Genomic DNA, 54737 nt, shown 5'->3' with positions numbered 1-54737 from the left:
GGCCAGATGAACGACGACACCATCGTCACTCTCAACCGTTTCTGGGACACCGCTCAGGATGTGGCGATGACCTGCCTGACCCTTGCCAAGCGCGTCGGCACCCAGGCCGGTGACGAAGCCTATGCGCTGGGCCTGTTTCACGACTGCGGCGTGCCGTTGATGCTGCAGCGTTTCCCCAATTACATGACTGTGCTGGAGGAGGCCTACGCCAAGGCCAGCGCCGACTGCCGTGTGGTGGACACCGAAAACCGCGAGTTCAACACCAACCATGCCGTGGTCGGTTATTACACCGCCAAATCGTGGCGCCTGCCGGAGCACGTCAGCGCCGCCATCGCCAACCACCACAATGCGCTGGCCATTTTCAGCGACGAATCGTCGAAGAACAGCCAAATGAAAAACCTGCTGGCGATCCTGAAAATGGCCGAGCACATCTGCGCGTCCTATCGGGTCTTGGGCAACCAGACCGAAGATTTCGAGTGGGCCGCGGTGGGCCCGTTGGTGCTCGATTACGTCGGTCTGTCGGACTACGACTTTGAAACGCTCAAGCAAACGATTCGCGACCTCGGCGCGCATTGATTCGAGGACGCCATGCCTGAACTGCCGGAAGTCGAAACCACCCGCCGGGGCATTGCTCCGCATCTTGAAGGCCAGCGCGTCAGCCGAGTGATCGTCCGGGACCGGCGCTTGCGCTGGCCGATCCCGGAAGACCTCGATGTGCGTCTGTCCGGGCAGCGCATCGTGCTGGTCGAGCGACGGGCCAAGTATCTGTTGATCAACGCCGAGGTCGGCACGCTGATCAGCCATTTGGGCATGTCCGGCAATCTGCGCCTGGTCGAGGCCGGGTTGCCGGCGTTGAAGCACGAGCACGTCGACATCGAGCTGGAATCGGGAATGGCGCTGCGCTACACCGATCCACGGCGTTTCGGTGCGATGCTGTGGAGCAATGACCCGCTCAATCATGAGCTGCTGATTCGCCTCGGGCCGGAGCCGCTGACCGATCTGTTCGATGGCGAGCGCTTGTTCCAGCTCTCGCGGGGGCGCTCAATGGCGGTCAAGCCATTCGTCATGGATAATGCAGTGGTGGTCGGGGTCGGCAATATTTACGCGACAGAGGCACTGTTCGCTGCCGGGATCGATCCGCGCCGCGCAGCCGGTGGTATTTCCCGGGCGCGCTATCTGAAGATGGCGATCGAAATCAAACGCATCCTCGCGGCCGCCATCGAGCGTGGCGGCACCACGTTGCGAGACTTCATTGGTGGTGACGGCCAGCCGGGGTATTTTCAGCAGGAGCTGTTTGTGTACGGTCGAGGCGGTCAGCACTGCAAGATTTGCGGTACCGGCCTGCGTGAAGTGAAGCTGGGCCAGCGCGCCAGCGTGTTTTGCCCGCGCTGCCAGACCTGAAAAATCCTGCGGGCTATAGTGAGAAGTCTCACTGTTCAGCCCGAAGGATCGTGCCATGAAAGTCCTGCAAGTCTTCTTCGTCACACTGCTGCTGTGCTTCAGTCTGGCCGTCCACGCCAGCGAAAACGGCAGCGGTGATCCGCGATACACCATTCAAAATCCCCCGGCATACGCCATGCTCGGCGACCTGCTGATTGCCCGACCCTTGCTGGTGGTGGCAACGGTCATCGGTGCGGGAGCGTTTGTGGTGTCCTTGCCGTTTACCGCGCTGGGCGGCGGCGTGGGCGATGCGGGGCAGGCGTTGGTGGTCGATCCGGCGAAAGCGGCGTTTGTGCGGTGTCTTGGGTGTACGGGGGAGGGGTTTGAGCAGCGGGAGTGAGCTGATCAAAGTTTTACCGTGTAGCTGATGACCCTTTAGCGAGCAGGCTCGCTCCCACATTGGCATGCATTTCAAATGTGGGAGCGAGCCTGCTCGCGAAGAGGGCCGGACACGGCCGAGATCAGGCCTTGCCGGTGATCTTGCGGTACTTCTCCATCAACTGCTCTTCAGTTTCCGGATGAGCTTCGTCCAGTGGAATGCAATCCACCGGGCAGACCTGCTGACACTGCGGTTCGTCGTAGTGGCCGACGCACTGGGTGCACAGGTTCGGGTCGATCACGTAGATCTCTTCGCCTTGGGAAATGGCGGCGTTCGGGCACTCGGGTTCGCAGACGTCGCAGTTGATGCAATCGTCGGTGATGATCAGGGACATGCTTACTCCAGCCGGGGCGGCAGGCCCGGGCGCTATAAATCAATGCGCGCAATTGTGCCGCATTGGCGCCCGCAGTGCACGCGGGGGCGATCAAGGGCACTGACAGCTGCGATCAAAAAGCAGGATCGCAGCCTCGGCAGTTCCTACTTTTTAAAGCGCAGGGTCAACGCGTCGGCCACGGCCGGGTGGACGAACTTGCTGATATCGCCGCCCAGCGCGGCAATTTCCCGCACCAGCGTCGACGAAATGAACGAATAACGCTCGGACGGGGTGAGGAACAGGCTCTCCACATCCGGCGCGAGCTGGCGGTTCATGTTTGCCAGTTGAAATTCGTATTCGAAATCCGACACCGCGCGCAGGCCGCGCAGGAACACGTTGGCGTTCTGCTCTTTGGCGAAGTGCGCAAGCAGCGTCGAAAAACCGACCACTTCCACGTTCGGCAGATGTCTGGTGACCTCGCGAGCCAGTTCGACCCGTTGTTCCAGCGGGAACAGCGGGTTCTTTTTCGGGCTGGCGGCGACCGCAATGATCACGTGATCGAACAGGCGCGAGGCGCGTTCGACCAGATCGCCATGGCCCTTGGTAATAGGGTCGAAGGTACCTGGGTACAACACTCGGTTCATCGCGTCGTCCTGGCGGGAGTCCGTTGGGGAGTCGGATGGTATCGCAGCCTTCCCGGTCGGCCAAGTCGGCTGTTGGGTAAGAAAGCACTATAGACGATAGGAATGTTCTGCTTTTTCATGGGTTTTTCAGTCGATCAGCGAGGGATGTCGCCAGTTGCGCGGTCAGGCCATACACCGACAGTTGCGGGTTGGCGCCAATGCTGGTGGGGAACAGCGAGCCATCATGAATCGACAGGTTGCTTAGCTGATGATGGCGGCCGAGGCTGTCGGCGACCGCGCTTTTCGGGTCTTCGCCCATCGCGCAGCCGCCCATGACGTGGGCACTGCCCAGCCGCGTGCGGTACAGCTCCAGGCTCAGGCCATCGATCTGAGCGCGCGCTTCGGCCAGTGTTTTCACATATCGGCCGTCGGCATGCATCGGCATCACCGATTTCGCGCCGCCGGCAAACTGGATTTCGGCCATGACGTGAAAGGCGCGACGCAACCCGTCCCAGGCGTATGGCGAGACCTGATAGTCGAGAACTGGCGAACCGTCACCGCGCAATTCGACCGAGCCACCCTTGCTGTCAGGGTGGAATCCGTCGCGTAGCAGCGCCAGCATCGCGTGGGTGTGCGGCAAATCGGCCAGGTGTTGCGCGTTTTCCTGGCCGAAACCGCCCAGCAGCGTGGCGGCCAGTGCCGGGTGCAGCGGTGGCACCTCCAGTTTGAATGCCATCGGCCCGGTGGTGCCGTCCTTCCACTGGAAATGATCGGAATAAATCGACTGGGGCGCCCCGTAGAATGGGTTGACCACGTCGGTGAAGCGCGCCGCAGACATGTTCACCGGGTGAAGAAAGGTGCGCTTGCCCAAGCACTCATGGGGATCCGGCGCATCGGAGCGCAGCAACAGCGCCGGGCTGTTGATGCCGCCGCCGGCCAACACGTAATGCCGCGCCTTGACCTTGATAGTGCGCCCGGTCGGTTCGACGCAGCGTTCGTCCATCGCCACGCAGTGCAGGCCGGAGACCTGGTCGCCATGGATCAGCAGTTTTTCCACCCGTGCCAGATACAGCAGCTCGCCGCCCTTTTCCAGTGTTGCCGGAATGGTCGTGACCATCATCGATTGCTTGGCGTTGCTCGGGCAGCCCATGCCGCAATAGCCGAGGTTCCAGCAGCCACGCACATTGCGCGGGATCACGTGCCAGCTGTAGCCGAGCTGTTCGCAACCTTTGCGGATCACGTCGTTATTGGCGTTGGGCGGAGCCATCCACGGGGCGACGCCCAGGCGCTGTTCCATTTTTTCGAACCAGGGGGCCATCTCCGCCGGGCTGTGGCCTTTGACATTGTGTTCGGTGGCCCAGTGTTCAAGGGTTGGCTCAGGCGTGCGAAAGCTCGACGTCCAGTTGATCAGCGTCGTACCGCCAACCGCGCGACCCTGCAGAATGGTGATCGCGCCGTCCTTGCTCATGCGGCCGATGCCTTCCTGGTAGAGGCTGCTGTAGGCCTCGTCTTCGAGTAGCTTGAAGTCTGAACTGGTCTTCAGCGGGCCTTCTTCGATCAGCAGGACTTTGTAACCGGCCGCGCTGAGGATTTCCGCCGTGGTGCCGCCACCGGCGCCGCTGCCGATGATCGCCACGTCGGCTTCAAGGGTGAGGTCGTCGGTCAGTTGCGCGCCGTTGTAGGTTTTCCAGCCTCGGGCGAGGCCTTCGCGGAAGGGGTCGGGTACGGGCATCGATCAGGTTCTCTTTATTATTTTTGGACGCTGGGGTGTTGCGGCTGGCCTCTTCGCGAGCAGGCTCGCTCCCACATTCGAAATGCATTTCCCTGTGAGGAGCGAGCCTGCTCGGAAAGGCCGTGCCTCGGTCTCAGATCTTTGGTGGCCCGGGATAACCGCAATGGGCCCAGGATTCGGCGCGGGTGTACCAGGCCATCATCACCATCTGCTGCAATGAGCTATGTCCCATGCGCAGCAGGTTCAACGAACTGTTCTCCCAGCGCTCGAGAAATTGGTGCATGGCTTCAGGGCTGGCATTTTCCCAACTGCCCCAGATTCCGGTCAGTGGCCCGCGCGTTACGGTCATGCTCAACACATCGAATAATTGACGGGTGAGCTTGAGCATTTCCGGGGACAGGTGATCGAAGCTGTAGTCCAGCGACTTGAGCGTGCCGTCAACCGCTGCGGGCATGTTTGCGCCGGCCACCGCACCGTCGAGCATCACCGGAATCAGGGCGCGCAGGAACAGCAAATCACCGTCGCGCAAGGTGACGAAGCCGTTGGCCGTGGCGCTCGACGAGCATCCAGCGAGGCTGGCGCCCAGACCGGCGGTGGCGAGAAAAGCGGTGGCGCCGAGGCTGAACTTCAGCAGGCCACGGCGCGACAGTGCGGGTGTTTCGGTCAGGCTTGGGTGCATTGTTTTTATTACCCGGTCGACAGCGTTTAGCGGATGAACAGTTTCTGGATCAGTTTCTGAATCGACGTGCCGTACGGCGGGTAAATCAGTCGGGCCGCGTTGAAGCGCTGTTTGATCAATACGCCCTTGGCTTTGCTGAAGGTCAGAAAACCCTCGTGCCCGTGATAATGGCCCATGCCCGAGGGGCCGATGCCACCGAACGGCATATCGTCCTGGGCGACATGCAACAAGGTGTCGTTCAAGCACACACCGCCGGAGTGGGTTTCGTGCAGCACGCGATTCTGTTCGCGTCTATCGTAGCCAAAGTAGTAAAGGGCCAGAGGACGTGGCCGCTGATTGATGTAGGCAAATGCCTCCTCCAGATCGCGATACGGCACGATCGGCAACAGCGGGCCGAAGATTTCGTCCTGCATGACCGTCATCTCATCGCTGACATTCAACAGCACACTGTGCGGCATACGCCGGCCCTGGCCTTGCTCGAACAGCGGGATCAGCAGCGCGCCCTTGCTGGTCGCGTCGCTGACGTAGCCGTTGAGCCGCGCCAACTGGCGATCATTGATGATTGCCGTGTAGTCCGCGTTATCGGTGAGCGTCGGGTAAAACCCCTGCACGGCCTGGCGATAGGCTTCGACGAAGGCGCCCACGCGGTCTTCCGGCACCAGCACATAGTCGGGGGCGACGCAGGTCTGCCCGGCGTTAAGGGTTTTGCCGAAAGCGATGCGTTCGGCGGCGTCCTTGAGCGGCACGTCTCTGGAGACGATGGCCGGCGATTTGCCGCCCAGCTCCAGCGTGACCGGCGTCAGATTCTGCGCAGCAGCGCGCATCACATGCTTGCCGACGCTGGTGGAACCGGTGAACAGCAGGTGATCAAAGGGCAGTTGCGAGAACGCCACGCCGACATCCGCCTCGCCAAGCACGACGCAAACCAGGTCTTCGGGAAAGATCCGTGCGAGCAGTGCCTTGAGCAGCAACCCGGTGGCCGGCGTCGACTCGCTGAGCTTTAGCATGACCCGATTGCCCGCCGCCAGGGCACCGACCATTGGGCCCACAGCCAGATACAGCGGGTAGTTCCACGGCACGATTACGCCAACCACGCCCAACGGCTGATAAATCACCTTTGCCGAGGCCGGCTGGAAAGCCATGCCGACCTTGCGCCGTGAGGGTTTCATCCAGCCTTTCAGGTGACGGCTGGCGTAGTGGATGCCGTGCAGGCTCGGCATCAGTTCGGCGAGCAGGGTTTCGTCGGCGCTGCGGTGGCTGAAATCAGCGCTGATCGCCTCGATCAATGCCTGACGTTCATTGCTGAGCAAATCGCGCAGCGCCTTGAGCCATTGCTGACGCTGCGCGGCAGGCGGCATCGGGTTGGCGGCATACGCAGCCCGTTGCGCCTGGAACTGCCGATCAAGCGTTTCGAGAGGTTGTTGCAGTGTTTGCAGGTAGGCGATATCGGCAGTCATCAGGGGCTCCGGATTTTATTGTAATGGGCACTTTTTAGAGTCTAAGCTCTAGAAAGTCAAACGACTTCCGTGCACAGCAGTGTTTTATCCATTTCCGGTTAGGTCGTAAGATGCTCCGTCTACGCACTCTGAATTAAAGCTCAAGCCATGGCCCCACGAATAAAAACCAGCGAGCGCATCGTTCAGAACAGCCTGGAGCTGTTCAATCAGCAGGGCGAGCGCAGCATCAGCACCAACCACATCGCCGCGCACATGGAGATTTCTCCGGGCAACCTGTACTACCACTTCCCCAACAAGCAGGCGATCATCGCTGTGTTGTTCGGTGAGTACGAGGCGTTGGTGGACAGCTTCCTGCGCCCGCCTCAGGGCCGTCCGGCGACCGTCGAGGACAAGCGTTTCTATTTGAAAGAACTGCTCTCGGCCATGTGGCGCTACCGTTTTCTGCACCGTGACCTTGAGCATCTGCTCGACAGCGATGCGGAACTGGCCGCGCGCTATCGGCGCTTTTCCCAGCGTTGCGTGATCCAGGGCGCCGCAATCTACGAAGGCTTTGTTGCCGCCGGCATCCTGAAAATGGACCGCGTGCAGATTGAGTCGCTGACCCTCAACGCCTGGATCATCCTGACCTCGTGGGTACGTTTTCTGTGCACCACGCGGGAGAATTCCAACCACCTCAGCGAGCAGGCCGTGAAACGCGGCGTGTACCAGGTGCTGGTGCTGGAAGCGGGGTTTGTCACTGATCAGGCTCGCGAAGAAGTCAACGCGCTGTTCGACGAGTTCTACGTCCCACTGGCCCAGGCCCTCGAAGATGTGAAATAAACCGTTTCGCCGAATTCCACAGGAGCCCGTTATGTCGATTGCGCAGTTGATCAGCCCACAAGCCCTGGACGCTCGCAAAGAGCAGCCGGGGCTGGTGATCCTCGATTGTCGTTTTGCCCTCGAAGATCCGGATTACGGCCAGCGCAGCTACGCCGAAGGGCACATCGCCGGGGCGAGTTTTGCCGATCTGGAGCGTGATCTGAGCGGTAAAGTCGAGAAGGGCGTGACCGGGCGTCATCCGTTGCCCGAGCCGGCGGCGCTGATCGAGCGCCTGCAAGCCTGGGGCATCAGCAATGACAGCGACGTGGTTCTGTATGACGACGGCCCGGGTGCTTACGCGGCGCGAGCGTGGTGGTTGCTCGCGTGGCTGGGCAAGCGCGACGGCGTGTTCATACTCGATGGCGGACTCAAGGCCTGGCACGCGGCCGGCTTGCCGCTGAGCCTGGATCCGCCGAGCGTGGCGCCGGGCAACTTCAGCGGCCAGCCGGACATGAGCCTGCTGCTCAGCGCCGAACAATTGCAGCAACGCCTTGGCCAGCCCACGCTGACCTTGATCGACGCGCGAGCCTTGCCGCGTTTCAAGGGCGAGGTGGAACCGATCGATCCGGTGGCCGGGCACATCCCCGGTGCACAGTGTGCTGCGTTCACCGACAACCTTGGCAGTGACGGACGTTTTCTACCGGCGGAGCAGCTCAAACAGCGTTTTGCCGCGAAACTGGGCGACCGCTCGCCGTCAGAGCTGGTGGCTTATTGCGGCTCCGGGGTGACGGCGTGTCACAACCTGTTCGCACTGTGTCTGGCAGGTTATCCGCTCGGTGCGCTGTACGCCGGCTCGTGGAGCGAGTGGATCAACGAACCTTCGCGCGGCATCGCCACGGGCGAATAAGCACAGCGCTGATTCGGGGCTCACAGACTGGCTGCGGCCAGCCACTGCGGAATTCGCCGCTCCAGGTAATACCCGGGCAGGCGAACCGAGCCGTCAACGAAACCGACGTGACCGCCCCGCGCCTGCAATTCGAATTGCGTGCAGGCCGACAGCTCATCGGCTTGCGGCAGGCTGTGGGGAAACACGAAAGGATCGTCAGCTGCCTGAATGATCAGTGTCGGCGTGCGAATCTCGCCGAGGAAATAGCGGCTCGAGGCCCGGCGATAATAATCCTCGGCGTTATCGAAGCCATGCAGCGGCGCCGTTACCCGGCCGTCGAAGTCCCAGAACGTGCGCATGTTCTCCAGTGAGCCGAGCGCCGCCAGTTTCGCCAGGCCGTCCTCACGTCCGTCATGTTGAAACTGGCGTTGCTTGTTCTTGATGTAGGCGACCATCTCGCGCATGAAGTGCGCCTGATAGACCTTGGAAAACCCTTGGCCAATACGGTCGGCGCATTGGTCGAGCCGGAACGGCACCGACACCGCCACCGCGCCGAGCAGGCCACTGTTGCTGCCCGTTTCGCCCAGGTGTTTAAGCAGCACATTGCCGCCCAGGGAATACCCGACCGCGTACAGCGGCGCCAGCGGGCGTTTGGCGCGCAGGTGTTTGATGGCTTCAGCGAGGTCTTCGCTGGCGCCGGAGTGATAGCTGCGCGGCAACAGGTTCGGCTCGCCGGAGCAGCCGCGCCAGTTCAGCGCGACGCTGGCCCAGCCCTGATCGGCCAAGGCCTTTTGAATGCCCGCAACGTACGGCGAATTGGACGAACCGGTCAGGCCATGCAGCACCAGCACCAGTGGCGCTTCTGCGCTGTGTGGGCCGTGCCAGTCGAGATCGAGGAAGTCGCCGTCTTCGAGCCACAGGCGTTCACGTTCACGTTCGATGTGCACGGTTTTGCGCCACAGCGGCCCCCACAAGGTTTGCAAGTGTGGATTGCCGAGGCCGAAAGCGGGGGTGAAACGTTCTGACGAAGGGGGCACGATAGTTCTCGATGCGGCGATGAACACGCACACGGTTGTGGCGAGGGAGCTTGCTCCCGCTGGACTGCGCAGCAGTCCCCTGCTTTTGAATAGAAAAAGAGGGGCCGCTTCGCGACCCGGCGGGAGCAAGCTCCCTCGCCACAGTTAGCCGGCGAGCTCTGCCGAGCGCTGCCACAGCGCGTAAAACACTCGGCCGGATTTCTGTTCCCGATGCAGGCGCCAGTTACCCGGCAGGCCCAGGGTCGAAGGCGCTGTTTCGCTTTCAGTGTAGATCCACGAATCAAGCGCCAGCCACTGGCGCTCTTCCAGCAGAGCGCAAACCGCTGGCAACAGGTTCTGGTTGAACGGCGGATCGAGAAACACCAGGTCGAACGGCGTCGCGGTCTGGGTTTCCAGATAGCGCAGCGCGTCAGCGGTCTGTACCTGGCCGTTGCTGCAGCGCAGGGTGCCGAGATGTTCTTTCAGGCTCGACACGGCGATGTTGCTGGCATCCAGCGCCTGAGCCATGGCCGCGCCACGGGACAACGCTTCCAGAAACAGCGCGCCGCTGCCGGCGAACGGGTCCAGCACTTTCGCCCCTTCGACGTACGGCGCAAGCCAGTTGAACAGGGTTTCACGCACGCGATCCGGGGTCGGGCGCAGGCCGGGTGCGTCAGGGAAGCTCAGCTTGCGGCTGCGCCATTGACCGCCAATGATGCGCAGCTGATTGACGCCGTTGTGCACGTTTTGCACAGTTTTCTTGGGTGCTCGAGTCGCCATTAATGCTCCGGAACCCCGAGCGGTTGCTCGGCAGGTTTATCAGATGGGGCCGGTAACGGCTTTTGCGGCACGGTCGGGCCAGCGGTGACGATGACCATTCTCTCCGTGCTCAAGTGTTTGTTCAGGGCGTCGCGGACTTGCGCAACCGTCAGGCTCTGGGATTGACGCATGAAATCGTCCAGATAGCTCAGCGGCAGATTATAGAAGCCCATCGCGCCGAGTTGGCCAACGATGTCGGCGTTGCTTGCCGTGGACAGCGGGAAACTGCCGGCCAGTTCGCGCTTGGCATCGTCGAGTTCTTTCTGCGTCGGGCCGTTTTTCAGATAGTCGGCGAGCACGTCCTGGACCAGTTTGAGGGTGCCCTCGCTCATCTCCGCGCGGGTCTGCAGATTGATCATGAACGGGCCACGGGCCTGCATCGGGCTGAACGCCGAGTACACACCGTAAGTCAGGCCACGCTTCTCGCGCACTTCGCTCATCAGACGCGTGCCGAAACCGCCGCCACCGAGGATCTGGTTGCCCATCGACAGCGCGGCGTAATCCGGGTCATCACGATCGATGCCCAGTTGCGCGAGCATCAGGTTGGTCTGTTTGGAGGGAAACTCGATGTGGTTGACGCTGGCTTTGGGTTCCTGCGGCGCAGCGACCTTCGCCAGTGCCTGGCCTTTCGGCAGGGCGGAGGAGACCTGATTGGCGATGGCCTCGGCTTCGGCGCGGGACAAATCGCCGACCAGCGCAATCACCGCGTTGCCCGCCGCGTAGGCCTTGGCATGGAATTCACGCAATTGCGCGACGGTGATCTTCGGCACGCTTTGCGAATTGCCGTCGCTCGAATGCGCATAGGGGTGATCGCCGTACAAACGCTTCATCAGCTCAAGGCTGGCAAGCTTGCCGGGGTTCTGTTTCTGGTATTCGAAACCCGCGAGCATCTGGTTCTTGATGCGTGCGAAGGAATCGGCGGAGAAGGTCGGTTTGCCGACCACTTCGGCGAACAGCTTCAGCGCCGGTTCACGTTGTTCCGGGGCACTCAGGCTGCGCAGCGAGGCCAGCGCCATGTCCTTGAATGCACCGTTGCCGAAGTCGGCACCCAGGCCTTCGAAACCCTGCGCGATGGCACCGACGTCTTTGCCGGCGATCCCTTCGTTGAGCATGGCATTGGTCAGCACGGCGAGGCCGGGGGCGTTGCCGTCCTGGCTGCTGCCGGCGGAGAAAATCAGGCGCATGTCGAACATCGGCAGCTCATGGGCTTCGACGAACAGCACTTTGGCGCCTTCGGCGGTGTTCCAGGTCTGCACATCGAGCTTGCGGCTGGCCGGGGCTTTGCCGTCGAGTTCGGCCAGCGATTGCAGCTTCTGGCTGGACTTGGCGTTATCCAGTGCTTCGCTGGCGTGGCTGTCAGCGTCTGGCGACAGATAAACCGCAGCGGAGCCGATCGCCACGGCAGCGACAAGGCCGAGCAGCATCAGGCGTGGGGTTTTGCGCTCACTCATGAGTCGTCTCCAAAGGCAGGACGTGGGCGACGCTGAGACGTTCGCGGGTGAAATATTTTTTCGCGGCATTTTGAATGTCTTGCGGGGTGACGCTTTCGAGATCGGCCAGTTCTGTGTCCATCAGCTTCCACGACAGACCGACCGTCTCCAGTTGACCGATCGCGGTGGCCTGGCTGGTGATTGAGTCACGTTCGTAGACCAGGCCGGCGATAACCTGCGCGCGTACGCGCTCCAGTTCTTCGGCGGACGGCGTGGTGGTTTTCAACTGCTCGAGCAATTTCCACAAGCCGGCTTCCGCCTGGGCGATGGTCTTTTTCTTTTGTGTGTTCGGCGTTGCCGACAAGGTGAACAGGCTGTCGCCACGGGTGTAGGCGTCATAATCCGACGAGCCGCCGGAGACCAGTTCTTCGCCGCGTTCCAGCTGCGTCGGGATGCGACCGCTATAGCCTCCGTCAAGCAGGGCCGAGATCAGGCGCAGGGCATTCACCGAACGTTTGTCTTCGGCCGTGGCGATGCTCGGCACGTTGAAGCCGAGCATCAGGCTTGGCAACTGGGTCTGCACGCGCAGGGTGATCTGGCGTTCGCCGGGCTCGGCCAGTTCCAGCGGCTTTTTCGCCGGTGGCACATCGCGTTTGGCGACCGGCCCGAAATAGCGCTGGGCGAGGGTCTTCACTTCGTCCGGGGTAACGTCGCCGACCACGACCAGCGTGGCGTTGTTCGGCGCGTACCAGGACTGATACCAGTGGCGCAGTTCCTCGACCTTCATGCGTTCCAGGTCGGCCATCCAGCCAATGGTCGGGGTGTGGTAACCGCTGGCCGGATAGGCCATGGCCTTGTAGCGTTCGTAGGCCTTGGACATCGGTTTGTCATCGGTGCGCAAACGCCGCTCTTCCTTGATGACTTCGATTTCCTTGGCGAACTCGTCGGCCGGCAGGCGCAGGTTGGCCATGCGATCCGCTTCCAGTTCGAAAGCCACGCCGAGACGATCACGGGCCAGCACCTGGTAATACGCGGTGAAGTCGTCGCTGGTGAAAGCGTTCTCTTCGGCGCCGAGATCGCGCAGGATCAGCGAGGCTTCGCCGGGACCGACCTTTTCGCTGCCCTTGAACATCATGTGTTCGAGCGCGTGGGAAAGGCCGGTCTGCCCCGGGGTTTCATAGCTGGAGCCGACCTTGTACCAGATCTGCGAGACAACGACCGGCGCGCGATGGTCTTCGCGCACGACTACCTTAAGGCCGTTGTCGAGGGTGAATTCATGGGTCGGTTGCGGGTCGGCCGCCAGGGCCGAAAGGGGCAGGCAGACTGCGCTGAGCAGCAGGCCTGCAGCGCGGCGGGCTAGAGCATTCATTCGTTTTTCAACCTGTTGGGCTGCCTGCTTGGTCTTAGCGTCAGCGGGCGAGAGGGTGCTAGGATACTGTTCCGTTTTACCGGCGACCACGCCTATCAGGTCCGGTGACTTGATAAGGCTGTATAGGTTCGCGGCGCAAAGCTGTGTTTTACCCACGAAACTCCGCGTTTTCGCCGATCTTTGCCGGGTTTAACCCATCGTTAAAACGATCTTGAGGTGCCTTGAGCGTCTCGACAAAATGTTGCGCGTGAACAAGCTGGATGAAACACAGTCTGTTCTGCATCGAATATTTATTTGCCGGGGCGCCCTGTTGGCGCGTCGCTACCGTGAGATAGCCGTCCTCCATGTTTGGTTCCAACGACGACAAGAAGACCCCAGCTGCGGCTGGCGAGAAGAAAAGCCTGTTCGGATGGCTGCGGAAGAAACCGCAGGAACCCGTCGTCGAACAGCCGCCTGCGATTCCAGAACCGGCCCCCGTCATTGAAGAAGAGCCAGCGCCGATTGTTCTGCCAATCGCCGAGCCCGTGCTGCAACCGGAGGCCGAGTCTCAAGCGCCGTCGGCTGCAGAACTGCCCCTGACGCCGCCTGCCGAGCCCTGGCTGACGCTGCCGGTCGCTGAAGAGCCGGTGGGCTTCGTCGAAGAAGCTGCGTCGGGGATCACTCCGCAGATTCCTCCGCCTGCCCACGAGGCAGCGGCGCAACCGTCCCTTGAGCCTGTCATCGAGCCAGAGCCGGTTGCCGCCGAGCCACCTGCGCCTGTCTTTGTCGCCCCGATTGCTCCGGCCACTGAGCCAGAGCCAGAGCCGATTGTTGCTGCGCCGGTTGCACCCGCCGTGCCAGCTGAAGTCGCTGTCGAGGCGCCTGCTGAGACGCCGATTGAAACGCCTGTCGAAGCCCCGCGCACCGAAGAAACCAAAGCCGGTTTCTTCGCCCGCCTCAAGCAGGGCCTGTCGAAAACCAGCGCCAGCATCGGCGAGGGCATGGCCAGCCTGTTCCTCGGTCGCAAGACCATCGACGATGAGCTGCTCGATGACCTCGAAACCCGCCTGCTCACTGCCGACGTGGGTGTCGAAGCCACCACACAAATCATTCAGCGCCTGACTCAAAAGGTCGCCCGCAAGGAGCTGGCCGATGCCGACGCGCTGTACAAATCCTTGCAAGCCGAACTGGCCGCGATGCTCAAGCCGGTCGAACAACCGCTGAAAATCGCTTCGCAGAACAAGCCTTTCGTGATTTTGGTAGTCGGCGTCAACGGCGCCGGCAAGACCACCACCATCGGCAAGCTGGCGAAGAAGCTGCAACTGGAAGGCAAGAAAGTCATGCTGGCGGCTGGTGACACCTTCCGCGCCGCTGCCGTGGAGCAGTTGCAGGTCTGGGGCGAGCGCAACAAGATCCCGGTCATCGCCCAGCACACCGGCGCCGATTCCGCCTCGGTGATCTTCGACGCCGTGCAGGCCGCCAAGGCCCGTGGCATCGACGTGCTGATCGCCGACACCGCCGGGCGTCTGCACACAAAAGACAACCTGATGGAAGAGCTGAAAAAGGTTCGCCGGGTGATCGGCAAGCTCGACGCCGACGCGCCGCACGAAGTGCTGCTTGTTCTCGACGCCGGCACCGGCCAGAACGCCATCAACCAAGCCAAGCAATTCAACCAGACCGTCGAACTCACCGGCCTGGCGCTGACCAAGCTCGACGGTACCGCCAAGGGCGGGGTTATTTTCGCCCTGGCCAAACAGTTCGGCCTGCCGATCCGCTACATCGGCGTCGGTGAAGGCATCGACGATCTGCGTACCTTTGAAGCCGAACCCTTTGTCCAGGCACTGTTTGCCGAGCGGGAGCGTTCATGATTCGTTTCGAACAGGTCGGTAAACGCTACCCGAACGGTCACGTCGGCTTGCATGAGCTGAGCTTTCGAGTCCGTCGTGGCGAGTTCCTTTTTGTCACCGGCCATTCCGGCGCCGGTAAATCCACGCTGTTGCGCCTGTTGCTGGCGATGGAGCGCCCGACCAGCGGCAAACTGCTGCTCGCCGGGCAGGACTTGAGCACCATCAGCAACGCGCAGATTCCGTTCCTGCGTCGGCAGATCGGTGTGGTGTTCCAGAACCACCAGTTGCTGTTCGATCGCACGGTGTTCAACAACGTCGCGTTGCCCCTGCAGATTCTCGGCTTGTCCAAGGCCGAAATTGCCAAGCGCGTCGATTCCGCGCTGGAGCGAGTGGCGCTGTCGGATAAAACCGATCTGTACCCGGGCGACCTGTCCACCGGTCAGCAGCAGCGCGTGGGCATTGCCCGCGCCATCGTTCACCGCCCGGCGTTGCTGCTGGCGGACGAACCGACCGGTAACCTCGACCCGCGTCTGGCGGCTGAAATCATGGGCGTTTTCGAAGACATCAATCGTCTGGGCACCAGCGTGCTGATCGCCAGTCACGACCTGGCGCTGATCGCGCGCATGCGTCACCGCATGCTGACGCTGCAACGTGGCCGATTGATCGGCGACGGGGAGGCCGGAGTATGAGTGCGACACGCAGTCCCAAGGTTTCCGAGCGCGTGGCCCCGAAGGCCGCCGATCCGCAACCGGCAAAAAAGAAAAAACATGACGATGACGACGGCCCGGACTTCGCCACGCTGTTCCGCGCCTGGGTCGAAAGCCATCGCGCCAGCCTGCTCGACAGCCTGCGCCGTCTTGGCAAGCAGCCGATCGGCAGCTTCTTCACCTGCATGGTGATGGCCGTTGCGTTGAGTCTGCCGATGGGGCTTTCGCTGTTGCTCAATAACGTCGAACGTCTCGGCGGATCCTGGCAGCGCGCGGCGCAGATTTCGCTGTATCTGCAACTCGACGCCAGCGCGCAGCAGGGCGAATCGTTGCGCGAGCAGATCAAAGGCATGCCCGGCGTAGCGGATGCTGAATACGTCGGTCGCGATCAGGCGCTTGAGGAATTCCAGCAGCAGTCAGGGTTGGGTGACGCCCTGCGCGAGCTGCCGGAAAACCCGCTGCCGGGCGTTGTGCTGGTCACGCCGAACGAAGTCGACAAGCCGACCCTGGAAGCATTAAGACAAAAACTTTCCGAGCTGCCCAAGGTACAACAGGCGCAACTTGATCTAGTCTGGGTCGAGCGTCTGGCCGCCATCCTCAAGCTCGGCGATCGTTTTGTCTTTGGTCTGACGGTGCTGTTGGTGTCTGCATTACTTTTGGTGATAGGCAATACCATTCGTCTTCATATTGAAAACCGCCGCACCGAGATAGAAGTGATTAAACTCGTCGGCGGCACTGACAGTTATGTGCGCCGCCCTTTCCTTTATATGGGCGCGTTGTATGGCTTCGGTGCAGGGCTGTTGTCCTGGGGTGTTCTGGCGTTCGGCCTGGACTGGCTGAACGACGCGGTGGTTGGACTGGCCGGCTTGTATGGCAGTGACTTCGCGCTGGCCGGAGTGCCAGTTGCCGACGGTCTGTCACTCTTGCTTGGCGCGGTGCTGTTGGGTTATATCGGTGCATGGATTGCAGTCGCACGCCACCTCAGGGAGCTGGCGCCGAAGTAGAATCTTTTTTGCGCGTGATTGACCTTGCGGTTTTTATGGGAACTTGCGTCTGAGTTCCCGGTCAATTTTTCGCAGTGCCGAGAGGCACGAGTTTGTGAGTCGGAGGTTTTTTCGTATGACCAATTCTTTGCAACCTGCGTATGCGTTGGTTCCGGGTGCGAACCTGGAAGCCTATGTGCACACCGTCAACAGCATTCCATTGCTGACGCCGGAGCAGGAGCGTGAACTGGCCGAGAGTCTCTACTATGAGCAGGATTTGGGGGCGGCTCGGCAGATGGTGCTCGCCCACCTGCGTTTTGTCGTACACATTGCCCGTAGCTATTCCGGCTACGGTCTGGCTCAGGCTGACCTGATCCAGGAAGGTAACGTCGGCCTGATGAAGGCCGTTAAACGCTTCAACCCGGAAATGGGTGTGCGTCTGGTGTCGTTCGCGGTGCACTGGATCAAGGCGGAAATTCACGAGTTCATCCTGCGCAACTGGCGCATTGTGAAAGTCGCGACCACCAAGGCCCAGCGCAAACTGTTCTTCAACCTGCGCAGCCAGAAGAAGCGTCTGGCGTGGCTGAACAACGAGGAAGTCCACCGCGTGGCGGAAAGCCTTGGCGTCGAGCCGCGGGAAGTGCGCGAGATGGAAAGCCGTCTGACCGGCCATGACATGGCCTTCGATCCGGCTGCCGAAGCCGACGACGACAGCGCTTTCCAGTCGCCGGCCAACTATCTGGAAGACCACCGGTACGACCCGGCCCGTCAACTGGAAGATGCCGACTGGAGCGACAACTCCAACACCAACCTGCACGAAGCGCTGGAAGTGCTGGACGAACGTAGCCGCGACATTCTCTACCAGCGCTGGCTGGCAGAAGAGAAAGCCACGCTGCACGACCTGGCGCAGAAGTACAACGTGTCGGCCGAGCGTATCCGTCAGCTCGAAAAGAGCGCGATGAACAAGCTCAAGTTGTCGATCGCCGCGTAATTGGCGCATCCGCAATAAAAAACGCCCCGATCAGCGATGATCGGGGCGTTTTCATTTCTGTTTCAACACAAGTCCCTGTGGGAGCGAGCCTGCTCGCGAATGCGGTTTATCAGTGACATCAACACAGGCTGACACACCGCTTTCGCGAGCAGGCTCGCTCCCACATTGGAATTTCGGTGTTATTCAGCCCAAGGCGCCCGCCGCGAATCATTCAGGCCCAGCAGATAACTGTCCCCACCCAACTGACTCATCTGCTGACGAATCCACCCGGCCCGGCGTGACACATAACCGGTCGGATGACTCGCACTCCAGACGCGCGGATTGGGCAGCACCGCTGCCAGATAACTCGCCTGTTGCCGCGACAGCGACCTGGCGCTTACACCGAAGTGATGGCGGGCGGCAGCCTCGGCCCCAAAAACGCCGTCATCCCACTCGACGCTGTTCAGATACACCTCAAGAATCCGCTGCTTGGGCCACAGCACCTCGATCAGCGCGGTAAACCAGGCCTCCAGACCTTTGCGCAGATAACTGCGGCCCGACCACAGAAAGAGGTTCTTCGACACTTGCTGGCTCAGGGTGCTGGCGCCGCGAATCGATCCGCCCAGTTCGTTATGGGCCAACGCAGCCTGGATTGCGCGCAGATCGAAACCCCAGTGCTCGGGGAATTTCTGGTCTTCGCCGGCAATCACCGCCACCTTCAGATCGTCGGAGATCTCGTCCCATGGCTTCCAGGTGCGCTGCAAATCGATTGGCTCGCCATCGACCCAGGATTCGATCTTGCGCTCGACCATCAGCGCCGTGCCGGGTGGCGGCACGAAGCGAAACAGCATCACCAGCAAAACGCTGCCGCCCGCGAACCAGAGCAGGGCCTTCGTGAGACGACGGAAAATTGAACGCAACATAGAGATGGCTTGGCCGAACCCGTGGAGCGGGCCATTATACAGACCTTGCCGATCGCGTCTGACTGGAGTTCCCCATGCTGCGTGGCTTTTTGATGCTGGCCGCTTTTTTCGGCTTTACCGGTGTTGCGCTGGGCGCCTTCGCTGCCCATGGCCTGAAAAACCGCCTGACACCTGAGTACCTGACGATTTTCCATACCGGCGTCACCTATCAACTGGTGCACACCCTTGCGCTGTTCGGTGTAGCGCTGCTGGCGACGCAGATTCAGGGTCGACTGGTCACTTGGGCCGGCGCATCCTTCACCATTGGCATTCTGCTGTTCTCGGGCAGCCTTTATCTGCTCACAACCACCGGGATCAGCAAGCTCGGCATCATCACCCCGTTCGGTGGCCTGGCGTTTCTCATCGGTTGGGTTTGCCTCGGGCTCGCCGCTTGGCGCCTATCCTGAATCTGACGCTCCCTCCTGTAGGAGCTGCCGAAGGCTGCGATTTTTTGATTTTGTTTTTCAAGAACAAAAGATCGCAGCCTTCGGCAGCTCCTACACGGACGGGTTTCAAGACGAATGGCTTGGGTCAGTCTGACTGATCGGGCTAGAATGCCAGCCCCTAAAAATGATGGCGGCGTTGTGCATGCGCATTCAGTTGAACGGTGAGCCCCTTGAATTGCCCGACGGTGAAACCGTTGCGGCCCTGCTGACCCGTCTGGATCTGACCGGACGCCGGGTGGCGGTCGAACTCAATCTGGACATCGTCCCGCGTAGCCAGCATGCCGACACCACGCTAAACGACGGCGACACTGTCGAAGTGGTGCACGCCATCGGCGGCGGCTGATTCATCCGCCGCCCTGCAGTATTGTGCAAGACCCTCACCCCTCAAGAGGATTCCCCATGAGCATCGTTCGTAGCGACAAGCCTTTTGTGCTGGCCGGTCGTACTTACCAGTCGCGTTTGCTGGTCGGTACCGGCAAGTACCGTGACATGGAAGAAACCCGTCAGGCCATCGAAGCCTCGGGTGCCGAGATCGTCACCTTTGCTGTGCGCCGCACTAACCTGGGCCAGATCGAAGGCGAGCCGAACCTGCTCGAAGTGCTGTCGCCGGATCGCTACACCTTCCTGCCGAACACCGCCGGTTGCTACGACGCCATCGAAGCCGTGCGCACCTGCCGTCTGGCCCGTGAGCTGCTCGACGGCCACAATCTGGTGAAGCTGGAAGTGCTGGCCGACCAGAAAACCCTGTTCCCCAACGTGATCGAAACCCTCAAGGCTGCCGAAACGCTGGTCAAGGAAGGCTTCGACGTGATGGTTTACACCAGCGATGACCCGATCATTGCCCGCCAACTGGCCGAGATCGGGTGCATCGCGGTCATGCCGCTGGCCGGTCTGATCGGTTCGGGCCTGGGGATCTGCAACCCGTACAACCTGCAGATCATCCTTGAAGAAGCAAAAATCCCGGTGCTGGTCGATGCCGGTGTCGGTACCGCGTCCGACGCGACCATCGCCATGGAACTGGGCTGCGACGCTGTACTGATGAACTCGGCCATCGCGCACGCCCAGCAGCCAGTGATGATGGCCCAGGCCATGCAACACGCGATCATCGCGGGTCGTCTGGCCTACCTCGCCGGCCGCATGCCGAAAAAACTCTATGCCAGCGCCTCTTCGCCGCTGGATGGTCTGATCAAGTAAGAGCCATTGATGACTGAATCGAACGACACGCCTGTCCAGCCGGACGAAGGCGATGAGCGCCAACACCGCCGCATCAAGAGTTTCGTGATGCGCGCCGGGCGTATGACCGAAGGCCAGCAACGCGGCCTGGATCAGGGCGCGCCGCTGTACGTCCTGCCGCTGGCCGATGCTCCGGTCGATTACGACCAGGTATTCGGCCGCTCGGCGCCGCGCTCGCTGGAGATCGGTTTCGGCATGGGCCACTCGCTGCTGGAAATGGCTGCCGCTGCGCCGGAGCAGGATTTCATTGGTGTTGAAGTGCACCGTCCGGGTGTTGGCGCGCTGCTCAATGGCGTGCTGACTCAGGGCCTGACCAACCTGCGGGTCTATGATTGCGACGCGATCGAAGTGCTCAACCGCTGCATCGCCGATAACAGCCTCGATCGCCTGATGCTGTTTTTCCCGGACCCGTGGCACAAGAGCCGCCATCACAAGCGCCGTATCGTTCAGGCCTCGTTCGCTGAACTGGTGCGCAGCAAGTTGAAGGTCGGCGGCATTCTGCACATGGCCACCGACTGGGAGCCGTACGCCGAATATATGCTGGAAGTCATGAACGTCGCCCCGGGCTACCGCAACCTCGCCGAAGACGGCAAATGCGTCCCGCGCCCGGCCGAACGCCCGATCACCAAGTTCGAACGTCGCGGCGAACGTCTTGGCCATGGCGTGTGGGATCTGAAGTTCGAAAAGCTGTCTTAAACTGCGCAGTACCCATGTGGGAGCGAGCCTGCTCGCGAAAGCGGTCTGACAATCAACGATGATGTTGAATGTTAAGACGCCTTCGCGAGCAGGCTCGCTCCCACGGTGTTTTGTGGTGTATGCAATTTAGCGGCGATCCGCGACCACGCCGATCAGTACCAGCACCACCAACAACACCGGCGCCAGGCTGTAGTTGTTGAACTGGCTCAAACCCTTGATTACCCAAGGCGTGGCGTAGATCAGCGCGGCGCCGCTGCCGATCAGGCACAGCAACGCCATCAGCGGGACGCGCAGGGCGCCGGCGATGCTGCCCAGGCGTTGCTCGACCCAGCCTTTGAAATCGGCGCCGAACAGCACCAGCAGGCAGCCGACCAGCGCCAGGGCGATTTCCGAAAGGTTGCTGCGGCTCCAGCGGGAGACGGTGGCGAGCAGGTCGAGTATCAGGTCCATGGGTTTTCCTTAGGGCTGCCGTTAAGCGTTGGGCTCAATTCAGAAATTGTTGCAGCAAGTCGTTGAGGAACAACTGGCCGCGCTCAGTCGCCGCCAGGCGTGACGGTTCGACCTGCATCAGACCGCTTTGTTCGGCCTCGCGCCGGCCTTCGGCAAGGGTGTCCAGCGACAGACCGGTTCGCTCGCTATACAGGCGCGATTCCACGCCTGCGGTCAGGCGCAGGGCATTCATCAGAAACTCGAATGGCATCTCGTCGTTCGTCAGGGCTTTCTCACCGGCCTGAAAGCTTTTCGCTGGATTCAGGTAATCCTTCGGCAGTCGGGTTTTCCACGTCCGCACGATACGCCCGTTCGGGTGGCTGAGCTTGCCATGGGCGCCCGCGCCGATGCCGATGAAATCGCCGAAACTCCAGTAATTGAGGTTGTGCCTCGCCGGGCGACCGGCCTGGGCATAAGCCGACACTTCATACTGCGCGTAACCGTGTTCGGCCAGCAGCGCTTGCCCGGCTTCTTGAATGTCCCACAGCGTGTCGTCTTCGGGCAGCATCGGCGGCTGGTTCCAGAACACGGTATTTGGCTCCAGCGTCAGTTGATACCAGGAGATGTGCGTCGGGTTCAGCGCGATGGCCTGGCGCAGGTCGCTCAAGGCGTCGTCCAGCGACTGGTCCGGTAGGCCGTGCATCAAGTCGAGGTTGAAGTTATCGAACCCGGCTTGTCGTGCCATGCCGGCGGCGCGGACCGCTTCGTCGCCGTTGTGAATACGACCGAGCGCCTCAAGCTTCTCCTGCTGGAAACTCTGAATCCCGATCGACAGCCGATTGATGCCGAGCTTGCGATACGCGACGAACTTCTCTTGTTCGAAGGTGCCGGGATTGGCCTCAAGGGTGATTTCGATATCGTGAGCAAACGGAATGCGTTGCTCGACGCCTTTCAATAACCGTCCAAGCGCCTCGGCACTGAACAGACTTGGCGTACCGCCGCCAAAAAAGATCGAGCTGATTTCACGGCCATAAACAGCGTGCAGATCCTGATCGAGATCGGCCAGCAACGCGTCGACGTACTCCTGCTCCGGCAGCACGGGGCTGGCGGTGTGGGAATTGAAATCGCAATAAGGGCATTTGCGCACACACCACGGAATGTGGATGTACAGCGCCAGGGGCGGCAGGGTTGGCAGCGGCGCCCGGGGCGAAGACGCGGCGCCGCCGATGATCAGCGACGACGCAGAGGAATCAGTGGTCATTTCAAGCCCAGACGCTGGCGCAGCAGATCCATTGCACGGGCGCGGTGGCTGATCCGGTTCTTGTCGGCCGGGCTCAATTCGGCGCTGGAGCAGTCGCGCTCCGGCACCCAGAACAACGGGTCGTAACCGAAACCGTGTTCGCCGCTGGCGGCGGTCAGGATGCGCCCGTGCCACAAGCCTTCGCAGAGGATTGGCAACGGATCGTCGGCGTGACGCACCAGGGCCAGCACGCAAACGAACTGCGCGCCGCGTTCGGCTTGCGGTACGTCTTTTAGCGCGTCGAGCAGTTTGGCGTTGTTCGCCGCATCGCCCTGGCCATCGGCATAGCGCGCCGAGTAGATGCCCGGGGCGCCGCCCAGGAAATCCACCGCCAGCCCGGAGTCGTCGGCCAGCGCCGGCAGCCCGGAAATGCGTGCGGCGTTGCGTGCCTTGAGAATCGCATTCTCGACGAACGACAGGCCGGTTTCTTCCGGCTCGACCTTGCTCCACTCGCCAATCGAGCGCAGTTGCACCGATTCGCCGAGCATGGCCTGGAGTTCTTTGAGTTTGCCGGCGTTATGGCTGGCCAGTACGAGCTGCTTGATGTTCATCATTCGCCGGGAAAGAGTTCTTGGTTGAAGTTGATGGTGTTGATCTTGTCGCCGTTCTGCACCTTGATTTCAAAGGTGCGGGTTTCCTGCTGGGGCACCGGGTATTGAGCGATGTAATAGATCGCGCCCTGTTCGGTGACCTGACGGAAATTCAACGGCACGCTCTGGCTGGTCAGGTCCTTGACCGTACCGGTGACGCTCGCGATCAGCGGTTTGCCGTTCTTCATCACCGAGACATTGATCACACCCTGATGCTTGCTGCGCACCAGCTCTGCGGCCTTGGCGATGTCCGGTTGCAGGAACGTCGAGTTGAAGGTGTTGTAATGCACCGTAACGTCGCCGAAGGTTTCCTTGCGTTCACCCTTGATGACGTCGGCCGCCAAAGCGCCGGCACTCAGGCAGGCGGTGAGTAACAACAACGCTAAACGACCCATGATCATGCTCCTCGAATGGCTCGGCTCAGACCGCGACCTTGTGATCAGCCAGCACCGGGCTGCTGACGCGGTAGATACCGATTTCACCTAACAGATTAGGCCATAGCTTACTGGCCCACCCGTGGCGGTGCTGTTGATCCACGGCAAGCCGATCAATGACCTTGGCGTCACGTTCGCGGCACAGTGCTTCGAAATCTTCAAACGTGCAGAAGTGAATGTTCGGCGTGTTGTACCAGGTGTACGGCAGAAACTCGGACACCGGCATCCGGCCCTTGCTCGCCAGGTACCAGCGGCAGCGCCAGTGGCCGAAATTCGGGAAGGTGATGATGCACTGGCGGCCGACGCGGAGCATTTCGTCGAGGATCTTGTCCGGGTAATGCACGGCCTGCAGCGCCTGGGTCATGACGACAATGTCGAAACTGTTGCTGGCGAAGTTGCCCAGCCCTTTGTCCAGATCCTGCTCGATGACGTTGATGCCCTTGGCCACGCACTCGGCGATGTTGTCCGCGTCGTTTTCCAGGCCATAACCGGTGACGTTCTTGTTGTCGCGCAGCCAGGTCAGCAGCTCGCCGTCGCCGCAACCCAGGTCAAGGACACGGCTGCCGGCGGGGATCCATTCCTGGATGATTTCCAGATCAGCTCTCATGGCTTTCTCACAACGAAATGCGGTTCATGTAATTGCCGAACGCCTGCAGGTAGCGCGGGATCGGAATCAGGAAGGCGTCGTGGCCCTGCGGCGCGTCGATTTCCAGATAGCTGACGTCTTTGCGCGCGGCCATCAGTGCGTCCACCAGCTCCCGCGAGCGGGCCGGGGAGAAGCGCCAGTCGGTGGTGAACGACATCACGCAGAATTTCGCCGTGGCGTGTTCGAAGGTTTTCGCCAGATCATCGTCGAAGTTCGCCGCCGGATCGAAGTAATCCAGCGCCTTGGTCATCAACAGATAAGTGTTGGCGTCGAAGCGTCCGGAGAACTCTTCGCCTTGATAGCGCAGGTAGCTTTCGACCTGAAATTCGACGCTGTGGAAGTCGTAGTTGAGCTTTTCGCTTTTCAGGCCACGGCCGAATTTCTCGCCCATGGAGTCGTCGGACAGGTACGTGATGTGCCCGACCATCCGCGCCAGCATCAGCCCGCGCTTGGGGATCACGCCCTGTTCCTGGAACGAACCGCCGTGGAATTCAGGGTCAGTGAGGATCGCCTGACGCGCCACCTCGTTGAAAGCAATGTTCTGCGCCGAGAGCTTGGGCGCCGAGGCGATGGCCAGGCAATGGCGCACGCGATCCGGATAGGTGATGGTCCATTGCAGCGCCTGCATGCCGCCGAGGCTGCCACCGATCACCGCCGCCCACTGGCCGATCCCGAGCAAATCCGCCAGACGCGCCTGGCTGTGCACCCAGTCTTCGACGGTGAGCACGGGGAAATCAGCGCCGAAGGGCTTGCCTGTCTCCGGGTTCACGCTGCTCGGGCCGGTGGAGCCGTTGCAGCCGCCGAGGTTGTTGAGGCTGACCACGAAAAACTTGTTAGTGTCGATCGGCTTGCCCGGGCCAATGCAGCTGTCCCACCAGCCCGGCTTGCGGTCGTCGACGCTGTGGTAACCGGCAGCGTGATGGTGGCCGGACAAGGCGTGGCAGATCAGCACGGCGTTGCTCGCCTGCGCGTTCAGCGTGCCGTAGGTTTCGTAGATCAGGTCATAGGCGGCCAGTGATCGTCCGCATGCCAGCGCCAGCGGTTCGCTGAAATGCGCGGTTTGCGGCGTTACCAGGCCAACAGAATCGGGGGGAAAGGCAGTTGGCATCGACCCTGCTCTCGTTGAAATGAGGCGTAAGTCTAAAGACCGGGGGGGTTAGCGGCAAGCAACGATGGGGCTCGCCGTGTTCGCTCTGGACCGAGGTGCAGCCATTCGCGAGCAGGCTCGCTCCCACAGTTGAAATGCGATCCAGTGTGGGAGCGAGCCTGCTCGCGAAAATGGCGTATCGGTGATTCAAACCGAACGCACCGGCTTACATCAGCAAACGCAGAATCTCCGGCATCATCGTCATCGCCGCCAGATTGTTGATCACCAGCATGTCGATCAGCTTCAGCGCGAGGAAGGCAAAGATCGGCGACAGGTCCAGACCGCCCAGGTTCGGCAGGAATTTGCGGAACGGCGCCAAGGCCGGCTCGCAGATCTGATTGACCAGCTCGGCGCCCGGGTTGTGGCTGCCCGGCGCGACCCAGGAGAGGATCACGCTGATGATCAGGGCGAAGAAAAAGATCTTCAGGAACAGCGCCGTAACGCCGATCAGCGACCAGATAAACAGTTGCAGCGGATTGCCGATTGTTCCGTAGGTCAGCAGCAGGGTCAGCGCCATCAGCAGCAGTTGCACCAGAATCGCCAGTACCAGCGACGACATGTCGAGGCCGAACAGGCTCGGGATGATCCGACGCAGCGGTTTGAGCAGCGGCTGCGTGGCCTTGACCACGAACTGGCACAGCGGGTTGTAGAAATTCGCCCGCACCAGTTGCAGGACAAAGCGCAGCAGCACGATCAGCAGGTATAGGCTGCCAAGGGTTTGCAGCACGTAAACCGCTGCGGTGTTCAATCCGATCATGAAAGGCTCCTTATTTGCCCAGTTGTTCGGCCATTTCGGCCGAGCGGTGCGCGGCGGCGCCGAGTGCGGTTTCGACCAGCGCTTCGAAGCCGCCAGCCTGGAATGATTTGATTGCAGCTTCCGTGGTGCCGTTTGGCGACGTCACGCGGCGACGCAGCTCGGCAGCGTCAACGTCGCTGGAGACGGCCATGTGCGCGGCGCCCAAGGCGGTTTGCACGGTCAATTGCCCGGCGATTTCCTTGGGCAGGCCGAGCTTGACGCCGGCTGCGGTCATGGCTTCGATGAGCAGAAAGAAATACGCAGGACCCGACCCGGACACAGCGGTCACGGCGTCCAGTTGCTGTTCTTCGTTCAGCCACAGGGCAATGCCGACGGCTGACAGCAACTCTTCGGCTTGCTGGCGCTGCTCGGCGGTCACTTCGCTGGTCGCGTACAAACCGCTGACGCCCTGACGCAGCAGGGCCGGGGTGTTCGGCATGCAGCGCACGATCGGCTGTTCGCCGAGCCACGCGGTCATGCTCGCGCAAGTGATGCCGGCGGCGATCGAGACCACCAGTTGATTGGGCTGAAGGCTCGGGCGGATCGCCTCGCAAACGGCTTTCATTGCCTGCGGCTTGACCGCCAGCACGATGACGTCGACGCCGTCGATGGCCTGGGCGTTATCGGCGAAGGTTTCGATGCCGTGCTCGGCGCTGACCTTGGCGCGGGTGTCCTCGCCCGGATCGCTGGCGCGAATCTGCGCCGCTTCCAGACCCTTGGCGCGCAGACCGCCAATCAGACTGGCCGCCATGTTGCCCGCACCGATAAACGCAATACGTGTGTTGCTCATGTGTGGTCCTTATCTGGAAACGTTCAAGACTGGGAATGATTTCTGGCGCCGAACAGCGCGGTACCGATCCGCACCCAGGTGGCGCCTTGGGCGATGGCCGACTCGAGGTCGTGGCTCATGCCCATGGACAACGTGTCGAGCGGCAGCGCAAGGCTGGCCTGCAACTCTTGCACGGCAGCGAACGCGGCATCCTGTTCGGCGCGATCTTCGGTCGGCTCGGGAATCGCCATCAGCCCGCGCAGCCGCAAACGCGGCAGTTTGCTGATGGCTTCGGCCAGCGCCGGCAGATCAGCCGGGGTGCAGCCGGATTTGCTCGCTTCACCACTGACATTGACCTGAATGCAGATGTTCAGCGGCGGCAGGTCGGCAGGGCGTTGTTCGGACAGGCGTTGGGCAATTTTCAGGCGGTCCACGGAATGCACCCAGTCGAAATGCTCGGCAATGGCGCGAGTCTTGTTCGATTGAATGGGGCCGATGAAGTGCCAGATCAAGGGCAGGTCGGCCAGTTCGAGCTGTTTGCCGAGCGCTTCCTGCAGGTAGTTCTCGCCAAAATCGCGCAGGCCGGCGGCATGGGCTTCACGCAGGGCCTCGGCAGGTTTGGTCTTGCTCACGGCCAGCAACTGCACGCTGTTTTCAGCGCGGTTTGCAGCTTTTACCGCTGCCTGGATGCGCGAACTAACCAGTTGGATGTTGTCTGCTATCGTGGACATCAAGAGGCGCCGGCGGCTGAAGGTTCGCGGCATTCTACTGGAATTGAGGGACGCTATGGATATCACTGAACTGCTGGCCTTCAGCGCCAAACAGGGCGCTTCCGACCTGCACCTGTCGGCCGGTCTGCCGCCGATGATCCGCGTCGATGGCGATGTGCGACGGATCAATCTGCCGGCGCTGGATCACAAGCAAGTGCATGAATTGATCTACGACATCATGAACGACACCCAGCGGGTCGACTTCGAGAAAAATCTGGAAACCGATTTTTCCTTCGACGTTCCCGGCATCGCGCGGTTTCGGGTCAATGCGTTCAACCAGAACCGTGGGGCGGGTGCGGTGTTCCGTACCATTCCCTCCAAGGTGCTGAGCATGGAAGACCTCGCCATGGGCGATGTTTTCCGCAAGATCACCGATGCGCCGCGCGGGCTGGTGCTGGTGACCGGTCCGACCGGCTCCGGCAAATCGACCACGCTGGCGGCGATGATCGATTACCTGAACACCCATCGGCATCACCACATCCTGACCATCGAAGACCCGATCGAATTCGTTCACGAATCGCGCAAATGCCTGATCAATCAGCGCGAAGTCCACCGCGATACCCGCAGTTTCGCCACCGCGCTTCGTTCGGCACTGCGCGAAGACCCGGACGTGATTCTGGTGGGCGAGATGCGTGATCTGGAAACCATTCGACTGGCGCTGACGGCGGCTGAGACCGGCCATCTGGTGTTCGGCACCCTGCACACCACTTCGGCTGCCAAGACTATCGACCGAGTGGTCGACGTTTTCCCCGGCGACGAGAAATCAATGGTGCGCTCGATGCTGTCGGAATCGTTGCTGGCGGTGGTGTCGCAGACGCTGATCAAGAAGATCGGCGGCGGGCGGGTGGCGGCGCACGAGATCATGCTGGGCACCGCGGCGATCCGTAACCTGATCCGTGAGGACAAGGTGGCGCAGATGTATTCGGCGATTCAGACCGGCGGATCGTTGGGAATGCAGACACTCGATATGTGCCTGAAGGATCTGGTGACCAAGGGCTTGATCAGCCGAGAACATGCGCGGGAAAAGGCGCGTACGCCGGATAATTTCTGAGGGTCTGTGGTGCGGCTGCCGGCCCCTTCGCGAGCAGGCTCGCTCCCACATTAAACCGCATTCCTTCAGCTGGAATGCTGTCACCTGTGGGAGCGAGCCTGCTCGCGAAGAGGCCGGTACTGCTGGAGCTAATCCTGGATCAATCAGATCAGCGCTGGACGACGCGCATCTGCTGCTGATCTTTCGGCAACACACGCTTGGCGACAACGTAATGTTTTTGCCAGTACGGCTTGTTCAGCGTATCAATGCTCACCGCTTTGCCACGACGCGGAGCGTGGATGAAGCGGTCGTTGCCCAGGTAGATGGCAACGTGATTGACCCGGCGGCTTTTGATGTTGAAGAAAATCAGGTCGCCCGGCTTGAGATCCTTGCGCTCGACTTTCTCGCCGTGACCGCTGGCCATGGCATTGGAGGTGCGTGGCAGGTCGAACGTGGCGTCATTGAACGCGTATTTCACCAGGCCGCTGCAATCGAAGCCTTTACTTGGGCTGCTGCCGCCCCAACGATAAGGTGTACCGAGTACATTCACTGCACGGCTCAGCACATTGCTGCTTTCCTTGCTCGCCATTGGCGGCACCAGCTTGCTGTGGCTCTTGCTGCTCAGCGTGGTGGTTTTGTTCTTGCTGCTTTTGCTCGAAGGAGCCGAAGCATGGGATTTAGGGGTGAAGCCGTTAACGTTGGGAAGACGTTGCTCACGATTGGTGGCGTGGGCGGCCAGTGGCATTAATAGGCAAATAGTTAGCCATGTCTTGAAAAATGGTCGCATTAGGCGTGGCTCTTGAGTGATAGCGCGCAACTTTATAACAGCTTTTTTTGTCCCTCCGAGGCCGTTCATCGATTCATTCGACCTGCTACGGAACCAAAAAACCGCAAAAAGGACGCAATTGTCCGACAGAAGTCAGGTTCTACAAGGGTTTCGCGCTAGCAACGGTAACATTTGCCATACGTCGGCCACTCGTAAAAAAGTCACAAAGAAATGAAGAATATTTATCTATCGAGCGCAATGAGGTCTTAATGAACAGCTATCAGCTACCCCGCGTGAAGGAAAAAGACACCCACAGCAAAGTCATCGGCTACCTGCTGTGGATTTTCGGGTTCACAGGCGCTCACCGCTTTTATTACGGCAAGCCCGTGACCGGTACGATCTGGTTTTTCACTTTCGGTTTGCTGGGGATTGGCTGGCTGATCGACGTATTGCTGATCCCGGCGATGGACCGTGAAGCGGACCTGAGATTCGCGGACGGGCCGATCGAGTACAACGTCGCGTGGATTCTGCTCACCTTCCTGGGTGTGTTCGGCGTGCACCGGATGTACCAGGGCAAGTGGATCAGCGGCTTGCTGTATCTGCTGACGGGCGGGTTGTTCTTTCTTGGCGTGCTGTATGACTTCTGGACACTGAATGATCAGGTCTCGGTGCGTAATGCCCAGAATCGCGGCGCCTTTCAGTAAATGTGGCGAGGGAGCTTGCTCCCTCGCCACAGATTTACACCCGGTGACTGATCCGCCCATCCACCAGCGTGTAGCGAACCACGCCCGGCAACGTATGCCCAAGGAACGGGCAGTTCTCACCCTTCGATAGCCATTGTTCACCGGCCACTGTCGATGCCTTGGGATCGAACAGCACGATATCCGCCGGGCCGCCCACCGCCAGTTTGCCCGCCGGCAAGCGCAAGGCTTCGGCCGGGCCGGCACTCAGGCGTGCCAGCAGCGTTGGCAAGTCGAGCAATCCGTCCTCAACCAGCGTCATCGCCAGTGGCAGCAGCAGTTCAACGCTGCTGATGCCCGGCTCTGTCGCGCCGAACGGCGCCAGTTTGGCGTCGCGCTCGTGGGGTTGGTGATGGCTGGAGATCGCCGAGACCACGCCGGATTTCACCGCCTCACGCAGGCCATCGCGGTCGGCGCGGGTACGCAGCGGCGGTTGCACGTGATAGAGGCTGTTGAAGTCGATCAGCGCTTCGTCAGTCAGAATCAACTGATACAGCGCGACATCGGCGGTGACTTTCAGGCCACGGGCCTGCGCTTGGGCAATCAGTGCCACGCCGCGCGCACTGGTCAACTGGCTGAAGTGTGCGCGCACGCCAGTCTGCTCGACCAGCAGCAGGTCGCGGGCCAGCGCCACGGTTTCGGCAGTTTCGGGAATCCCCGGCAGACCGAGGAAGCTGGCAACCGCACCTTCGTGGGCCAGCCCGCCCTCGGCCAGGTCGTGATCCTGTGAGTTGAAAATCACTGTCAGGTCAAAGGTCGCCGCGTATTCCAGGGCCCGGCACAGCGTGCGGCTGTTGCGAAAACTCTCCAGGCCGTTGCCGAATGCAACGCAACCGGCGTCACGCAGAGCGACCAGTTCGGCAAGTTGTTCGCCGTCCAGACCTTTGCTCAGCGCGCCAATCGGGAACACCTTGGCGTTGCCGGCCTCGCGGGCCCGGTCGAGGATCAGTTCGGCCACGGCCGAGGTGTCGAGTACCGGTTTGGTCTTTGGCGGGCAGCACAGGCTGGTCACGCCACCGGCAGCGGCGGCGCGGGTTTCGCTGACGATCGAACCCTTGCGGCTGTAGCCCGGTTCGCGCAGGGCGACGTTGAGGTCGACCAGGCCAGGCGCGGCGACCAGACCCTGGGCATCGATGGTTTCTACTGCGGTGAAACCGGCCGGCGCCGCGCCGAGGGCGACAATCTTGCAGGCTTCAACGTGGATGTCGGTGATTTGATCCAACCCGCTGCTTGGATCGATAACGCGTGCGCCGAGGATGCTGAGCTTCACTGGGCGTTCTCCTGCTCGAATTGGCGCTGGGCAGTCTGCCCGCTCATGGCCATGGACAGCACGGCCATACGAATCGCGATGCCGTAGGTGACTTGATTGAGGATCACCGAGTGCGGACCGTCAGCCACCGCCGACTCGATTTCCACGCCCCGGTTGATCGGCCCCGGGTGCATGACGATGCAATCGGGTTTTGCCCCGGCCAGACGCGCGGTGGTCAGGCCGAACAGGCGGTAGAACTCGCCCTCGCTCGGCAGCAGCCCGCCGGTCATGCGCTCACGCTGCAGGCGCAGCATGATCACCACATCGACATCCTTCAGGCCTTCGGCCATGTCGGTGTAGACCTTCACGCCGTATTGCTCGATGCCGATCGGCAGCAGGGTTTTCGGCGCGATCACGCGGATGTCGGGGCAGCCGAGGGTTTTCAAAGCGAGCATGTTCGAGCGCGCCACCCGCGAGTGCAGGATGTCGCCGACGATCGCCACCGAGAGATTTTCGAAACCGCCCTTGTGCCGGCGAATGGTGAGCATGTCGAGCATGCCCTGCGTCGGATGAGCGTGGCGGCCGTCGCCGCCGTTGATGATCGCCACTTGCGGGCAGACATGCTCGGCGATGAAGTGCGCGGCGCCGGAATCACCGTGGCGCACGACAAACATGTCGGCAGCCATGGCTTCCAGGTTACGCAGGGTATCGAGCAGGGTTTCGCCCTTGCTCGCCGACGATGTCGACACGTTCAGGGTAATCACGTCCGCCGACAGGCGCTGGGCCGCCAGTTCGAAGGTGGTGCGGGTGCGCGTGGAGTTTTCGAAAAACACGTTGCACACGGTCTTGCCGCGCAGCAACGGGACTTTCTTCACCGCCCGGGCACCGACTTCCAGGAACGAGTCGGCAGTGTCGAGGATTTCCGTCAGCAGCTCGCGGCGCAAACCGTCGAGCGAGAGGAAGTGGCGCAGCTGGCCCTGATCATTGAGCTGCAGCGGGCGCTTGGTATCTAGAGGCGTCATCGCGAGGGGGACTCTCAATAGGGCGGATTAAAGGGTGACGTCTTGCAGTTCAAGCGTCAGCGGCTCGGGGCCGGACAGCTTGACCCGCTGATGGGCGCCCAGCGTCAGGGTGGCGCCAACCACGTTCGGGCGGATCGGCAGTTCGCCGGCGTCCAGGTCCAGCAGGCAGACCAGCGTGACGCTGGCCGGGCGGCCGTAATCGAACAATTCATTCATGGCGGCGCGGATGGTGCGACCGCTCATCAGTACGTCATCGATCAGCACCAGATGCTGGCCTTCGATTTCGAAGGGCAGGGCGGACGGGCGCACTTGCGGGTGCAGGCCGTTCTGGCTGAAGTCGTCGCGGTAGAAGGACACATCCAGCGTGCCCAGTGGCGCATCGCTGGCCAGTTCCTTGAGCAGTGCCTGCGCGACCCAGATACCGCCCGTGCGGATGCCGATAAAACGCGGTTCGCTGATCTCACGCTGGGCAAGGTGCGCCTTGAGGCGAGTTGCCATCTGGCTGATCAGATCGGCGGGATTGGGCAGGCTCATGGTTGCTCCTTCGTGAATCCGGGCCGTGTCCTGCAGGACGAGGCTCGGTTTATAACCAAAAGAAAAGCGCCGAAGCGCTTGTCAGGATTCAAACAATGCAGTGTTCTCATCGAGCCAGCCCTGCAACAGCAGAGCGGCGGCGATGGCGTCCACCGGGTTGTCGCGGTAACTGCCCTTCTGCCCGCCGCGCACCAGCCGCTCGCCTTTGGCTTCAAAGGTGGTCAGGCGTTCATCGTGAGTATAGAAGGGCAGGTTATAGCGGCCGTTAAGACGGCGGGCGAATTTTTCCGCGCGCACGCACATGTCGCTTGGCGTGCCGTCCATGTTCAGCGGCAGGCCGACCACCACGGCGTCGGGTTTCCATTCCTTGATCAGCGCTTCGACCTGATCCCAGTTGGGCACGCCGTTCTGCGCTTTCAAGGTGCACAGCTCGCGGGCCTGGCCGGTAATCACCTGGCCGACCGCGACGCCGATCTGTTTGGTGCCGTAGTCGAAGCCGAGAATCAGGCGCAGGGCCATCAGGCGTGACCCGCCTGGCTGGTCAGCAGGTTCAGATCGACGCCCAGGTGCCGGGCGGCGGCTTGCAGGCGCAGTTCGCTGCTGGTGTTGAACAGTATGTCGGCGTTGTAGGGGCAGGTCAGCCAGGCGTTGTCGGCCAGTTCGGCTTCCAGTTGTCCGGCTTCCCAGCCGGCATACCCGAGGGTGATCAGGCTTTTCGCCGGGCCGACGCCGTCAGCGATGGCGAAGAGCACGTCCTGCGACGTCGATAGAGCGAGATCGCCGTCCAGCTGCGCGGTGGCCTGAAAGGTCTGGCCTGCCGGGTGCAGAACGAAACCGCGATCGGTCTGTACCGGCCCGCCGATGAAGATCGGCACATGCTCGCAGAGTGCCGGCGGCTCGATGTCCGGGCGCAATTGTTCGAGGATGTCGGCCAGGCTCAGCTCTTGCGGCCTGTTGACCACCAGCCCCATCGCGCCATTGGCCGTGTGCTCGACGATGTAGGTCAAGGTGTGGGCAAAGTTCGGGTCGGCCATGTGCGGCATGGCAATCAGGAAGTGATGCTTGAGGTAGGTGGGGCTGACGTTTTTCATGTGCGCTAGTGTGGCGTCGTAGGGGCGAACTGACAAGCTGAGGCTTTAAAAGATCGCAGCCTTCGGCAGCTCCTACAGGGTGTACGCAGGCCCAATGTAGGAGCTGCCGAAGGCTGCGATCTTTTGATTTTGCCCTTAATTGCTGGACAGTCTGTCGCCCCGGGCAAATTTCCAGGTGCGGATGATTTCCAGTCGGTCGATATCCGACAGGTCCCCGGTAAACGGCGCAAATGGCGCGGCCAGACGCACGATGCGCTGCGCCGCCTGATCCAGCAGTGGCTGGCCGGAGGACTCCAGTACCAGCACTTCATACAGCGAGCCGTCGCGGTTGATCGAGACCATCAGGCGCAGATTGCCGTAGATCTGCTTGCGTCGTGCTTCTTCGGGGTAATTGAGGTTACCGATGCGCTCGACCTTCTTGCGCCAGTCGTCCTTATACCAGGCGCCTTTGTCGCGCATCGTCGAGGCGGCGCTCAAGCGGTGGATGCGCGGGCGTTTGGCGTACAGCTGTTGTTCCTTGGCCAGTTCCGCCTCGAGGCTGGCTATGTCGCTGGACAGCTGAGAGCTGTCGAACACCGGCGCGTCGACGGTCGGTTTGACTTCGGTTTTGCTTTCTTCTTTCTTGGTCGGCGCTTTCTTCGGTTTCGGCGCGACGGTGGTCACCGCTGCCTTCGGTGCGGCTTCCTGCACCTCTGGCTTGGCTGCGGGCGGCGGGGTGACCTTTTTGACCTGATTGTCCTGGAACGGCGCGATTTCGGTGGTCTTGGGCAGGGCTTTCTTGTCCAGCGTACCGCTGCCTTCCTGGTTTTCCTGGGCGAGGAAGTCTGCCTTCTCAGGCTTCTTCTCGGCCTTGAAGGTGGCCAGGGTGATTTCCAAGGTTTTGCTGATCTGTTGGGGTTCGACCATGGTGAAGCCGACGCCCAGCAACAGCGCCAAATGAATCAGTGCCGCGAGAAACAGGGTAAAACCGAGGCGATCGGCCGGGCGCACGCCACGATGGGCGAGTTCAGCGGGCAGATCGGACGGGAGGGTCATGACAAGAAAACCAACATCGCGTTTTTCAGAGGCTGCGCATGATAACGCAATGTTGGTTTCGCGCCTTGGGCTTCACGCTTCAAGCGACAGACTGCATGTGACGTGCCTCAGGCTTGCGGCTTTTTGCCGGCGGCTTGCAGCTTCTTCTCGATCGCATCCATGAGCATTCCACCGATATCGGTGCCGAACGCATTGTCGATTTCGCGGATGCAGGTCGGGCTGGTGACGTTGATTTCGGTCAGGTGCTCGCCGATCACGTCCAGGCCGACGAACAGCAGGCCTTTCTCGCGCAGGGTCGGCCCGACTTGTGCGGCGATCCAGCGATCCTTGTCGGTCAGCGGGCGCGCTTCGCCACGGCCGCCGGCGGCGAGGTTGCCACGGGTCTCGCCTTGGGCGGGAATGCGCGCCAGGCAGTAATCCACCGGCTCGCCGTCGATCATCAGGATGCGTTTGTCGCCGTCCTTGATCGCCGGCAGGTAGGCCTGGCCCATGATTTGCTGGCCGCCGAGCGCGGTGAGGGTTTCCAGGATCACTGACAGGTTCGGGTCACCGGCACGATGACGGAAAATCGAAGTGCCGCCCATGCCGTCGAGCGGCTTGAGGATCACGTCGCCGTGTTTCGCCGCAAATTCGCGCAACACGTCGGCGCGGCGGCTGACCACGGTCGGCGGCGTGCACTGCGGGAACAACGTGGCGAACAGCTTTTCGTTGCAGTCACGCAGGCTTTGCGGTTTGTTCACCACCAGTACGCCGGCGGTTTCGGCCTGTTCCAGCAGGTAGGTGGAGTAGACGAACTCCATGTCGAAGGGCGGATCCTTGCGCATCAGGATCACGTCCAGATCGCTCAGCAGGTTGTCTTGCTCGGCGTCCAGTTCGAACCATTTTTCCGGGTTGGCGAAGACTTTCAGCGGCTTCATCCGCGCCCGCGCCTGGCCTTCGGCCTGATACAGGTCTTTCTGTTCCATGTAGAACAGTTCCCAGCCACGCTTCTGCGCGGCCAGCAGCATGGCCAGCGAGCTATCCTTTTTATAGGAGATGCTGGCGATAGGGTCCATGACAATCCCGACGCGAACGCTCATTGGGTTTTCCTCGAATTTTGGCTACCGGATCGGTATTGAAAAAGTGCCGCCAGAGTGGCGCCGGGCGGGTTTCGGGTCAAGGAAAAACCCGTCGATAGATTGCATCTGGAGACTGTGCTAAAAAGGCTGGCAGATCGCGCCGCCCCTTGGGTATCAAGGGTTTGAGGCCATTATTCGCAGAAAAACGGACAATTTGATTCGCAAAGGCGACGGTAGAACCCTCTTATGGAACAGCAGTCCAGCGCCTTGAAGGTCATGGTGATCGACGACTCGAAAACGATTCGCCGCACCGCCGAAACATTGTTGAAGAACGTCGGTTGTGAAGTGATCACGGCGATCGACGGTTTCGATGCGCTGGCAAAGATTGCCGACCACCATCCCGGGATCATTTTTGTCGACATCATGATGCCGCGTCTGGATGGCTATCAGACCTGTGCCTTGATCAAGAACAACAGCGCCTTCAAGGCCACGCCGGTGATCATGCTCTCGTCGCGTGACGGGCTGTTCGACAAGGCCAAGGGGCGAATTGTCGGTTCTGATCAATTCTTGACCAAGCCGTTCAGCAAAGAAGAACTGCTCAACGCGATCCAGGCCCATGTTCCGGGCTTCGCCGCCGTTTTGCCGCAGTAAGACACGCACAGTGACGCTCGGCCAGCGGGCCGGAAGTCGACCAGAAAAATGGGGAAGACCATGGCACGTATCCTGATCGTCGATGATTCGCCGACTGAAATGTACAAACTGACCGGCATGCTCGAAAAGCACGGCCATGAAGTGCTCAAGGCCGAGAACGGCGCCGACGGCGTGGCCCTGGCCCGTCAGGAAAAACCCGACGCGGTGCTGATGGACATCGTCATGCCCGGCCTCAACGGTTTCCAGGCGACCCGGCAGTTGACCAAGGATGCCGACACCGCGCATATCCCGGTGATCATCATCACCACCAAGGATCAGGAAACCGACAAGGTCTGGGGCACCCGCCAGGGCGCCAAGGATTACCTGACCAAACCGGTCGATGAAGACACCCTGATCAAGACCCTGAACAACGTACTCAAAGGCTGATTGCGCGATCATGAGCGAATCGCTGACCGCGTTCGAACTGCTCTGGCAGATCGACCAGCGCTGCCGCTTGCTGGCGGCAGACCTGCCCTCCCAGGCGGCACGTCAGGATCGCTGGAGCGGCATCGGATTTCGCCTCGGCGAGCATTGGTATGTGGCGCCGATGGGCGAAGTCAGCGAAGTGCTGCACGAACCGCGCTTCACTCAATTGCCCGGCGTCAAGCCGTGGGTCAAGGGTGTGGCTAATCTGCGCGGGCGGCTGCTGCCGATCATGGATCTGTGCGGATTCTTCGGCCATGAACTGTCGCCGCTGCGCAAACAGCGCCGGGTACTGGTGGTGGAGCATGACGACGTGTTTGTCGGGGTGATGGTCGACGAAGTCATCGGCTTGCAGCATTTCGAACAGGGCAGTTTCGAGCCGTTGTCGATCAGCAAGCGTCAGGGTTCGAAGGCCGAGTTCGTCAAAGGCTATTTCCGCCGCGAACAGAACTGGCGGGTGTTCAGCCTGTTTGCACTGGCCAAATCCCCGGTGTTCATGGGTGTGGCGATCTGACAGATTTAACACCGTCCCCTGTGGGAGCGAGCCTGCTCGCGAAGAGGGCGTTTCAGGCGAAATAAATATTGGCTGACCTGCCGCTTTCGCGAGCAAGCTCGCTCCCACAGGGATTGCAGCAGGCTTCAAAGGTGTGGGTTAAGGGCGAGGACCGATGACAAAAGCAAAAACAGGCAAGTCGGCAGAGGGATCGCGCAGTCGCGCGCAGATCATCGTGCTGTTCATCGCGCTGATCGTGTTCATCATGCTGCTGTTCGCCAACTTCGCGTACCTCAACACCCAGGCGAATTACGACAAACAGTACATCGGCCACGCCGGTGAGCTGCGCGTGCTCTCGCAACGCATCGCCAAGAACGCCACCGAAGCGGCGGCGGGCAAGGCGGCCGCGTTCAAGTTGTTGAGCGACGCGCGTAACGACTTCGCCCAGCGCTGGGGTTACCTGAAAAAAGGCGACCCGAACACCGGCCTGCCGCCCGCACCCGTCGCCGTGCGCCCGGAAATGCGCGCCGTGCAGATGGACTGGGAGCGCCTGCTGAAGAATACCGACGCGATCCTCACCAGCGAGCAGACCGTGCTGTCGCTGCATCAGGTCGCCGCCACCCTGGCCGAAACCGTGCCGCAGTTGCAGATCGAATACGAAAAAGTCGTTGAAATCCTTCTGCAGCGCGGCGCTCCGGCGGCGCAGGTGGCGATGGCGCAACGGCAATCGCTGCTGGCCGAACGCATCCTCGGCGCGGTCAATACCGTGCTCGCCGGAGACGAAAACTCGCAGCAGGCCGCCGATGCCTTCGGTCGTGACGCCGCGCGTTTCGGCCTGGTACTCAACGGCATGTTGCAGGGCAACCCGGCGCTGAAAATCAGCCAGGTCGAAGACCGCGACGCCCGTGCGCGGTTGAGTGAAATCTCCGAACTGTTCCAGTTCGTCTCAGGCTCGGTGGATGAAATCCTCGAAACCTCGCCGGAGCTGTTCAAGGTGCGCGAGTCGGCCACCAACATTTTTACCTTGTCGCAAACCCTGCTCGATGAAGCCTCCCACCTGGCCACCGGTTTTGAACACCTTGCCGGCGGGCGCAACACCGACACCATCGGCGGCTATGTCCTGGGCTTGCTGGCGCTGGCCTCGATCATTCTCATTGGCCTGGTGATGGTGCGCGAAACCAATCGCCAGTTGCGCGAAACTGCCGAGAAGAACGAGCGCAACCAGAACGCGATCATGCGCCTGCTCGACGAGATCGAAGACCTTGCCGACGGCGACCTCACCGTGACCGCTTCGGTGACCGAAGACTTCACCGGCACCATCGCCGACTCGATCAATTATTCCGTCGATCAGCTACGCGATCTGGTCGCGACCATCAACCTCACCGCCGGCCAGGTCGCCGCCGCCGTACAGGAAACCCAGGCCACCGCCATGCACCTGGCCCAGGCCTCGGAACAACAGGCGCAGCAGATTTGCGAAGCCTCGACGGCGATCAGCGACATGGCCGAATCCATTGATCAGGTCTCGGCCAACGCGGCCGAATCGTCGGCGGTGGCCGAACGCTCCGTGGAAATCGCCAACAAGGGCAACGAGGTGGTGCACAACACCATCCACGGCATGGACAACATTCGCGAGCAGATTCAGGACACCGCCAAGCGCATCAAGCGCCTCGGCGAGTCTTCTCAGGAGATCGGCGACATCGTCAGCCTGATTGACGACATTGCCGACCAGACCAACATTCTCGCGCTCAACGCGGCCATTCAGGCGTCAATGGCTGGCGATGCCGGGCGCGGTTTTGCGGTGGTTGCTGACGAAGTGCAGCGTCTGGCCGAGCGTTCGTCCGCGGCGACCCGGCAGATCGAAACGCTGGTGCGGGCGATTCAGGCCGACACCAACGAAGCCGTGATCTCCATGGAGCAGACCACCACCGAAGTGGTGCGCGGCGCGCGACTGGCGCAGGATGCCGGTGTGGCCCTGGAAGAAATCGAAGGCGTGTCCAAGACCCTCGCGGCGCTGATCCAGAGCATTTCCAACGCGGCGCAGCAGCAGACGTCTTCGGCCGGGCAGATTTCCCTGACGATGAACGTGATCCAGCAGATCACGTCGCAGACCTCGTCCGGCTCCACGGCCACCGCCGAAAGCATCGGCAACCTGGCGAAGATGGCCAGTCAGTTGCGCCGTTCGGTGTCCGGTTTCACCTTGCCGGCGGCGACAGATAAAGGGTGAGTGGAGTGGTTATGGGTGGTCGGCACGACTATGTGGCCCTCGAGTGGGTCAAAGGCGAAATTGCCGAAACGCTGAAGCTGGCGCATCAGGCGATTGAGGCGGTGCTCGACGATCCGCAGGCGTTTCCCGGGCTGGACGAGTGCCAGGACTACATTCATCAAGTGCACGGCAGCCTGCAAATGGTCGAGTTCTACGGCGCTGCATTGCTCGCCGAAGAAATGGAGCAACTGGTCGAAGCCTTGCAGCATGGACGCGTGCCGCACCGCGACGAAGCCTTGCATCTGATGCTGCAAGCGCTGGGGCAATTGCCGACGTACCTTGACCGCGTGCAGAGCGCACGCCGTGACCTGCCGCTGGTGGTGTTGCCGCTGATCAACGATCTGCGCAGCGCTCGCGGTGAAAGCCTGCTGGCGGAGACCAGCCTGTTCAGCCCGCCGTTGCCCGAGCTGGCGCCTTTGAGCGATGAGGCACTGGCCGCCCTCGAACCGCCCGATCTGGCGAATGTGCTGCGCAAATTGCGACAGATGCTGCAAATGGCGTTGGTCGGTCTGCTGCGTGAACAGGACGACCAGACACACCTGGCCTATCTGAGCAAAGTCTTCAGCCGCCTCGAAGCGCTGAGCGGCGATTCGCCCTTGAGTCCGTTGTGGCACGTCGCCTCGGCGCTGGTCGAGGGCATGAACGATGGCGCCATTGCCAACAGTCCGGCGCTGCGCAGCCTGCTCAAGGACGCTGACAAAGAGCTCAAGCGTCTGCTCGATCAAGGCATGGCCGGGCTCAACCAGCCGGCTCCGCCAGAACTGCTGAAAAGCCTGTTGTTCTATATTGCCAAAGCCGAACACCCCACCGGGCAGATGCTGACCATGAAAGATCGCTACTCCCTGGACGACGCGTTGCCTGACAGCGCGATGGTCGATGAAGAACGCGCGCGCCTGGCCGGCCCCGACCGCGACGCCATGCGCTCGGTGCTGGCGGCGCTGTGCGAAGAGTTGGTGCGGGTCAAGGAACGGCTCGATCTGTTCGTGCGCAGCGACCGCCAGCACGCTTCGGATCTGGACAGCCTGCTCGCGCCGCTGCGGCAGATCGCCGACACCCTCGCGGTGCTGGGTTTCGGCCAGCCGCGCAAAGTCATCATCGATCAACTGGCGGTGGTGCTCAGCCTCGCTCAGGGCCAGCGCGAACCGAACGACGCGATCCTGATGGACGTCGCCGGTGCCTTGCTCTACGTCGAAGCGACGCTGGCCGGCATGGTTGGCACGGTCGAAACGCAAACCCCCGACGACGCGCGCCTGCCGACCACCGACCTGACGCAGATCCATCAGATCGTGATCAAGGAAGCGCGCATCTGCCTGCAACAGGCCAAGGACATGATCGTCGATTACATCGACGCCGACTGGGACCGCCAGCACCTGCAACCCCTGCCTGAGCTGCTGACCCAGGTGCGCGGGGCGCTGGCGATGATTCCGCTGGCGCGCGCGGCCAGTCTGGTCGAGGCCTGCAACGGCTTTATTCGCGAACACCTGATGCTCGATGCCCACGAACCGGGTTGGGAGCAGCTCGACCATTTGGCCGATGTGATCAGCAGCCTCGAGTATTACCTCGAACGCCTGAGCGACGACCCGCAAGCGCCCGCCGAGCAACTGCTGGACGTCGCCCAGAACAGCCTCGCCAGCCTTGGCTTCTTTCCCAACGAGCAGCCCGGCGAGCCGCAGGTGCCGGTGCTCGACGAGGTGCTCAGCCCCGGCGAAGCGCTGGTCATGCAGGACCAGCAAACGCTGGGTGATCCTGACGTCGTGCAGTCGCTGGCCGACGTGCTGGCCAGTCCAGTGTCGGCGCTCAACCCGCCCGCACGCAGTACGCCGGGCAGCCTGATGCCGCCGCCGGCCGATGAAGAACCGGTGGACGATGAGCTGCGCGAAGTGTTCCTCGAAGAAACCGACGAGGTCCTTGAAGTCCTCCACGAATACCTGCCGCGCTGGACCGCCGACTCGCAGGATCGCGCCGCGCTGACCGAATTGCGCCGGGCCTTCCACACCTTGAAGGGCAGCGGGCGCATGGTCCGCGCGCTGGTTCTGGGGGAACTGGCCTGGGCAGTGGAAAACCTTCTGAATCGCGTGCTCGAACAAAGTGTCGAACCTGGCGAGGTGTTGCGCCGGTTGCTCGACGACACCGTGTTGCTGCTGCCCGAACTGATCAGCGAATTCGCCACCCGGCGCCAGCGTCAGCGCAGCGATGTCGACCAACTCGCTGCCCGCGCCCACGCGCTGGCCAAGGGTGATCAAGCGCTTGCCGCCGAAGACACCGACGACGTCGCCGCACTCGATCCGCTGTTGCTCGAGATCTTCCGCAACGAGGCCGAAACCCACCTCGCCAGCCTCAACCGGTTCCTCGACCAGGCCGCCGAGCATGTGCCGTTGCAGGCCAGCGATGAGCTGCAACGTGCGCTGCACACGCTCAAGGGCAGCGCCTCGATGGCCGGGGTGTTGCCGATGGCTGAGCTGGCCGCTGCGCTGGATCAAATGGCTCGCGAGTTCAAGGCGCATCAATTACCGCTGGACCTTGATGAGGTCGAGTTGCTGCTCGAAGCCGAAGGGCTGTTTCGTGTCGGCCTGCGCCAGCTCAAGCACGATCCGCTGGCGCCGATTGTGGGTGCGCAGTCGCTGATCAAACGCACCGACGCGCTGCTCGCCGAACGCCTGCAAGCGAGCTTCGACGCCGCTGAAACCGGGCAGCGCATCAAGCGCGATCCGCAACTGATCAACAACTTTCTCGACCAGGGCATGGACATTTTGCTCGACGCCGAAAACCTCTTGCAGCGCTGGCAGCAACACCCCGGCGAACGGCAGGAACTCAGCGCCTTGCTCGATGAATTGACCACCCTGGGCGAAGGCGCGCACCTGGCGGACCTGCTCCCGGTCGATGGTTTGTGCGAAGCGTTGCTCGACCTCTATGGCGCTGTGGAAGAAAGCAGCCTGGCGGTCAGCGAGCGGTTTTTCCACGAGGCGCAACTGGCCCACGAAGCGCTGATCAACATGCTCGACGAACTCGCCGCCGGCCAGGAAATCACCCCGCAGCCGGAGCGGATCAATGCCTTGCAGGCGCTGCTCGGCGAAGGCCTCGATCCGTCGTCCACGGGCCTGATTCGCAGCGATGGCAGCCGCACCCTGAATATTCGCGAACTGGGCAGCGCCACCGCCGAGCTGCAGCAATCGGCCAGCGCACTCGAACCGGACGACGAGATCGTCGAGATATTCCTTGAAGAGGCCGTGGACATTCTCGACAGCGCCGGGCAAGCCTTGCAGCGCTGGCTCGCGGACCCGGAAAATGCTGCGCCGTTGTCGTCACTGCAGCGTGACTTGCACACCTTGAAGGGCGGCGCCCGCATGGCCGAGGTCGAGGCCATCGGCGATCTCGCCCAAGAGCTGGAAAACCTTTACGAAGGTCTGGTCGACCGGCGCTACGGCCGCAGCGCAGCGCTCGGGGACTTGCTGCAACAGAGTCATGCGCGACTGGCGCTGTTGCTGGAGCAACTGCAAGCGCATCAGCCTTCGACCCCGGCGCAGGATCTGATCGACGCCATGCGCCAGTGGCGTCAGGGCCAGGCCGCCAGCGCAGCGCCGTCAGCGCCAACCGGGCACGACAACGCCGGGCACGATCCGGAACTGCTGGAGATTTTTCTCGAAGAAGGTTTCGACATCATCGAAAGCTCCGGGGCCGCGCTGCTGCGCTGGCAGTCCGAGCCGGGCAACCGCCAGGAAGTCGAAACCCTGCTGCGCGACCTGCACACCCTCAAGGGCGGCGCGCGCATGGTCGAGATCGGCCCGATCGGCGATCTCGCTCATGAGCTGGAATTTCTTTACGAAAGCCTTTCCTCCGGTGCGCTGCAACCGTCCGCCGAGCTGTTCGCGCTGGTGCAGCGAGGCCATGACCGACTGGCGCAAATGCTCGACGGCGTGCGCGCCGGGCAACCCTGTCCGCCGGCCGATCGACTGATCAGCGCGATCCAGAATTTCAGCCATCCGCTGACGGTTGAAGCGCCGCCGGCACCGGTGCCCGTGATCAAACCCGAGACGGCGCCACCGACCGCCGACACCGGCGCGGACATGGTCAAAGTGTCGTCCGAACTGCTCGATGAACTGGTGAATCTGGCGGGGGAAACCTCGATCTTTCGCGGACGCATCGAGCAGCAGGTCAACGATGCGCAGATTGCCCTGAACGAGATGGAAACCACCCTCGAGCGCATGCGCGATCAGTTGCGCCGTCTCGACACCGAAACCCAGGGACGCATTCTCAGCCGTCAGCAACTCGACGGCGAACGCCTGGGTTACGAAGATTTTGACCCTCTGGAAATGGACCGCCATTCGCAGTTGCAGCAACTGTCGCGGGCGCTGTTCGAGTCCGCCTCGGATTTGCTCGACCTCAAGGAAACCCTCGACCGCCGCAATCACGACGCGGAGAACCTGTTGCAGCAACAAGGGCGCATCAACACCGAATTGCAGGAAGGCCTGATGCGCACGCGCATGGTGCCGTTCGAGCGCATGGTGCCGCGCCTGAAACGCATCGTTCGTCAGGTTGCCGAAGAGCTGGGCAAGGATGTTGCGTTTGTCGTTGGCAATGCCGATGGCGAGATGGATCGCAACGTCCTTGAACGCATGGCCGCACCGCTGGAACACATGCTGCGCAACGCCGTCGACCACGGCCTCGAATCCGCTGAAGTGCGGGTGGCGGCGGGCAAACCGGCGCAAGGGCAGATCACGCTCGACCTGTCTCGCGAGGGCGGCGACATCGTTTTCGATATCCGCGACGACGGCGCCGGCGTGCCGCTGGAAGCCGTGCGGCGCAAGGCGATCAAGCGCGGCTTGCTTGGGCCCGACGCCGAGATCAGCGACCGCGATGTGTTGCAGTTCATCCTGCAGCCGGGCTTTTCGACGGCGGAAAAAATCACCCAGATTTCCGGGCGGGGCGTCGGCATGGACGTGGTCCACGAGGAAGTCCGCCAGCTCGGCGGCAGCATGAGCATCGACTCGGTGCCGGGGCAGGGCGTGCATTTTCGCATTCGGCTGCCGTTCACCGTGTCGGTCAACCGCGCGCTGATGGTGCAGTGCGGTGAGGATCAATACGCGATTCCGCTGAACACCATCGAAGGCATCGTGCGCGTGTTGCCGAATGATCTGGAAGGGCATTTCCGTCACGCTCCGCCGCGCTATCAATATGGCGGTCAGCGTTACGAACTGTGCTACCTCGGCGAGTTGCTGAAAACTGCTCCACGGCCCAAATTGCTCGGGCAGAACCTGCCGTTGCCGGTGCTGCTGGTGCATTACAACGACCGGCACATTGCGGTGCTGGTCGATGCCATGGCCGGCACTCGAGAAATCGTGGTCAAGAGCCTCGGCCCGCAGTTTGCAGCGGTGCAGGGCGTTTCGGGGGCGACGATTCTCGGGGATGGCCGGGTGGTGCTGATTCTCGACCTGCTCGCGCCAATCCGCGCGATGCAGGCGCGGGTGGCGCAGGAACCGGCGCGCCCGGACATCGACAGCGAACCGCATAAACCGTTGCTGATCATGGTCGTCGATGACTCGGTGACGGTGCGCAAGGTCACCAGCCGTTTGCTCGAACGCCATGGCATGAACGTGCTGACCGCCAAGGACGGTGTCGATGCCATGTTGCTGCTCGAAGAACACACGCCGGACCTGATGCTGCTCGATATCGAAATGCCGCGCATGGACGGTTTCGAAGTGGCGACGCAAGTGCGCAACGACGAACGCCTGCGAGATTTGCCGATCATCATGATCACCTCGCGCACCGGGCAAAAACACCGCGACCGCGCCATGGCCATCGGCGTCAACGACTACCTCGGCAAGCCGTATCAGGAATCGGTGCTGCTCGAGAGCATCGCCCAGTGGAGCAAGAAACATGCATGAGCGCCGGCACAACCCGCGCACCAGCCAACTCACCGGCCTGCTGCTGCCACTGGCCGATCGCAATCTGATCCTGCCGAACGTCGCCATCGCTGAGCTGATCGCTTACCAGGCCAGCGCTTTCGACCTGGACACGCCGCCGTGGTACCTGGGCCGGGTAACCTGGCGTGAGCGGCAGATACCGCTGATGAGTTTCGAGTCGGCCTGCGGGCAGAAAATCGTCATTGGCGAGCGGGCGCGGATTGTAATTCTGAATGCGTTGGGCGGGTTGCCGGAGTTGAAGTTCATTGCCCTGCTGGTGCAGGGGATTCCGCGTTCGTACAAGCTGGATAGCCAGTTGAGTTATGTCGATGTGCCGTTGTGCTCGCTGGAACAGGCAGCGGTGCAGGTTGGTGAACAGGTGGCGAAGGTGCCGGATTTGTTGGGGCTGGAGCGGTTGCTGGTGGATGCGGGATTGGCCCGCTGATCCAAGGTTTTCGCTGTTTTGGATGGCCTCTTCGCGAGCAGGCTCGCTCCCACAGGTGTGTACACCGGGCAACCTCTGTGGGAGCGAGCCTGCTCGCGAAAGCGCCAGTCGCATCACCACAATCCCACAGGTAGATCCTCAATTCCTGTAGCTCAATAAACACCAATCCTTACCGGTGTTTAAAGACACCCAGTGTTACGCCCCGCCAGCCTACAAATCCTTGCGCCCCTGCCTACGCATGCACCAGAATCCGCCGGCTTGTGCGCCCAAGGCATGCTGCGTAACTTGGATCGGGTCACTGATTCCCAGTGATCGGGTTTAGTAGCCCGCGGTAATTCAGCTGGTCGTGCATTCATCACAGGTGTTCCGCATCTGAGCTTGATGGTGGTTGTACGCAGGGCGCTTCGGCGCGCCGGCTTAAGCTGAGTTCCCCGGTCTACTAACCTGCGTACAGCTGCCTCCCTTTCGTTTAGTAGCCAAGGGGTTGGCGCTCAACAACGGGAACACAGCTTATGTTCAAAGTAACGCCAAATCCGCCGGCCACAGACCCGGCATCTCCTTATCAGTCCCCCGACTCAAAGAAATTCCACGAAGCCGCCGAGCGCGCCCTCGACCATTACCTCGGCCCGCCCTGCGCTGACTTCATGGCCCCGCCTTACGCCCCAAACACGCTGTACATGGCCAACCCCGAAGCCGACACCGAATCCCTGCTGGCCGACGCCTGTGAAACCCTTGGTTCAGCGACGGTGATGCTGCACAACCACGCCACCTCGGTGGAAGGCTCGCAGCGCAAGACCCTGCAGGGCATCGCGCAGATTGTGATGGTGGCGGAGATGGCGGTGAACCGGGTGCTGGACAAAATGGTGCCCACTGACTGAGCAAATGCGCTGAGGCGACTGACCTCTTCGCGAGCAGGCTCGCTCCCACAATTGGAATGCGTTCGATCGTTCCCACGCGGAGCGTGGGAACGATCAATGTGGGAGCGAGCCTGCTCGCGAAAGCGATTGCGACCATTACTCTCAGCGTAATGATTCGCCATCCAGCTTGATTGATGCCCTCATCGCACGCGCCTAACTTGGCTCCACGACAGCGAACCCCGTGGAGTGAGCATGACAACAACAATTTCCCCCGACTCGCGCTGGACGCGGCGGCGCGATGAGAAGCGGCGCCGGCTCGACAAGGTGCGCGGGCTGGCAGACGGTGCGGTGTTGCCCAGCGACAAGATCGTCGCCGCGCTTGAAGCGCTGATTCATCCCGGCGATCGCGTGGTGCTGGAGGGCAACAACCAGAAGCAGGCGGATTTCCTTTCCCGTTCGCTGGCCAAGGCCGACCCGGCCAAGCTCCACGACCTGCACATGATCATGCCCAGCGTCGGCCGCTCCGAGCATCTGGACCTGTTTGAACGCGGCATCGCCCGCAAACTCGACTTCTCCTTCGCCGGCACCCAGAGCCTGCGCATCAGCCAGTTGCTCGAAGACGGCTTGCTGGAAGTCGGCGCGATTCACACCTACATCGAACTCTACGCCCGGCTGGTGGTGGACCTGATTCCCAACGTCGTCCTTTCGGCCGGGTTCATGGCCGACCGCGCCGGCAACATCTACACCGGCCCCAGTACCGAAGACACCCCGGCGCTGATCGAACCGGCCGCGTTCAGCGACGGCATCGTCATCGTCCAGGTCAACCAACTGGTCGACGACGTCAGCGAACTGCCTCGCGTGGACATTCCCGCCTCGTGGGTCGATTTCGTCGTGGTGGCCGACAAGCCGTTCTACATCGAGCCGCTGTTCACCCGCGACCCACGGCACATCAAGCCCGTGCATGTGTTGATGGCGATGATGGCGATCCGTGGCATCTACGAAAAACACAACGTGCAGTCGCTCAATCACGGCATCGGTTTCAACACCGCCGCCATCGAACTGATCCTGCCCACCTACGGCGAATCCCTCGGTCTGAAAGGCAAGATCTGCCGCAACTGGACGCTCAACCCCCACCCGACGCTGATCCCGGCGATCGAAAGCGGCTGGGTCGAGAGCGTGCATTGCTTCGGCACCGAACTGGGCATGGAAAACTACATCGCCGCCCGCCCGGACGTGTTCTTCACCGGTCGCGACGGCTCGCTGCGTTCCAACCGCATGTTCTGCCAATTGGCCGGGCAGTACGCGGTGGATCTGTTTATCGGCGCGACATTGCAGGTCGATGGCGATGGCCATTCCTCGACCGTGACCCGGGGCCGTCTCGCCGGTTTCGGCGGCGCGCCGAACATGGGTCACGACCCGCGCGGCCGGCGACACGGTACCCCGGCGTGGCTGGACATGCGCCACGACGACGCGCAGCAACCGATGCTCGAACGCGGCAAGAAACTCGTGGTGCAAATGGTCGAGACATTCCAGGAGGGCGGCAAACCGACCTTCGTCGAAACCCTCGACGCGGTGGAGGTGGCGAAGAAAAGCGGCATGCCGCTGGCGCCGATCATGATCTACGGCGACGACGTCACTCACCTGCTCACCGAAGAAGGCATCGCCTACCTGTACAAGGCGCGCTCGCTGGAAGAGCGCCAGGCGATGATCGCTGCCGTCGCGGGCGTCACCGCCATCGGCCTGCGCCACAACCCGAAAGACACCGAACGCATGCGCCGCGAGGGCCTGATCGCCTTGCCCGAAGACCTCGGCATTCGCCGCACCGACGCCACCCGTGAATTGCTCGCGGCGAAAAGCGTGGCCGATCTGGTCGAGTGGTCCGGCGGCCTCTACAACCCGCCCGCCAAATTCAGGAGCTGGTAATGCACGCAATCAACTTGCACGCCAAACCGCTGTCTCTGGCCGAACGCCTGGCGGATCTGGCCGTGGACGCGCTGATCGACGAAGCGGACCTGTCGCCGAAACCGGCGCTGGTCGACCGTCGTGGCAATGGCGCCCACACCGATTTGCACCTGGGCCTGATGCACGCTTCGGCGTTGGCGTTGTGGCCGGCGTTCAAGGAGATGGCCGAGGCCGCACAAACCACTGGTGAAGTCGGCTTACCGTTACGCGAAGCGATCGGCCGGATCGGCCGCGAGGGTGAGCAAGCCATGCTCACCACCACGAACGGCGTCAACACACATCGCGGCGCGATCTGGGCGCTGGGATTATTGGTGACGGCCGCAGCCCTGCAACCGAAATCCACTGTCGCGCTTTGTGCCGCACGTTTGGCACTGCTGGACGACCGCTACGCACCAAAGCCGTTAAGCCACGGCGCGCAGGTGGCCCAGCGTTACGGCGCACGCGGTGCCCGGGAAGAGGCGCAACTGGGCTTCCCGTCCGTGCTGCAACGTGGCCTGCCGCAACTCAAACGCAGCCGTCAAAACGGCCACGGCGAACAGAACGCCCGGCTCGACGCCTTGCTCGCGATCATGACCGAGCTGGCCGACACCTGCGTGCTCTACCGCGCCGGCGAACCCGGCCTGCACGCCATGCAATCCGGCGCACAAGCTGTGCTCGATGCCGGCGGCAGCGCCAGCCTCAGCGGTCGCCGTCGCCTGCACGAACTCGATCAACAACTCATCGCATTGAATGCCTCGCCCGGCGGCGCCGCCGATTTGCTCGCCGCCACGCTGCTGCTTGATCGCATCGAGCGCGACGGCATTGTTCAGGGAGCGTTTTGATGGAAACCCTATCGTTTGAATTCCCCGCCGGACAGCCGCCACGCGGACGCGCGTTGGTCGGTTGTGTCGGCTCGGGTGATCTGGAAGTGCTGATCGAGCCGGGCCTGACCGGCAAGCTGACGATCAATGTGCAGACCTCGGTCAACGGCGCGCAGCAACGTTGGCAGCACCTGTTTGCGCGAATGTTCGACGGCACCACGCCGCCGGCGATGGCCATCGATATTCATGATTTCGGCGCCACGCCGGGGGTGGTGCGACTGCGTCTGGAACAAGGTTTCGAGGAGATTGGCCATGACTGACAGCGCAGCGCTGCTCAACAAGCACAGCTTCGTCGAACTCGGCGCGCGGCAACGGGCGAAGGCCTTGCTCGATGCCGGGACCTTCCGCGAATTGCTCGATCCGTTTCAACGGGTGATGTCGCCGTGGCTCGAACGCCAGGGCGTGGTGCCGCAAGCCGATGATGGTGTGGTGATCGCCAAGGGCCTCCTCGACGGACTGCCGGTGGTGATCGCCGCGATTGAAGGCGCATTTCAGGGCGGCAGCCTTGGCGAAGTCGGCGGGGCGAAGATTGCCGGTGCGCTGGAACTGGCCGCCGAAGACAACCGCAACGGCATCCCGACGTGCGCCGTGTTGCTGCTGGAAACCGGTGGCGTGCGTTTGCAGGAAGCCAATCTCGGCCTCGCGGCGATTGCCGATATTCACGCGGCAATTGTCGATCTGCAGCGGTACCAGCCGGTAGTCGGCGTGGTCGCGGGCAGCGTCGGTTGCTTCGGCGGGATGTCGATTGCCGCTGCGCTGTGCAGCTATTTGCTGGTGACTCAGGAAGCACGCCTCGGCCTGAACGGCCCGCAAGTGATCGAGCAGGAAGCCGGGATCGAAGAATACGACTCCCGCGACCGGCCCTTCATCTGGAGCCTGACCGGCGGCGAGCAACGTTTCGCCAGTGGCTTGGTGGATCGCTACGTCGGCGATGACGTGGCGAAGATTCGTCAGCAGGTCGGCGAATTGCTTCAGCAGGGCCTGCCGGTGCAACCGCGCAGCCAGCGTGCCGAGTGGTTCCTGCAGCGTCTCGCCAGCCTCGACACCCAGGCGCAAATCGAGCCTTCGGTGGTTCGCGGTCTGTATCAAGGAGAGCGCTCATGAGCGGTTATTCACTGCGCGGTTTGAACTGGTTCAACGCCTTGAGCATGGGTGCGAAAGCGGTAGATGGTTTGCCGCCCTCGCTGAGAGTGGCCGACGCTGACCTCGGGCGTTTCATCGCCGTGGTCGCGGACCCGGACAACCGTTTCCCCCGTGCGCGTAACGGCGAAGTCGGTTTGCTCGAAGGTTGGGGTCTTGCCAAGGCAGTGGACGACGCAATCAACGCCGACCGGGAGAATGCGCAAAAGCGTCCGATCATCGCCATCGTCGATGTCCCGAGCCAGGCTTATGGCCGACGCGAAGAAGCCCTCGGCATCCATCAGGCGCTGGCTGGTGCGGCGGACAGTTATGCCCGCGCGCGGCTGGCCGGCCATCCGGTGATTGCGCTGCTGGTGGGCAAGGCCATGTCGGGTGCGTTTCTGGCCCACGGTTATCAGGCCAATCGCATCATTGCGCTGCGTGATCCTGGCGTAATGGTGCATGCGATGGGCAAGGCTTCGGCGGCGCGGGTGACCTTGCGCAGTGTGGAAGAACTGGAAGCGCTGGCCGCCAGCGTGCCGCCGATGGCGTATGACATCGACAGCTATGCCAGCCTCGGTTTGCTCTGGGAAACCCTGTCGGTGCAGCAGATCGAACAACCGACCACAGAAGATCTGGCGCGGGTGACCGAGTGCCTGAAGCAAGCGATCAACGATGTCACCGGGAGTGATTTGAAGGGGCGCCTCGGCGCGAGCAATCGTGCCGCTTCCAGCCGCGTCCGCGAACTGCTGAGGGCGCAGTGGTGAACAGCCCGCTGGCTCATGACTTGTTGTGGGGCATGGCGCCTGCGCACTTGCCGGCGGATGCGCCGGCGTGGGCGGTCGAGTCGCTGGCGGCGGGGCAACCGGTGGTGGTACGGCGAGCCTTGTGCGACGAAGGTGTCGTTGCTGTCGGTGTTCGCGGCGTTTGGCGTGAGCAGCGATTGGCGGCGTTTATGCCAATGGATTCGGTTCAACGACGGGTCAGTCCCGAAGCGCTGTGTCAGGTCGACAGCCCCCGTGATCTGCCAGCGATGCACGCGCTGAAACAGCTGAGGCCGATGCTCACTGACTGTGGATGGGGCTGGGGTGTCAGTGGCAGTGCCGGGTTCGAATTGGCCAGCGGGTTCAAAGCCATGCACGCGGGCAGCGACCTCGATTTGATTTTGCGTACGCCGCAACGGATGACGCGAAACCAGGCGCGCAAACTGGTCGCGCTTTTCGATCAGGCCGTGTGCCGGGTCGACATGCAACTGCAGACGCCATTCGGTGCGGTGGCCTTGCGCGAATGGGCCAGTGGTTCGGCGCGGGTGCTGCTCAAAAATGCTCAACAGGCTGAACTGGTGACCGATCCATGGAACCCGCAGGAGCAGGCAGCGTGAGCAGCCTGCTGGTGTTTCCCGGCCAGGGCGCGCAGCGAGCGGGCATGCTCCAGCGTTTGCCTGCCGAGACACTGACCGAGGCCGGCGATGTGCTCGGCGAAGACGTTCTGCTGCTCGATTCCGGCGAGGCTTTGCGCACGACGAGGGCGGTTCAGCTGTGCCTGCTGATCGCCGGTGTCGCGGCATCGCGGCAGTTGCTGGCGTACGGACTGCGCGCCGATTATGTCGCCGGGCTGTCCATCGGCGCTTACCCGGCAGCGGTGGTGGCGGGGTCCCTGAGTTTCAGCGATGCACTGCATCTGGTGAGCCTGCGCGGTGAGTTGATGCAGCAGGCTTATCCACAGGGCTACGGCATGACTGCGATCATCGGCTTGCAGTTGTCCACAGTCGAATCGCTGCTGGCCCAGGTGCACAGCGAGGAAACACCGGTTTATCTGGCCAATATCAACGCCGACAATCAGGTGGTGATTGCGGGCAGCGACGAGGCCATGCAAGCAGTGGCCGAACTGGCGCGCAGTCGTGGCGCCGGACTGGCGAAACGTCTGGCGGTCAGCGTGCCGTCGCACTGTCCGCTGCTGGAAAAACCGGCGCAGTTCCTCGCCGACGCTTTCGCCAGGGTCGAACTGAGAACCCCGCAGATCGCCTACCTGAGCGGCAGCCGTGCGCGTCCGGTGATCAAGCCGGATGCCTTGCGCGACGACCTCGCCTTCAACATGTGCCGCGTGGTGGATTGGCGCGGCACCGTGCAAAGCGCCTACGAGCGCGGCGTGCGTTTACACATCGAACTGCCGCCCGGTGCGGTGCTGACCGGGCTGGCGCGCCGGGTGTTCGAACAGGGCACCGTTACTGCCTTCGACAGTGCCCGCCTCGACACCTTGCAGGCGCTGTTGCGTGAGGAGGGTGGCCGCCAACTCTAAAACCGCCGCGACTCAAGCTTCGAACAACAAAAACAACATTCGACGATGCACTTTGAGGACTACAACAATGATTATTTACGGTGTGGCGTTTCTCGCCTTTTGTACGCTGGTGGGTATCTGGGTCGGTGAATTGCTCGGCAAGCTGATCGGCGTGCCGGCCAATGTCGGCGGCGTCGGCATTGCGATGCTGCTGTTGATCGGCCTGGGCAGTTACCTGAACAAAAGCGGCTGGCTCAAGGGCAAGACCGAGCAGGGCGTCGAGTTCTGGAGCGCGATCTACATTCCTATCGTCGTGGCCATGGCGGCGCAGCAAAACGTATACGGTGCACTGAAGGGTGGGCCCATGGCGATCCTTGCCGGCACCCTTGCCGTAGCGATCGCCTTTGCCCTGGTGCCGGTGCTGACGCGCATGGGCAACAAGGAGCAGACCCCGATCGCCCCAGCCAAGACCGCAGGGTGATCGCCATGTACGAATCGATGATGAAAGTGATCACCGGCTACGGGTTGATCAGCGGCTTTTTGATTGTCGGCCTGACCATGTGGGTGTCCTACTGGATGTCCAACACCTTCACCAAGGGCCGTTTGCACGGTTCGGCGATCGCCATTCTGCTCGGGCTGGTGCTGTCGTATGTCGGCGGTGCGCTGACCGGCGGGCAGAAGGGAGTGGTGGATATTCCGCTGCTGTCCGGCATCGGTCTGCTGGGCGGTGCGATGCTGCGAGATTTTGCGATTGTCGCCACAGCGTTCGGGGTCAGTGTCGATGAGCTCAAGCGCGCCGGATTTGTCGGTGTGCTGGCGTTGTTTGTCGGCGTAGGCACCTCGTTCGTGGCCGGCGTCGGCGTGGCGATGGCGTTCGGTTACACCGATGCGGTCAGCCTGACCACCATTGGCGCAGGCGCCGTGACTTACATCGTCGGCCCGGTGACCGGCGCGGCGATTGGCGCCAGTTCCGAAGTCATGGCGCTGTCGATTGCGGCGGGCTTGATCAAGGCAATTCTGGTGATGGTGATGACGCCGTTCGTGGCACCCATGATCGGCCTGAACAATCCGCGCAGCGCGGTGATTTTCGGTGGCTTGATGGGAACCTCCAGCGGTGTGGCCGGCGGGCTGGCGGCGACGGACCCGAAACTCGTGCCTTATGGGTGCCTGACGGCGGCGTTCTATACAGCGCTTGGGTGTCTGCTTGGGCCTTCGCTGCTGTTTTTGGCGATGCGGGGGTTGATGGGCTGAGCCATGCGCTGGCCGGGCTGACGCTTT

General features: G+C 61.8%; 59 protein-coding genes (1 of these 59 running past the window's edge). 31 read left to right on the top strand and 28 right to left on the bottom strand.

The annotated features are described in order from the left end of the window. The 3 genes in view from HU727_RS24285 to HU727_RS24275 are tightly spaced (at most 55 nt apart) and all read left to right on the top strand, a layout consistent with a single transcriptional unit that may run on beyond the window. Positions 1–576: the 3' portion of an HDOD domain-containing protein gene (locus tag HU727_RS24285; RefSeq protein WP_186531484.1), read on the top strand. It extends 237 nt beyond the left edge of the window; 576 of the gene's 813 nt are visible here — the last part of the coding sequence; its start codon lies off the left edge, out of view; the stop codon is at positions 574–576. A 12-nt stretch (positions 577–588) separates the two neighbouring features. Continuing rightward, positions 589–1401, top strand: coding sequence for a bifunctional DNA-formamidopyrimidine glycosylase/DNA-(apurinic or apyrimidinic site) lyase (gene mutM, locus HU727_RS24280; RefSeq protein WP_186530694.1), 813 nt, complete (start codon positions 589–591; stop codon positions 1399–1401). A gap of 55 nt (positions 1402–1456) precedes the next feature. Then, positions 1457–1780 carry a multidrug transporter gene (locus tag HU727_RS24275; RefSeq protein WP_186530692.1) on the top strand — a complete coding sequence of 108 codons (324 nt, stop codon included), beginning with the start codon at positions 1457–1459 and terminating at the stop codon, positions 1778–1780. A 121-nt stretch (positions 1781–1901) separates the two neighbouring features. Here the strand turns inward: HU727_RS24275 and HU727_RS24270 are convergent, their stop codons facing one another. The 5 genes from HU727_RS24270 to HU727_RS24250 form a co-directional block, all read right to left on the bottom strand. Beyond that, positions 1902–2153: a YfhL family 4Fe-4S dicluster ferredoxin gene (locus tag HU727_RS24270; RefSeq protein ID WP_003195146.1), complete on the bottom strand. Its 252-nt coding sequence runs from the start codon at positions 2151–2153 to the stop codon at positions 1902–1904. Between the two features lie 143 nt (positions 2154–2296). Then, positions 2297–2776: a pantetheine-phosphate adenylyltransferase gene (coaD, locus tag HU727_RS24265; RefSeq protein WP_042606545.1), complete on the bottom strand. Its 480-nt coding sequence runs from the start codon at positions 2774–2776 to the stop codon at positions 2297–2299. 115 nt (positions 2777–2891) lie between these two features. Continuing rightward, entirely contained in the window at positions 2892–4487 is a 1596-nt protein-coding gene (locus HU727_RS24260) for a GMC family oxidoreductase (RefSeq protein WP_186530690.1), read from the bottom strand. 133 nt (positions 4488–4620) lie between these two features. After that, positions 4621–5166, bottom strand: coding sequence for a twin-arginine translocation pathway signal protein (locus HU727_RS24255; protein ID WP_186530688.1), 546 nt, complete (start codon positions 5164–5166; stop codon positions 4621–4623). Between the two features lie 26 nt (positions 5167–5192). Continuing rightward, positions 5193–6623: a coniferyl aldehyde dehydrogenase gene (locus HU727_RS24250; RefSeq protein ID WP_186530686.1), complete on the bottom strand. Its 1431-nt coding sequence runs from the start codon at positions 6621–6623 to the stop codon at positions 5193–5195. A gap of 147 nt (positions 6624–6770) precedes the next feature. Between HU727_RS24250 and HU727_RS24245 the strand changes: the two genes are divergently transcribed. Both HU727_RS24245 and HU727_RS24240 read left to right on the top strand, forming a co-directional pair. Then, positions 6771–7442 carry a TetR/AcrR family transcriptional regulator gene (locus HU727_RS24245; RefSeq protein ID WP_186530684.1) on the top strand — a complete coding sequence of 224 codons (672 nt, stop codon included), beginning with the start codon at positions 6771–6773 and terminating at the stop codon, positions 7440–7442. A 31-nt stretch (positions 7443–7473) separates the two neighbouring features. After that, positions 7474–8328 carry a sulfurtransferase gene (locus HU727_RS24240; protein WP_186530683.1) on the top strand — a complete coding sequence of 285 codons (855 nt, stop codon included), beginning with the start codon at positions 7474–7476 and terminating at the stop codon, positions 8326–8328. A 20-nt stretch (positions 8329–8348) separates the two neighbouring features. Here the strand turns inward: HU727_RS24240 and HU727_RS24235 are convergent, their stop codons facing one another. From HU727_RS24235 to HU727_RS24215, 5 genes are all read right to left on the bottom strand, one after another. Further along, positions 8349–9344, bottom strand: a complete 996-nt coding sequence (locus tag HU727_RS24235) for a hydrolase (RefSeq protein ID WP_186530681.1) — start codon at positions 9342–9344, stop codon at positions 8349–8351. A gap of 144 nt (positions 9345–9488) precedes the next feature. Then, complete coding sequence (gene rsmD, locus HU727_RS24230) at positions 9489–10103, bottom strand: 16S rRNA (guanine(966)-N(2))-methyltransferase RsmD (RefSeq protein ID WP_186530679.1); 615 nt, start codon at positions 10101–10103, stop codon at positions 9489–9491. Further along, a complete protein-coding gene (locus HU727_RS24225) occupies positions 10103–11593 on the bottom strand; it encodes a M16 family metallopeptidase (protein ID WP_186530677.1) in 1491 nt (496 codons plus the stop codon). Before HU727_RS24225 ends, rsmD begins: the two co-directional genes overlap by 1 nt. Continuing rightward, positions 11586–12941 carry a M16 family metallopeptidase gene (locus tag HU727_RS24220; RefSeq protein WP_186530675.1) on the bottom strand — a complete coding sequence of 452 codons (1356 nt, stop codon included), beginning with the start codon at positions 12939–12941 and terminating at the stop codon, positions 11586–11588. Before HU727_RS24220 ends, HU727_RS24225 begins: the two co-directional genes overlap by 8 nt. A gap of 148 nt (positions 12942–13089) precedes the next feature. After that, on the bottom strand, positions 13090–13287 hold the full coding sequence (locus HU727_RS24215; RefSeq protein WP_186530673.1) for a hypothetical protein: 198 nt from the start codon (positions 13285–13287) through the stop codon (positions 13090–13092). Between HU727_RS24215 and ftsY the strand changes: the two genes are divergently transcribed. The 4 genes from ftsY to rpoH all read left to right on the top strand — a co-directional run bounded on the left by ftsY (position 13286) and on the right by rpoH (position 17448). After that, positions 13286–14788, top strand: a complete 1503-nt coding sequence (ftsY, locus tag HU727_RS24210; protein ID WP_186530671.1) for a signal recognition particle-docking protein FtsY — start codon at positions 13286–13288, stop codon at positions 14786–14788. The genes HU727_RS24215 and ftsY overlap by 2 nt on opposite strands. Then, positions 14785–15456 carry a cell division ATP-binding protein FtsE gene (ftsE, locus tag HU727_RS24205; RefSeq protein ID WP_003229148.1) on the top strand — a complete coding sequence of 224 codons (672 nt, stop codon included), beginning with the start codon at positions 14785–14787 and terminating at the stop codon, positions 15454–15456. Before ftsY ends, ftsE begins: the two co-directional genes overlap by 4 nt. Beyond that, complete coding sequence (ftsX, locus tag HU727_RS24200; RefSeq protein WP_186530669.1) at positions 15453–16478, top strand: permease-like cell division protein FtsX; 1026 nt, start codon at positions 15453–15455, stop codon at positions 16476–16478. Before ftsE ends, ftsX begins: the two co-directional genes overlap by 4 nt. A 115-nt stretch (positions 16479–16593) precedes the next feature. Then, on the top strand, positions 16594–17448 hold the full coding sequence (rpoH, locus tag HU727_RS24195; RefSeq protein WP_016772717.1) for an RNA polymerase sigma factor RpoH: 855 nt from the start codon (positions 16594–16596) through the stop codon (positions 17446–17448). A gap of 179 nt (positions 17449–17627) precedes the next feature. Here rpoH and mtgA read toward each other — a convergent pair whose 3' ends face one another. Continuing rightward, on the bottom strand, positions 17628–18350 hold the full coding sequence (gene mtgA / locus HU727_RS24190; RefSeq protein WP_186530668.1) for a monofunctional biosynthetic peptidoglycan transglycosylase: 723 nt from the start codon (positions 18348–18350) through the stop codon (positions 17628–17630). Between the two features lie 74 nt (positions 18351–18424). Between mtgA and HU727_RS24185 the strand changes: the two genes are divergently transcribed. From HU727_RS24185 to trmB, 4 genes are all read left to right on the top strand, one after another. Beyond that, complete coding sequence (locus HU727_RS24185) at positions 18425–18796, top strand: DUF423 domain-containing protein (RefSeq protein WP_186530666.1); 372 nt, start codon at positions 18425–18427, stop codon at positions 18794–18796. 181 nt (positions 18797–18977) lie between these two features. Then, complete coding sequence (thiS, locus tag HU727_RS24180) at positions 18978–19178, top strand: sulfur carrier protein ThiS (protein WP_186530664.1); 201 nt, start codon at positions 18978–18980, stop codon at positions 19176–19178. Between the two features lie 56 nt (positions 19179–19234). Then, positions 19235–20029: a thiazole synthase gene (locus HU727_RS24175; protein ID WP_186530662.1), complete on the top strand. Its 795-nt coding sequence runs from the start codon at positions 19235–19237 to the stop codon at positions 20027–20029. A gap of 9 nt (positions 20030–20038) precedes the next feature. Beyond that, the gene (gene trmB / locus HU727_RS24170; protein ID WP_016772721.1) at positions 20039–20764 is read left to right on the top strand and encodes a tRNA (guanosine(46)-N7)-methyltransferase TrmB; all 726 of its coding nucleotides are present in this window, start codon (positions 20039–20041) and stop codon (positions 20762–20764) included. Between the two features lie 126 nt (positions 20765–20890). Here the strand turns inward: trmB and HU727_RS24165 are convergent, their stop codons facing one another. From HU727_RS24165 to HU727_RS24125, 9 genes are all read right to left on the bottom strand, one after another. Then, complete coding sequence (locus tag HU727_RS24165; RefSeq protein ID WP_008083808.1) at positions 20891–21214, bottom strand: DUF3392 domain-containing protein; 324 nt, start codon at positions 21212–21214, stop codon at positions 20891–20893. Between the two features lie 34 nt (positions 21215–21248). After that, a complete protein-coding gene (gene hemW, locus HU727_RS24160; protein ID WP_225919893.1) occupies positions 21249–22454 on the bottom strand; it encodes a radical SAM family heme chaperone HemW in 1206 nt (401 codons plus the stop codon). Next, the gene (gene rdgB / locus HU727_RS24155; protein WP_186530660.1) at positions 22451–23047 is read right to left on the bottom strand and encodes an RdgB/HAM1 family non-canonical purine NTP pyrophosphatase; all 597 of its coding nucleotides are present in this window, start codon (positions 23045–23047) and stop codon (positions 22451–22453) included. The genes hemW and rdgB overlap by 4 nt, the downstream gene beginning before the upstream one ends. Continuing rightward, positions 23044–23478 (bottom strand): DUF4426 domain-containing protein, encoded by a 435-nt coding sequence (locus HU727_RS24150; protein WP_186530658.1) that lies wholly within the window; start codon positions 23476–23478, stop codon positions 23044–23046. The genes rdgB and HU727_RS24150 overlap by 4 nt, the downstream gene beginning before the upstream one ends. A 25-nt stretch (positions 23479–23503) precedes the next feature. Next, the gene (gene metW, locus HU727_RS24145; protein WP_186530656.1) at positions 23504–24124 is read right to left on the bottom strand and encodes a methionine biosynthesis protein MetW; all 621 of its coding nucleotides are present in this window, start codon (positions 24122–24124) and stop codon (positions 23504–23506) included. Between the two features lie 7 nt (positions 24125–24131). Further along, a complete protein-coding gene (gene metX, locus HU727_RS24140) occupies positions 24132–25271 on the bottom strand; it encodes a homoserine O-succinyltransferase MetX (RefSeq protein ID WP_186530654.1) in 1140 nt (379 codons plus the stop codon). A 205-nt stretch (positions 25272–25476) separates the two neighbouring features. Next, complete coding sequence (locus HU727_RS24135; RefSeq protein ID WP_186530652.1) at positions 25477–26067, bottom strand: YggT family protein; 591 nt, start codon at positions 26065–26067, stop codon at positions 25477–25479. 10 nt (positions 26068–26077) lie between these two features. Further along, the gene (gene proC, locus HU727_RS24130) at positions 26078–26896 is read right to left on the bottom strand and encodes a pyrroline-5-carboxylate reductase (protein ID WP_186530649.1); all 819 of its coding nucleotides are present in this window, start codon (positions 26894–26896) and stop codon (positions 26078–26080) included. Positions 26897–26919: 23 nt separating this feature from the next. Next, complete coding sequence (locus HU727_RS24125) at positions 26920–27606, bottom strand: YggS family pyridoxal phosphate-dependent enzyme (protein WP_186530648.1); 687 nt, start codon at positions 27604–27606, stop codon at positions 26920–26922. Positions 27607–27661: 55 nt separating this feature from the next. Between HU727_RS24125 and HU727_RS24120 the strand changes: the two genes are divergently transcribed. Then, on the top strand, positions 27662–28696 hold the full coding sequence (locus HU727_RS24120) for a type IV pilus twitching motility protein PilT (protein WP_186530646.1): 1035 nt from the start codon (positions 27662–27664) through the stop codon (positions 28694–28696). Between the two features lie 148 nt (positions 28697–28844). On the opposite strand, the gene HU727_RS24115 is transcribed toward HU727_RS24120, so the two are convergent. Then, positions 28845–29462, bottom strand: a complete 618-nt coding sequence (locus HU727_RS24115) for a C40 family peptidase (RefSeq protein WP_186530644.1) — start codon at positions 29460–29462, stop codon at positions 28845–28847. Positions 29463–29710: 248 nt separating this feature from the next. Here HU727_RS24115 and HU727_RS24110 point away from each other — a divergent pair, with 248 nt between their 5' ends. Then, positions 29711–30145, top strand: a complete 435-nt coding sequence (locus tag HU727_RS24110; protein ID WP_186530642.1) for an NINE protein — start codon at positions 29711–29713, stop codon at positions 30143–30145. A 34-nt stretch (positions 30146–30179) separates the two neighbouring features. On the opposite strand, the gene HU727_RS24105 is transcribed toward HU727_RS24110, so the two are convergent. The 7 genes from HU727_RS24105 to gshB all read right to left on the bottom strand — a co-directional run bounded on the left by HU727_RS24105 (position 30180) and on the right by gshB (position 36191). Continuing rightward, positions 30180–31451: a dihydroorotase gene (locus HU727_RS24105; protein WP_186530640.1), complete on the bottom strand. Its 1272-nt coding sequence runs from the start codon at positions 31449–31451 to the stop codon at positions 30180–30182. Beyond that, a complete protein-coding gene (locus HU727_RS24100) occupies positions 31448–32452 on the bottom strand; it encodes an aspartate carbamoyltransferase catalytic subunit (RefSeq protein ID WP_016772736.1) in 1005 nt (334 codons plus the stop codon). The genes HU727_RS24105 and HU727_RS24100 overlap by 4 nt, the downstream gene beginning before the upstream one ends. Before the next feature lie 27 nt (positions 32453–32479). Next, the gene (gene pyrR / locus HU727_RS24095; protein ID WP_186530638.1) at positions 32480–32986 is read right to left on the bottom strand and encodes a bifunctional pyr operon transcriptional regulator/uracil phosphoribosyltransferase PyrR; all 507 of its coding nucleotides are present in this window, start codon (positions 32984–32986) and stop codon (positions 32480–32482) included. An 81-nt stretch (positions 32987–33067) separates the two neighbouring features. Continuing rightward, positions 33068–33505 (bottom strand): Holliday junction resolvase RuvX, encoded by a 438-nt coding sequence (gene ruvX / locus HU727_RS24090; protein ID WP_041476809.1) that lies wholly within the window; start codon positions 33503–33505, stop codon positions 33068–33070. After that, positions 33505–34077: a YqgE/AlgH family protein gene (locus HU727_RS24085; protein ID WP_186530636.1), complete on the bottom strand. Its 573-nt coding sequence runs from the start codon at positions 34075–34077 to the stop codon at positions 33505–33507. Before HU727_RS24085 ends, ruvX begins: the two co-directional genes overlap by 1 nt. Before the next feature lie 135 nt (positions 34078–34212). Next, positions 34213–35112, bottom strand: coding sequence for an energy transducer TonB (locus HU727_RS24080; RefSeq protein WP_186530635.1), 900 nt, complete (start codon positions 35110–35112; stop codon positions 34213–34215). Between the two features lie 107 nt (positions 35113–35219). Then, positions 35220–36191 (bottom strand): glutathione synthase, encoded by a 972-nt coding sequence (gshB, locus tag HU727_RS24075; protein WP_186530633.1) that lies wholly within the window; start codon positions 36189–36191, stop codon positions 35220–35222. 225 nt (positions 36192–36416) lie between these two features. Between gshB and pilG the strand changes: the two genes are divergently transcribed. The 16 genes from pilG (at position 36417) to madM (ending at position 54710) form a co-directional block, all read left to right on the top strand. Then, complete coding sequence (pilG, locus tag HU727_RS24070) at positions 36417–36821, top strand: twitching motility response regulator PilG (RefSeq protein WP_016772743.1); 405 nt, start codon at positions 36417–36419, stop codon at positions 36819–36821. Between the two features lie 60 nt (positions 36822–36881). After that, on the top strand, positions 36882–37247 hold the full coding sequence (gene pilH / locus HU727_RS24065; RefSeq protein WP_039757553.1) for a twitching motility response regulator PilH: 366 nt from the start codon (positions 36882–36884) through the stop codon (positions 37245–37247). A gap of 10 nt (positions 37248–37257) precedes the next feature. Further along, entirely contained in the window at positions 37258–37797 is a 540-nt protein-coding gene (locus HU727_RS24060; RefSeq protein WP_186530631.1) for a chemotaxis protein CheW, read from the top strand. A 154-nt stretch (positions 37798–37951) separates the two neighbouring features. Further along, on the top strand, positions 37952–40000 hold the full coding sequence (locus HU727_RS24055; protein ID WP_186530629.1) for a methyl-accepting chemotaxis protein: 2049 nt from the start codon (positions 37952–37954) through the stop codon (positions 39998–40000). Between the two features lie 11 nt (positions 40001–40011). After that, positions 40012–45921 carry an Hpt domain-containing protein gene (locus tag HU727_RS24050; protein ID WP_186530627.1) on the top strand — a complete coding sequence of 1970 codons (5910 nt, stop codon included), beginning with the start codon at positions 40012–40014 and terminating at the stop codon, positions 45919–45921. Further along, positions 45914–46384: a chemotaxis protein CheW gene (locus HU727_RS24045; protein ID WP_186530625.1), complete on the top strand. Its 471-nt coding sequence runs from the start codon at positions 45914–45916 to the stop codon at positions 46382–46384. Before HU727_RS24050 ends, HU727_RS24045 begins: the two co-directional genes overlap by 8 nt. Positions 46385–46896: 512 nt before the next feature. Beyond that, on the top strand, positions 46897–47262 hold the full coding sequence (locus tag HU727_RS24040) for a DUF6124 family protein (protein ID WP_186530623.1): 366 nt from the start codon (positions 46897–46899) through the stop codon (positions 47260–47262). 231 nt (positions 47263–47493) lie between these two features. Then, on the top strand, positions 47494–49164 hold the full coding sequence (mdcA, locus tag HU727_RS24035) for a malonate decarboxylase subunit alpha (protein ID WP_186530621.1): 1671 nt from the start codon (positions 47494–47496) through the stop codon (positions 49162–49164). After that, complete coding sequence (locus tag HU727_RS24030; RefSeq protein ID WP_186530619.1) at positions 49164–50024, top strand: triphosphoribosyl-dephospho-CoA synthase; 861 nt, start codon at positions 49164–49166, stop codon at positions 50022–50024. Before mdcA ends, HU727_RS24030 begins: the two co-directional genes overlap by 1 nt. Then, complete coding sequence (locus HU727_RS24025; RefSeq protein ID WP_186530617.1) at positions 50024–50323, top strand: malonate decarboxylase subunit delta; 300 nt, start codon at positions 50024–50026, stop codon at positions 50321–50323. Before HU727_RS24030 ends, HU727_RS24025 begins: the two co-directional genes overlap by 1 nt. After that, on the top strand, positions 50316–51167 hold the full coding sequence (locus HU727_RS24020) for a biotin-independent malonate decarboxylase subunit beta (protein ID WP_186530615.1): 852 nt from the start codon (positions 50316–50318) through the stop codon (positions 51165–51167). Before HU727_RS24025 ends, HU727_RS24020 begins: the two co-directional genes overlap by 8 nt. Continuing rightward, positions 51164–51949: a biotin-independent malonate decarboxylase subunit gamma gene (mdcE, locus tag HU727_RS24015; RefSeq protein WP_186530613.1), complete on the top strand. Its 786-nt coding sequence runs from the start codon at positions 51164–51166 to the stop codon at positions 51947–51949. Before HU727_RS24020 ends, mdcE begins: the two co-directional genes overlap by 4 nt. Next, entirely contained in the window at positions 51943–52563 is a 621-nt protein-coding gene (locus tag HU727_RS24010) for a malonate decarboxylase holo-ACP synthase (protein ID WP_186530611.1), read from the top strand. Before mdcE ends, HU727_RS24010 begins: the two co-directional genes overlap by 7 nt. Next, positions 52560–53480: a malonate decarboxylase subunit epsilon gene (gene mdcH, locus HU727_RS24005; protein WP_186530609.1), complete on the top strand. Its 921-nt coding sequence runs from the start codon at positions 52560–52562 to the stop codon at positions 53478–53480. Before HU727_RS24010 ends, mdcH begins: the two co-directional genes overlap by 4 nt. Before the next feature lie 67 nt (positions 53481–53547). Next, positions 53548–53940: a malonate transporter subunit MadL gene (gene madL, locus HU727_RS24000; protein ID WP_186530607.1), complete on the top strand. Its 393-nt coding sequence runs from the start codon at positions 53548–53550 to the stop codon at positions 53938–53940. A 5-nt stretch (positions 53941–53945) separates the two neighbouring features. Then, complete coding sequence (gene madM, locus HU727_RS23995; RefSeq protein WP_038861195.1) at positions 53946–54710, top strand: malonate transporter subunit MadM; 765 nt, start codon at positions 53946–53948, stop codon at positions 54708–54710. The last annotated feature ends 27 nt before the right edge of the window (positions 54711–54737 follow it).

Source organism: Pseudomonas khorasanensis (assembly GCF_014268505.2).
GTDB classification, from domain to species: Bacteria; Pseudomonadota; Gammaproteobacteria; order Pseudomonadales; family Pseudomonadaceae; genus Aquipseudomonas; species Aquipseudomonas khorasanensis.
This window is presented reverse-complemented; position numbering and strand designations above follow the sequence as displayed.

What these genes read in the sequence shown, in the direction of transcription:
- mutM (WP_186530694.1), top strand. Translation starts at nt 589, where the DNA reads ATGCCTGAACTGCCGGAAGTCGAAACCACCCGCCGGGGCATTGCTCCG.
- HU727_RS24275 (WP_186530692.1), top strand. Translation starts at nt 1,457, where the DNA reads ATGAAAGTCCTGCAAGTCTTCTTCGTCACACTGCTGCTGTGCTTCAGT.
- HU727_RS24270 (WP_003195146.1), bottom strand. Translation starts at nt 2,153, where the DNA reads ATGTCCCTGATCATCACCGACGATTGCATCAACTGCGACGTCTGCGAA.
- coaD (WP_042606545.1), bottom strand. Translation starts at nt 2,776, where the DNA reads ATGAACCGAGTGTTGTACCCAGGTACCTTCGACCCTATTACCAAGGGC.
- HU727_RS24260 (WP_186530690.1), bottom strand. Translation starts at nt 4,487, where the DNA reads ATGCCCGTACCCGACCCCTTCCGCGAAGGCCTCGCCCGAGGCTGGAAA.
- HU727_RS24255 (WP_186530688.1), bottom strand. Translation starts at nt 5,166, where the DNA reads ATGCACCCAAGCCTGACCGAAACACCCGCACTGTCGCGCCGTGGCCTG.
- HU727_RS24250 (WP_186530686.1), bottom strand. Translation starts at nt 6,623, where the DNA reads ATGACTGCCGATATCGCCTACCTGCAAACACTGCAACAACCTCTCGAA.
- HU727_RS24245 (WP_186530684.1), top strand. Translation starts at nt 6,771, where the DNA reads ATGGCCCCACGAATAAAAACCAGCGAGCGCATCGTTCAGAACAGCCTG.
- HU727_RS24240 (WP_186530683.1), top strand. Translation starts at nt 7,474, where the DNA reads ATGTCGATTGCGCAGTTGATCAGCCCACAAGCCCTGGACGCTCGCAAA.
- rsmD (WP_186530679.1), bottom strand. Translation starts at nt 10,103, where the DNA reads ATGGCGACTCGAGCACCCAAGAAAACTGTGCAAAACGTGCACAACGGC.
- HU727_RS24225 (WP_186530677.1), bottom strand. Translation starts at nt 11,593, where the DNA reads ATGAGTGAGCGCAAAACCCCACGCCTGATGCTGCTCGGCCTTGTCGCT.
- HU727_RS24220 (WP_186530675.1), bottom strand. Translation starts at nt 12,941, where the DNA reads ATGAATGCTCTAGCCCGCCGCGCTGCAGGCCTGCTGCTCAGCGCAGTC.
- ftsY (WP_186530671.1), top strand. Translation starts at nt 13,286, where the DNA reads ATGTTTGGTTCCAACGACGACAAGAAGACCCCAGCTGCGGCTGGCGAG.
- HU727_RS24215 (WP_186530673.1), bottom strand. Translation starts at nt 13,287, where the DNA reads ATGGAGGACGGCTATCTCACGGTAGCGACGCGCCAACAGGGCGCCCCG.
- ftsE (WP_003229148.1), top strand. Translation starts at nt 14,785, where the DNA reads ATGATTCGTTTCGAACAGGTCGGTAAACGCTACCCGAACGGTCACGTC.
- ftsX (WP_186530669.1), top strand. Translation starts at nt 15,453, where the DNA reads ATGAGTGCGACACGCAGTCCCAAGGTTTCCGAGCGCGTGGCCCCGAAG.
- rpoH (WP_016772717.1), top strand. Translation starts at nt 16,594, where the DNA reads ATGACCAATTCTTTGCAACCTGCGTATGCGTTGGTTCCGGGTGCGAAC.
- mtgA (WP_186530668.1), bottom strand. Translation starts at nt 18,350, where the DNA reads ATGTTGCGTTCAATTTTCCGTCGTCTCACGAAGGCCCTGCTCTGGTTC.
- HU727_RS24185 (WP_186530666.1), top strand. Translation starts at nt 18,425, where the DNA reads ATGCTGCGTGGCTTTTTGATGCTGGCCGCTTTTTTCGGCTTTACCGGT.
- thiS (WP_186530664.1), top strand. Translation starts at nt 18,978, where the DNA reads ATGCGCATTCAGTTGAACGGTGAGCCCCTTGAATTGCCCGACGGTGAA.
- HU727_RS24175 (WP_186530662.1), top strand. Translation starts at nt 19,235, where the DNA reads ATGAGCATCGTTCGTAGCGACAAGCCTTTTGTGCTGGCCGGTCGTACT.
- trmB (WP_016772721.1), top strand. Translation starts at nt 20,039, where the DNA reads ATGACTGAATCGAACGACACGCCTGTCCAGCCGGACGAAGGCGATGAG.
- HU727_RS24165 (WP_008083808.1), bottom strand. Translation starts at nt 21,214, where the DNA reads ATGGACCTGATACTCGACCTGCTCGCCACCGTCTCCCGCTGGAGCCGC.
- hemW (WP_225919893.1), bottom strand. Translation starts at nt 22,454, where the DNA reads ATGACCACTGATTCCTCTGCGTCGTCGCTGATCATCGGCGGCGCCGCG.
- rdgB (WP_186530660.1), bottom strand. Translation starts at nt 23,047, where the DNA reads ATGATGAACATCAAGCAGCTCGTACTGGCCAGCCATAACGCCGGCAAA.
- HU727_RS24150 (WP_186530658.1), bottom strand. Translation starts at nt 23,478, where the DNA reads ATGGGTCGTTTAGCGTTGTTGTTACTCACCGCCTGCCTGAGTGCCGGC.
- metW (WP_186530656.1), bottom strand. Translation starts at nt 24,124, where the DNA reads ATGAGAGCTGATCTGGAAATCATCCAGGAATGGATCCCCGCCGGCAGC.
- metX (WP_186530654.1), bottom strand. Translation starts at nt 25,271, where the DNA reads ATGCCAACTGCCTTTCCCCCCGATTCTGTTGGCCTGGTAACGCCGCAA.
- HU727_RS24135 (WP_186530652.1), bottom strand. Translation starts at nt 26,067, where the DNA reads ATGATCGGATTGAACACCGCAGCGGTTTACGTGCTGCAAACCCTTGGC.
- proC (WP_186530649.1), bottom strand. Translation starts at nt 26,896, where the DNA reads ATGAGCAACACACGTATTGCGTTTATCGGTGCGGGCAACATGGCGGCC.
- HU727_RS24125 (WP_186530648.1), bottom strand. Translation starts at nt 27,606, where the DNA reads ATGTCCACGATAGCAGACAACATCCAACTGGTTAGTTCGCGCATCCAG.
- HU727_RS24120 (WP_186530646.1), top strand. Translation starts at nt 27,662, where the DNA reads ATGGATATCACTGAACTGCTGGCCTTCAGCGCCAAACAGGGCGCTTCC.
- HU727_RS24115 (WP_186530644.1), bottom strand. Translation starts at nt 29,462, where the DNA reads ATGCGACCATTTTTCAAGACATGGCTAACTATTTGCCTATTAATGCCA.
- HU727_RS24110 (WP_186530642.1), top strand. Translation starts at nt 29,711, where the DNA reads ATGAACAGCTATCAGCTACCCCGCGTGAAGGAAAAAGACACCCACAGC.
- HU727_RS24100 (WP_016772736.1), bottom strand. Translation starts at nt 32,452, where the DNA reads ATGACGCCTCTAGATACCAAGCGCCCGCTGCAGCTCAATGATCAGGGC.
- pyrR (WP_186530638.1), bottom strand. Translation starts at nt 32,986, where the DNA reads ATGAGCCTGCCCAATCCCGCCGATCTGATCAGCCAGATGGCAACTCGC.
- ruvX (WP_041476809.1), bottom strand. Translation starts at nt 33,505, where the DNA reads ATGGCCCTGCGCCTGATTCTCGGCTTCGACTACGGCACCAAACAGATC.
- HU727_RS24085 (WP_186530636.1), bottom strand. Translation starts at nt 34,077, where the DNA reads ATGAAAAACGTCAGCCCCACCTACCTCAAGCATCACTTCCTGATTGCC.
- HU727_RS24080 (WP_186530635.1), bottom strand. Translation starts at nt 35,112, where the DNA reads ATGACCCTCCCGTCCGATCTGCCCGCTGAACTCGCCCATCGTGGCGTG.
- gshB (WP_186530633.1), bottom strand. Translation starts at nt 36,191, where the DNA reads ATGAGCGTTCGCGTCGGGATTGTCATGGACCCTATCGCCAGCATCTCC.
- pilG (WP_016772743.1), top strand. Translation starts at nt 36,417, where the DNA reads ATGGAACAGCAGTCCAGCGCCTTGAAGGTCATGGTGATCGACGACTCG.
- pilH (WP_039757553.1), top strand. Translation starts at nt 36,882, where the DNA reads ATGGCACGTATCCTGATCGTCGATGATTCGCCGACTGAAATGTACAAA.
- HU727_RS24060 (WP_186530631.1), top strand. Translation starts at nt 37,258, where the DNA reads ATGAGCGAATCGCTGACCGCGTTCGAACTGCTCTGGCAGATCGACCAG.
- HU727_RS24055 (WP_186530629.1), top strand. Translation starts at nt 37,952, where the DNA reads ATGACAAAAGCAAAAACAGGCAAGTCGGCAGAGGGATCGCGCAGTCGC.
- HU727_RS24050 (WP_186530627.1), top strand. Translation starts at nt 40,012, where the DNA reads ATGGGTGGTCGGCACGACTATGTGGCCCTCGAGTGGGTCAAAGGCGAA.
- HU727_RS24045 (WP_186530625.1), top strand. Translation starts at nt 45,914, where the DNA reads ATGCATGAGCGCCGGCACAACCCGCGCACCAGCCAACTCACCGGCCTG.
- HU727_RS24040 (WP_186530623.1), top strand. Translation starts at nt 46,897, where the DNA reads ATGTTCAAAGTAACGCCAAATCCGCCGGCCACAGACCCGGCATCTCCT.
- mdcA (WP_186530621.1), top strand. Translation starts at nt 47,494, where the DNA reads ATGACAACAACAATTTCCCCCGACTCGCGCTGGACGCGGCGGCGCGAT.
- HU727_RS24030 (WP_186530619.1), top strand. Translation starts at nt 49,164, where the DNA reads ATGCACGCAATCAACTTGCACGCCAAACCGCTGTCTCTGGCCGAACGC.
- HU727_RS24025 (WP_186530617.1), top strand. Translation starts at nt 50,024, where the DNA reads ATGGAAACCCTATCGTTTGAATTCCCCGCCGGACAGCCGCCACGCGGA.
- HU727_RS24020 (WP_186530615.1), top strand. Translation starts at nt 50,316, where the DNA reads ATGACTGACAGCGCAGCGCTGCTCAACAAGCACAGCTTCGTCGAACTC.
- mdcE (WP_186530613.1), top strand. Translation starts at nt 51,164, where the DNA reads ATGAGCGGTTATTCACTGCGCGGTTTGAACTGGTTCAACGCCTTGAGC.
- madL (WP_186530607.1), top strand. Translation starts at nt 53,548, where the DNA reads ATGATTATTTACGGTGTGGCGTTTCTCGCCTTTTGTACGCTGGTGGGT.
- madM (WP_038861195.1), top strand. Translation starts at nt 53,946, where the DNA reads ATGTACGAATCGATGATGAAAGTGATCACCGGCTACGGGTTGATCAGC.